Annotated in this window: 55 protein-coding genes (2 of these 55 cut by a window edge); 27 read left to right on the forward strand and 28 right to left on the reverse strand. The window is 40.6% G+C overall.

The window, feature by feature from the left end; genetic code table 11:
- Positions 1-223, reverse strand: the 5' end (the start) of a protein-coding gene (locus tag N6B01_RS12770) for an Imm15 family immunity protein (RefSeq protein ID WP_262079094.1). Its footprint begins 302 nt before the window's first position; the window shows 223 of its 525 coding nt (coding positions 1-223); it begins with the start codon at positions 221-223; its stop codon lies beyond the left edge, outside the window.
- A 225-nt stretch (positions 224-448) separates the two neighbouring features.
- On the opposite strand from N6B01_RS12770, the gene N6B01_RS12775 reads away from it, so the two are divergent.
- From N6B01_RS12775 to N6B01_RS12805, 7 genes are all read left to right on the forward strand, one after another.
- Positions 449-2,080 (forward strand): TIGR04028 family ABC transporter substrate-binding protein, encoded by a 1,632-nt coding sequence (locus N6B01_RS12775; RefSeq protein WP_262079095.1) that lies wholly within the window; start codon positions 449-451, stop codon positions 2,078-2,080.
- 106 nt (positions 2,081-2,186) lie between these two features.
- Positions 2,187-3,131, forward strand: a complete 945-nt coding sequence (locus N6B01_RS12780; protein WP_262079096.1) for an ABC transporter permease — start codon at positions 2,187-2,189, stop codon at positions 3,129-3,131.
- Positions 3,128-3,955, forward strand: a complete 828-nt coding sequence (locus tag N6B01_RS12785; protein WP_262079097.1) for an ABC transporter permease — start codon at positions 3,128-3,130, stop codon at positions 3,953-3,955. The genes N6B01_RS12780 and N6B01_RS12785 overlap by 4 nt, the downstream gene beginning before the upstream one ends.
- On the forward strand, positions 3,955-5,577 hold the full coding sequence (locus tag N6B01_RS12790) for a dipeptide ABC transporter ATP-binding protein (protein WP_262079099.1): 1,623 nt from the start codon (positions 3,955-3,957) through the stop codon (positions 5,575-5,577). The genes N6B01_RS12785 and N6B01_RS12790 overlap by 1 nt, the downstream gene beginning before the upstream one ends.
- 32 nt (positions 5,578-5,609) lie before the next feature.
- The gene (locus N6B01_RS12795; RefSeq protein WP_262079100.1) at positions 5,610-6,632 is read left to right on the forward strand and encodes a putative FMN-dependent luciferase-like monooxygenase; all 1,023 of its coding nucleotides are present in this window, start codon (positions 5,610-5,612) and stop codon (positions 6,630-6,632) included.
- 70 nt (positions 6,633-6,702) lie between these two features.
- Positions 6,703-7,296 carry a CMD domain protein gene (locus tag N6B01_RS12800; RefSeq protein WP_262079101.1) on the forward strand — a complete coding sequence of 198 codons (594 nt, stop codon included), beginning with the start codon at positions 6,703-6,705 and terminating at the stop codon, positions 7,294-7,296.
- A gap of 12 nt (positions 7,297-7,308) precedes the next feature.
- Positions 7,309-7,920, forward strand: a complete 612-nt coding sequence (locus N6B01_RS12805) for an alkylhydroperoxidase domain protein (RefSeq protein ID WP_262080673.1) — start codon at positions 7,309-7,311, stop codon at positions 7,918-7,920.
- Positions 7,921-8,314: 394 nt separating this feature from the next.
- On the opposite strand, the gene N6B01_RS12810 is transcribed toward N6B01_RS12805, so the two are convergent.
- The 4 genes from N6B01_RS12810 to N6B01_RS12825 form a co-directional block, all read right to left on the reverse strand.
- Positions 8,315-8,557 (reverse strand): DUF4170 domain-containing protein, encoded by a 243-nt coding sequence (locus N6B01_RS12810; RefSeq protein ID WP_262079102.1) that lies wholly within the window; start codon positions 8,555-8,557, stop codon positions 8,315-8,317.
- 101 nt (positions 8,558-8,658) lie between these two features.
- The gene (locus N6B01_RS12815) at positions 8,659-9,474 is read right to left on the reverse strand and encodes a 3'(2'),5'-bisphosphate nucleotidase CysQ (protein ID WP_262079103.1); all 816 of its coding nucleotides are present in this window, start codon (positions 9,472-9,474) and stop codon (positions 8,659-8,661) included.
- Positions 9,461-10,798, reverse strand: a complete 1,338-nt coding sequence (locus N6B01_RS12820) for a TldD/PmbA family protein (protein WP_182418132.1) — start codon at positions 10,796-10,798, stop codon at positions 9,461-9,463. The genes N6B01_RS12815 and N6B01_RS12820 overlap by 14 nt, the downstream gene beginning before the upstream one ends.
- A gap of 121 nt (positions 10,799-10,919) precedes the next feature.
- The gene (locus N6B01_RS12825) at positions 10,920-13,172 is read right to left on the reverse strand and encodes a heavy metal translocating P-type ATPase (RefSeq protein WP_262079104.1); all 2,253 of its coding nucleotides are present in this window, start codon (positions 13,170-13,172) and stop codon (positions 10,920-10,922) included.
- A 110-nt stretch (positions 13,173-13,282) separates the two neighbouring features.
- Between N6B01_RS12825 and N6B01_RS12830 the strand changes: the two genes are divergently transcribed.
- From N6B01_RS12830 to N6B01_RS12840, 3 genes are all read left to right on the forward strand, one after another.
- The gene (locus N6B01_RS12830; RefSeq protein WP_262079106.1) at positions 13,283-13,711 is read left to right on the forward strand and encodes a MerR family transcriptional regulator; all 429 of its coding nucleotides are present in this window, start codon (positions 13,283-13,285) and stop codon (positions 13,709-13,711) included.
- Positions 13,712-13,906: 195 nt separating this feature from the next.
- On the forward strand, positions 13,907-14,710 hold the full coding sequence (gene xth / locus N6B01_RS12835; RefSeq protein ID WP_262079107.1) for an exodeoxyribonuclease III: 804 nt from the start codon (positions 13,907-13,909) through the stop codon (positions 14,708-14,710).
- Between the two features lie 271 nt (positions 14,711-14,981).
- Entirely contained in the window at positions 14,982-15,575 is a 594-nt protein-coding gene (locus N6B01_RS12840; RefSeq protein WP_262079109.1) for a DUF6101 family protein, read from the forward strand.
- A gap of 2 nt (positions 15,576-15,577) precedes the next feature.
- Here the strand turns inward: N6B01_RS12840 and N6B01_RS12845 are convergent, their stop codons facing one another.
- A complete protein-coding gene (locus N6B01_RS12845; RefSeq protein WP_262079111.1) occupies positions 15,578-16,501 on the reverse strand; it encodes a LysR family transcriptional regulator in 924 nt (307 codons plus the stop codon).
- A gap of 199 nt (positions 16,502-16,700) precedes the next feature.
- Between N6B01_RS12845 and N6B01_RS12850 the strand changes: the two genes are divergently transcribed.
- Complete coding sequence (locus tag N6B01_RS12850; protein ID WP_262079113.1) at positions 16,701-17,408, forward strand: pirin family protein; 708 nt, start codon at positions 16,701-16,703, stop codon at positions 17,406-17,408.
- A gap of 150 nt (positions 17,409-17,558) precedes the next feature.
- Here the strand turns inward: N6B01_RS12850 and N6B01_RS12855 are convergent, their stop codons facing one another.
- From N6B01_RS12855 to N6B01_RS12875, 5 genes are all read right to left on the reverse strand, one after another.
- Positions 17,559-18,467, reverse strand: coding sequence for a hypothetical protein (locus N6B01_RS12855; protein WP_262079114.1), 909 nt, complete (start codon positions 18,465-18,467; stop codon positions 17,559-17,561).
- A 162-nt stretch (positions 18,468-18,629) separates the two neighbouring features.
- Positions 18,630-19,721 (reverse strand): alpha-hydroxy acid oxidase, encoded by a 1,092-nt coding sequence (locus tag N6B01_RS12860; RefSeq protein ID WP_262079116.1) that lies wholly within the window; start codon positions 19,719-19,721, stop codon positions 18,630-18,632.
- A 20-nt stretch (positions 19,722-19,741) separates the two neighbouring features.
- Positions 19,742-20,593, reverse strand: coding sequence for a tetratricopeptide repeat protein (locus N6B01_RS12865; protein ID WP_262079118.1), 852 nt, complete (start codon positions 20,591-20,593; stop codon positions 19,742-19,744).
- Between the two features lie 72 nt (positions 20,594-20,665).
- Positions 20,666-21,346 carry a Fe2+-dependent dioxygenase gene (locus tag N6B01_RS12870; RefSeq protein WP_262079119.1) on the reverse strand — a complete coding sequence of 227 codons (681 nt, stop codon included), beginning with the start codon at positions 21,344-21,346 and terminating at the stop codon, positions 20,666-20,668.
- A 269-nt stretch (positions 21,347-21,615) separates the two neighbouring features.
- Complete coding sequence (locus N6B01_RS12875; protein WP_262079120.1) at positions 21,616-23,934, reverse strand: TonB-dependent receptor; 2,319 nt, start codon at positions 23,932-23,934, stop codon at positions 21,616-21,618.
- Positions 23,935-24,911: 977 nt separating this feature from the next.
- On the opposite strand from N6B01_RS12875, the gene N6B01_RS12880 reads away from it, so the two are divergent.
- Entirely contained in the window at positions 24,912-25,112 is a 201-nt protein-coding gene (locus N6B01_RS12880; protein WP_182418146.1) for a SlyX family protein, read from the forward strand.
- A gap of 8 nt (positions 25,113-25,120) precedes the next feature.
- Here the strand turns inward: N6B01_RS12880 and N6B01_RS12885 are convergent, their stop codons facing one another.
- A complete protein-coding gene (locus tag N6B01_RS12885) occupies positions 25,121-26,449 on the reverse strand; it encodes an NAD(P)H-dependent oxidoreductase (RefSeq protein ID WP_262079121.1) in 1,329 nt (442 codons plus the stop codon).
- A 197-nt stretch (positions 26,450-26,646) separates the two neighbouring features.
- Between N6B01_RS12885 and N6B01_RS12890 the strand changes: the two genes are divergently transcribed.
- Positions 26,647-28,062: an MFS transporter gene (locus N6B01_RS12890; protein ID WP_262079122.1), complete on the forward strand. Its 1,416-nt coding sequence runs from the start codon at positions 26,647-26,649 to the stop codon at positions 28,060-28,062.
- A gap of 59 nt (positions 28,063-28,121) precedes the next feature.
- Here the strand turns inward: N6B01_RS12890 and N6B01_RS12895 are convergent, their stop codons facing one another.
- Positions 28,122-28,493 (reverse strand): TIGR02300 family protein, encoded by a 372-nt coding sequence (locus N6B01_RS12895; protein ID WP_262079123.1) that lies wholly within the window; start codon positions 28,491-28,493, stop codon positions 28,122-28,124.
- A gap of 385 nt (positions 28,494-28,878) precedes the next feature.
- Here N6B01_RS12895 and aroA point away from each other — a divergent pair, with 385 nt between their 5' ends.
- The 3 genes from aroA (at position 28,879) to rpsA (ending at position 32,747) form a co-directional block, all read left to right on the forward strand.
- Positions 28,879-30,222 carry a 3-phosphoshikimate 1-carboxyvinyltransferase gene (gene aroA / locus N6B01_RS12900; RefSeq protein ID WP_262079124.1) on the forward strand — a complete coding sequence of 448 codons (1,344 nt, stop codon included), beginning with the start codon at positions 28,879-28,881 and terminating at the stop codon, positions 30,220-30,222.
- Positions 30,213-30,866, forward strand: coding sequence for a (d)CMP kinase (cmk, locus tag N6B01_RS12905; protein ID WP_262079125.1), 654 nt, complete (start codon positions 30,213-30,215; stop codon positions 30,864-30,866). Before aroA ends, cmk begins: the two co-directional genes overlap by 10 nt.
- Positions 30,867-31,046: 180 nt before the next feature.
- Positions 31,047-32,747: a 30S ribosomal protein S1 gene (gene rpsA, locus N6B01_RS12910; RefSeq protein WP_182418152.1), complete on the forward strand. Its 1,701-nt coding sequence runs from the start codon at positions 31,047-31,049 to the stop codon at positions 32,745-32,747.
- Positions 32,748-32,946: 199 nt separating this feature from the next.
- Here the strand turns inward: rpsA and N6B01_RS12915 are convergent, their stop codons facing one another.
- A complete protein-coding gene (locus tag N6B01_RS12915; RefSeq protein ID WP_262079127.1) occupies positions 32,947-33,369 on the reverse strand; it encodes a hypothetical protein in 423 nt (140 codons plus the stop codon).
- Positions 33,370-33,726: 357 nt separating this feature from the next.
- Between N6B01_RS12915 and N6B01_RS12920 the strand changes: the two genes are divergently transcribed.
- Both N6B01_RS12920 and N6B01_RS12925 read left to right on the forward strand, forming a co-directional pair.
- Positions 33,727-33,852: a CdiI-like immunity protein gene (locus N6B01_RS12920; RefSeq protein ID WP_262079128.1), complete on the forward strand. Its 126-nt coding sequence runs from the start codon at positions 33,727-33,729 to the stop codon at positions 33,850-33,852.
- 342 nt (positions 33,853-34,194) lie between these two features.
- A complete protein-coding gene (locus N6B01_RS12925; RefSeq protein WP_262079129.1) occupies positions 34,195-34,551 on the forward strand; it encodes a YbaN family protein in 357 nt (118 codons plus the stop codon).
- A gap of 132 nt (positions 34,552-34,683) precedes the next feature.
- Here N6B01_RS12925 and N6B01_RS12930 read toward each other — a convergent pair whose 3' ends face one another.
- Together N6B01_RS12930 and N6B01_RS12935 are read right to left on the reverse strand one after the other, a co-directional pair.
- Positions 34,684-34,881 (reverse strand): CsbD family protein, encoded by a 198-nt coding sequence (locus tag N6B01_RS12930; protein WP_182418155.1) that lies wholly within the window; start codon positions 34,879-34,881, stop codon positions 34,684-34,686.
- A gap of 84 nt (positions 34,882-34,965) precedes the next feature.
- Positions 34,966-35,358, reverse strand: coding sequence for a PRC-barrel domain-containing protein (locus tag N6B01_RS12935; protein WP_182418156.1), 393 nt, complete (start codon positions 35,356-35,358; stop codon positions 34,966-34,968).
- Positions 35,359-35,664: 306 nt separating this feature from the next.
- Between N6B01_RS12935 and N6B01_RS12940 the strand changes: the two genes are divergently transcribed.
- Positions 35,665-36,390, forward strand: a complete 726-nt coding sequence (locus N6B01_RS12940; protein WP_262079130.1) for a RibD family protein — start codon at positions 35,665-35,667, stop codon at positions 36,388-36,390.
- A 144-nt stretch (positions 36,391-36,534) separates the two neighbouring features.
- On the opposite strand, the gene N6B01_RS12945 is transcribed toward N6B01_RS12940, so the two are convergent.
- Positions 36,535-37,281 (reverse strand): SDR family NAD(P)-dependent oxidoreductase, encoded by a 747-nt coding sequence (locus tag N6B01_RS12945; protein WP_182418158.1) that lies wholly within the window; start codon positions 37,279-37,281, stop codon positions 36,535-36,537.
- Positions 37,282-37,474: 193 nt separating this feature from the next.
- On the opposite strand from N6B01_RS12945, the gene bluB reads away from it, so the two are divergent.
- Positions 37,475-38,113, forward strand: coding sequence for a 5,6-dimethylbenzimidazole synthase (gene bluB / locus N6B01_RS12950; RefSeq protein ID WP_262079131.1), 639 nt, complete (start codon positions 37,475-37,477; stop codon positions 38,111-38,113).
- 80 nt (positions 38,114-38,193) lie between these two features.
- Positions 38,194-39,219 carry a serine hydrolase domain-containing protein gene (locus N6B01_RS12955; protein WP_262079132.1) on the forward strand — a complete coding sequence of 342 codons (1,026 nt, stop codon included), beginning with the start codon at positions 38,194-38,196 and terminating at the stop codon, positions 39,217-39,219.
- Positions 39,220-39,289: 70 nt separating this feature from the next.
- Here the strand turns inward: N6B01_RS12955 and thpR are convergent, their stop codons facing one another.
- From thpR to N6B01_RS12970, 3 genes are all read right to left on the reverse strand, one after another.
- The gene (gene thpR / locus N6B01_RS12960; RefSeq protein ID WP_262079133.1) at positions 39,290-39,859 is read right to left on the reverse strand and encodes an RNA 2',3'-cyclic phosphodiesterase; all 570 of its coding nucleotides are present in this window, start codon (positions 39,857-39,859) and stop codon (positions 39,290-39,292) included.
- A 381-nt stretch (positions 39,860-40,240) separates the two neighbouring features.
- Entirely contained in the window at positions 40,241-40,855 is a 615-nt protein-coding gene (locus tag N6B01_RS12965) for a hypothetical protein (protein ID WP_182418163.1), read from the reverse strand.
- Between the two features lie 98 nt (positions 40,856-40,953).
- Entirely contained in the window at positions 40,954-41,418 is a 465-nt protein-coding gene (locus N6B01_RS12970) for an Lrp/AsnC family transcriptional regulator (protein WP_262079134.1), read from the reverse strand.
- A gap of 202 nt (positions 41,419-41,620) precedes the next feature.
- Here N6B01_RS12970 and alr point away from each other — a divergent pair, with 202 nt between their 5' ends.
- Together alr and N6B01_RS12980 are read left to right on the forward strand one after the other, a co-directional pair.
- Positions 41,621-42,730, forward strand: coding sequence for an alanine racemase (alr, locus tag N6B01_RS12975; protein ID WP_262080675.1), 1,110 nt, complete (start codon positions 41,621-41,623; stop codon positions 42,728-42,730).
- Between the two features lie 122 nt (positions 42,731-42,852).
- Positions 42,853-44,106, forward strand: coding sequence for a D-amino acid dehydrogenase (locus N6B01_RS12980; protein WP_262079135.1), 1,254 nt, complete (start codon positions 42,853-42,855; stop codon positions 44,104-44,106).
- A gap of 81 nt (positions 44,107-44,187) precedes the next feature.
- On the opposite strand, the gene N6B01_RS12985 is transcribed toward N6B01_RS12980, so the two are convergent.
- The 3 genes from N6B01_RS12985 to N6B01_RS12995 all read right to left on the reverse strand — a co-directional run bounded on the left by N6B01_RS12985 (position 44,188) and on the right by N6B01_RS12995 (position 48,218).
- Positions 44,188-45,075, reverse strand: coding sequence for a heme/hemin ABC transporter substrate-binding protein (locus N6B01_RS12985; protein WP_262079136.1), 888 nt, complete (start codon positions 45,073-45,075; stop codon positions 44,188-44,190).
- Positions 45,072-45,983 carry a ChuX/HutX family heme-like substrate-binding protein gene (locus tag N6B01_RS12990; protein ID WP_262079137.1) on the reverse strand — a complete coding sequence of 304 codons (912 nt, stop codon included), beginning with the start codon at positions 45,981-45,983 and terminating at the stop codon, positions 45,072-45,074. Before N6B01_RS12990 ends, N6B01_RS12985 begins: the two co-directional genes overlap by 4 nt.
- A 63-nt stretch (positions 45,984-46,046) precedes the next feature.
- Positions 46,047-48,218, reverse strand: coding sequence for a TonB-dependent hemoglobin/transferrin/lactoferrin family receptor (locus N6B01_RS12995; protein WP_262079138.1), 2,172 nt, complete (start codon positions 48,216-48,218; stop codon positions 46,047-46,049).
- 861 nt (positions 48,219-49,079) lie between these two features.
- Between N6B01_RS12995 and N6B01_RS13000 the strand changes: the two genes are divergently transcribed.
- Entirely contained in the window at positions 49,080-49,385 is a 306-nt protein-coding gene (locus N6B01_RS13000) for a hypothetical protein (RefSeq protein ID WP_262079139.1), read from the forward strand.
- 71 nt (positions 49,386-49,456) lie between these two features.
- On the opposite strand, the gene N6B01_RS13005 is transcribed toward N6B01_RS13000, so the two are convergent.
- The 4 genes from N6B01_RS13005 to N6B01_RS13020 all read right to left on the reverse strand — a co-directional run bounded on the left by N6B01_RS13005 (position 49,457) and on the right by N6B01_RS13020 (position 53,480).
- Complete coding sequence (locus N6B01_RS13005) at positions 49,457-50,257, reverse strand: ABC transporter permease (protein WP_182418170.1); 801 nt, start codon at positions 50,255-50,257, stop codon at positions 49,457-49,459.
- 2 nt (positions 50,258-50,259) lie between these two features.
- A complete protein-coding gene (locus tag N6B01_RS13010) occupies positions 50,260-51,162 on the reverse strand; it encodes an ABC transporter permease (RefSeq protein ID WP_262079141.1) in 903 nt (300 codons plus the stop codon).
- Between the two features lie 17 nt (positions 51,163-51,179).
- Positions 51,180-52,265: an ABC transporter ATP-binding protein gene (locus tag N6B01_RS13015; RefSeq protein WP_182418172.1), complete on the reverse strand. Its 1,086-nt coding sequence runs from the start codon at positions 52,263-52,265 to the stop codon at positions 51,180-51,182.
- Positions 52,266-52,376: 111 nt separating this feature from the next.
- Positions 52,377-53,480 carry a polyamine ABC transporter substrate-binding protein gene (locus N6B01_RS13020; RefSeq protein WP_262079142.1) on the reverse strand — a complete coding sequence of 368 codons (1,104 nt, stop codon included), beginning with the start codon at positions 53,478-53,480 and terminating at the stop codon, positions 52,377-52,379.
- A gap of 444 nt (positions 53,481-53,924) precedes the next feature.
- Here N6B01_RS13020 and N6B01_RS13025 point away from each other — a divergent pair, with 444 nt between their 5' ends.
- The gene (locus N6B01_RS13025; protein WP_262079143.1) at positions 53,925-55,073 is read left to right on the forward strand and encodes a hypothetical protein; all 1,149 of its coding nucleotides are present in this window, start codon (positions 53,925-53,927) and stop codon (positions 55,071-55,073) included.
- A 92-nt stretch (positions 55,074-55,165) separates the two neighbouring features.
- On the opposite strand, the gene N6B01_RS13030 is transcribed toward N6B01_RS13025, so the two are convergent.
- Positions 55,166-56,068, reverse strand: coding sequence for a bifunctional methylenetetrahydrofolate dehydrogenase/methenyltetrahydrofolate cyclohydrolase (locus N6B01_RS13030; protein ID WP_262079144.1), 903 nt, complete (start codon positions 56,066-56,068; stop codon positions 55,166-55,168).
- A 382-nt stretch (positions 56,069-56,450) separates the two neighbouring features.
- On the opposite strand from N6B01_RS13030, the gene proC reads away from it, so the two are divergent.
- Positions 56,451-57,260 (forward strand): pyrroline-5-carboxylate reductase, encoded by an 810-nt coding sequence (proC, locus tag N6B01_RS13035; RefSeq protein ID WP_182418177.1) that lies wholly within the window; start codon positions 56,451-56,453, stop codon positions 57,258-57,260.
- A 162-nt stretch (positions 57,261-57,422) separates the two neighbouring features.
- A protein-coding gene (msrA, locus tag N6B01_RS13040) for a peptide-methionine (S)-S-oxide reductase MsrA (protein ID WP_262079146.1) crosses the window boundary here: on the forward strand, positions 57,423-57,671 show its 5' portion. 408 nt of this gene lie beyond the right edge of the window; the window shows 249 of its 657 coding nt (coding positions 1-249); the start codon lies at positions 57,423-57,425; its stop codon lies beyond the right edge, outside the window.

Raw genomic sequence — 57,671 nt, forward strand, 5'->3', positions numbered from 1 at the left:
TTTTATCAATATAAAGGCTTGAAAATTTAATCAAAGCGGTTTCTACATCGATTTTATTTTCATTCCTTGCGCCGATGTTTATACGTTTTTTTAAGGCGGCTAGATGTGTATAGCGCGATATTAATGGAAATTCTTCAAAGCTTTCATAATCATCAATAAATATTGCAAGCTCATCAAGCTTTTCGCACTTTAGTAATTTTTCAAAAGCATCACGCTGCAACATAAATTTTTTCCAATTAAAAATAGTGAAATCTTATAGTAGCTATGGAAGGTGGAATAATTTCATAAACTGCAAACCAATGAAAATTTTAAATATTAGAATTTTTTTTTAAAACATTGCAAAAATTTAAAATCAAACACTAAAAATTCTATAATTTCATCATGAATGTGCGTTTAAAAATAACGGGGCTTGTTTATCCTTGCAAGTATCAACTTTGAGAGGATTATTATGGTCAAGCCGTCTTTGAAATCCATTTTTTTAGCAGCAAGCCTTGCGACAACATTTGCCTTGGCATCATTTAGTGCCAAAGCCGAGCAGCCAAGTCAAGGCGGTGTTCTTGTTTATTTAGATAAGCAAACCCATCATAATCTTTATCCGCCCTTGGGCGGAAATTATACCAATGGGGGTATTCTTAACCAGATTACCGATCGTTTAACCTGGCAAAATCCACAAACATTAGAAATTGAACCGTGGCTGGCAAAATCATGGGAAGTAAATGACGATGCCACCATTTATACGTTTCATCTGCGTGATGGGGTGACATTTTCTGATAAAACACCCGTTGATGCCGCAGCTATTGCCAAAAATTTCGATACTTACGGTCTTGGCAATAAGGACTTAAAACTATCTGTCTCGGAAGTCATTAATAATTATGATCGCAGCGAAGTGATTGATCCTTTAACGGTGCGTTTTTACTTTAAAAAACCATCGCCGGGCTTTTTACAAGGCACTTCAGTGATAGGTTCGGGCATTGTTTCACCTAAAACATTAAGTCTATCGCTTGATCAATTGGGTGATGCGACTAAAATTATTGGCTCTGGCCCATTTTTTGTCTCACGTGAAACATTAGGCAAAGAACTGGTTCTTAAAGTGCGTGAAGATTATAATTGGGCGCCAGAAAAATTTGCTCATCAAGGCCGTGCCTATCTTGATGAATTAAAATATCTTACCATTCCAGAAGATAATGTTCGTATTGGTGCGCTTATTGCCAAGCAGGCCAATTTTGTTAGACAATTGCAAGCCTATGATGAAGATCGCGTCAGTAAAGCGGGTAATATTGTTTATTCAGCAGGTACGCGTGGGGTTAACAACTCGCTTACATTTCGCCCTGATAATCCCATTGTTGCCGATATAAAGGTGCGTGAAGCCTTGCGTTTTGCTACTAATCGCGAAGAAATTGTCAAAAACCTCTATTCTAAAAATTATCCTCTTGCTACTTCATTGGTCGCCCATGATGCCTTTGGCTATTCCGATCAAAGTGCAAAGCTTAAATATGACAGTGCCCGCGCTGCCGCCCTGCTAGATGAAGCCGGTTGGAAGCTTGGTAGTGATGGCATTCGTAGCAAGGATGGTGAGAAACTTATTTTAACCGCGTCTGAAGCCTTGCAGCAACCGCAAAGCAAAGCGATGTTGCAGCTTATTGCCCAGCAATGGCGTAAGATTGGGGTTATTTTAAATATTAAGAATTACGATGGTTCATCAACATTGATCGATAATCTTAATCCAGAAAAAACTCCGGTGATCCCTCATATGGTTGGCCGCGCTGATGCCGATGTGGTTAAAAGCTTGTTTTATCCACTTAATCGCGATGCACTTTTGCAAAAGGGTGGTTTAAGCGACAAGGTTAAGAGCTTCCGCGATGACAAGCTTAATACTTATCTTGAAGATGTTGCAACACAAAGTGACCCGCAAAAGCGCAATGCCTTGTTAATCGAGGCGACCGATTACATTATTGATCAAGCCTATGCTATCCCAATTTTTGAAGAACCACAGGTTTATGGTGGTGCTCCAAACGTTAAAGGTATTGCGTTTGAAGCGGTTGGTCGCCCGCATTTTTATAATACATGGATTGAAAAATAAACTAAAAATATGAAGCGGTTCAATAGCTTATTACCTTTCTATAAGGTCTTGCTAAAACCGCTTCTCTTTTTAAAAAATGCTCTTGCCAGTTTAAGGAAAGAATATCATGCTGCGTTATAGTCTTAATCGGCTGGGTCAGGCACTCATTGTTTTATGGGCTGCATTTACCGCATCTTTTATCCTTTTGCAGGTTATGCCGGGCGATGCAGCATTGCTTAAATTTTTAAATCCTGAATATGGGTTAAACGCACAGCAGATTGAAGAATTGCGCGGCCGTTATGGCTTTGATGAGCCAGTCTTTTTGCAATATTTAAAAAGCCTTAGTAATTTTCTTCATGGCGATCTTGGTTTTTCCATTCAAGCTGGTGTGCCAGTTACAGAGCAATTGGTCGTTAATTTGCCGCCAACATTGCAATTGGCTGGCTTTGCTTTTCTTGCGGCAATTATATTGGCATTTTTGCTCACTCTTTTATCGAGCTTCTCTCCATTTGCGTGGTTAAAAAATTTATTTCTATCTTTGCCAAGCCTTTTTCTTGCTGTTCCGCTTTTTTGGATTGGCATTATCATGGTGCAGGTTTTTTCCTTTGAATTAGGCTGGATTTCGGTTATTGCCCCCGGACCAATTGAAGGGTTGATTTTGCCAATTGCAACGCTTGCCATTCCCATTTCTGCCCCGATGGCGCAAATATTAATGCGCGCTATGGATGAAATTGAAACCCGTCCCTTTATTATGGTTTTACAAGCGAAGGGGGCAAGCAAATGGCGAATTTTTTGGCAGCATGGTTTGCGCAATGCCGCTTTGCCAACCTTAACTGTTGCTGGCTTGCTGTTTGGTGAATTAATCAGCGGTGCGGTCGTAACTGAAACAGTTTTTGGCCTAAGTGGAATTGGCAAAATGACAGAACAGGCGGTGCGCTCGCAAGATGTTACTGTCTTGCAAGCAATTGTTGTTATTTCCGCACTTGCTTTTGTAACGATCAATTTGTTGATTGACCTATCATTCCCGTTCATTGATCCGCGCCTTAAAAAAAGTAAAGGAAAAGCCGCATGAGTGGTCACGATAAAGTTTTAAAGCTGTCATTTTTGCGCCAGCCCATTGGTTTATTGCTAGCCATTCTTATTCTTGTTTTGGCTTTGGCTTTTATTGTTTTTCCCTCGCTCTTTACTGGCTATAATCCAATTGTTGAAAGTGGCCCACAACTTGCACCCCCAAGCGCCGATCATTGGTTTGGTACCGATGATTTAAGCCGTGATTTATATGCACGTATTATTTATGGGGCGGTCTATTCCATTTCAGGCGCCTTGGCAGCGGTCGCTTTTGGTTTTGTTATTGGTGGTTTGCTTGGTCTTATATCAGGCTCGCTAGGTGGTAAAACAGACACTATTATTATGCGGTTTATTGATGTTTTATTAGCAATTCCATCACTGCTATTATCGCTTAGTCTCATTACTTTAATGGGCTTTGGTACGCTGCAAGTGGCGATTGCCGTTGGTGTTACATCGGTTGCTGGTTTCGCCCGCCTTAGCCGTGCCGAGGTTTCGCGTATTCGTCATGCCGAATATGTGGAAGCTGCCTTTGGTTCTGGTGGTAAATTTTTGCAGGTGATTTATCGTCATATTTTGCCCAATGCGCTTTATACGGTGGTTGGCTATGCGGCGTTGCAGTTTGGTCATGCTTTGCTGCAAATCGCAACCCTTGGCTTTCTTGGTTATAGCGTGCAATCACCGACGCCTGAATGGGGATTGATTATTGCTGAGGGTAGAAATTATGTTGCGACCGCATGGTGGCTTACCATCATTCCCGGGCTATTTATTATTGCGGTGGTTTTGGCCGCCAACCGCGTTAGCCGCGCCCTTACCCAGTGGAGGCCATGATGAGCAACTTGCTTCTTGATGTGCAAAATCTTTCCATCGCCTATCGTGATAAAAACAACTGGCGCCGCGTTACCCATGATGTATCCTTTAGTATGAAGGCAGGCGAATCCTTGGTTCTTGTTGGGGAATCGGGTTCAGGTAAAACCACAACCGCCCAAGCAATTTTAGGTCTATTGCCTAATAATGCGCGTATTGATCATGGGTCAATTACACTTAACAATGCCCAAATTAGCGATTGGTCAGCGCGGCGATTGCGTAATCTGCACGGTAAGGTGATTAGCTTAATTCCGCAAGATCCGTCTTCGTCACTTGATCCATTAATGACGATTGGTCAGCAAATTGGCGAAATATTTAAAATTCATAAAGCGGTCGCCAAAGCAGAAATCAAGGAAAGAGTAGTTGATTTACTACATCAGGTTGGGCTTAGCGAACCGCAACGGCGATTTGATCAATATCCGCATGAATTATCAGGCGGCATGCGTCAGCGTGTGTTGATTGCGATAGCTATCGCATTAAAACCACAGCTTATTATTGCTGATGAGCCGACATCAGCGCTTGATGTTACGGTGCAAAGACGCATTCTTGATTTGATTGATGATATTCGCCAAGATTTTGGCTCAAGTTTGTTAATGGTAACCCATGATCTTGGTGTTGCAAGCGACCGTGCTGATCGCATTATCGTCATGCAAAATGGTGCCATTCAAGAAAGTGGTGATAGCCGCGCGATTTTATCCAATCCGCAATCAAGTTACACCAAAAAACTGGTTGCCAATGATCCATCTTTAACCGTGCCGCCGATCCGCCAACTCGATTTGGTTGATCGTGATATATTGGTTGAGCTGCGTCATATTGATATTGATTATGGTGGACGGCAAACCTATCGTGCTATTGATGATCTCTCATTTAGTGTGCAGCGCGGTACAACCCATGCAATTGTTGGTGAATCTGGTTCGGGTAAAACTAGCACTATTCGAGCTTTATGTGGATTTTTAAAACCAACAAGTGGCGAAATCATTATTGATGGCACCGATATGACCGGCTTAAAAGGCGAAGAATTACGCCAATTTCGCCGCCATATTCAACTTGTTTATCAAAATCCTTATGGCTCGCTTGATCCGCAATATACGATTGGCAAAATTATCGAGGAACCCTTACTCAATTTTCAACCTGTGAGTAAAGCAGAACGGCGCGCGCGTGTGTTGGATTTGTTGGCTGAGGTGGAGTTACCACAAGATTTTATTGATCGCCGTCCCCATGCGCTTTCTGGCGGACAGCGTCAAAGGGTAGCAATTGCCCGCGCGCTTATTTTAAGACCAGATATTTTGGTTTTAGATGAAGCCGTTTCAGCCCTTGATGTTACGGTGCAAGCACAAATATTGACCCTGCTTGAGCGGCTTCAAAAAGAAGCAAATTTGACCTATATTTTTGTAAGCCATGATCTTTCAGTTGTGCGTAAAATATCTGATACAGTTACCGTTTTGCAAAATGGACGTGTCGTTGAAAGTGGCTGTGTTGAAGATATTTTTACTCACCCTTCGCAAAATTATACCAAAGAGCTTATTGCAGCAATTCCGGGCAAGGCCAATGCTTTGCATAAATCGGTGCTTTCTGCCCAATTATAAATGACATAGATTTTGAAATTTAAAGGTTTGCTATGACAAATGTAAATGATTTTTTTAAAAACCGAAAACTTGGCTTTTTTACCCGTTTATTAGATGATGTTGACGCAAAACAACGCTATGCCTTGGCGCAACAACAAATTATTCATGCTGAAAAATTTGGCTTTCACACTGCTTGGGTGGCGCAGCACCATTTTCATCCCGATGAAGGTGGCTTGCCCTCCCCTGTTGCTTTCTTGGCAAATTTAGCCGCTAAAACCAATAAAATTCGCCTTGGCACAGGTGTTATCACTTTGTCGATGGAAAATCCGATAAGAGTTGCAGAAGATACTGCGGTTTTGGATTTATTATCTGATGGGCGCTTAGAGCTTGGCTTTGGCACTGGTGGCACGCGCGAGTCTTTTGAAGCCTTTGGCGTTGATCCGGATAATCGCGGCGAAGTTTATGCAAATTACCTTAAAGTTTTACGCGCTGCCTTTAATGGTGAAGATCTTTACAAAGGCAATCATCTTTATCCACCTGCACCGCATTTATTAGATCGTTTTTGGATGGCGACATTTTCAAGCTTTGGCGGTAAACTTGCCGGTGAAGCAGGTGATGGTTTGATGTTATCGCGCACCCAACCACGCCCAAAAGACAATAGTGATGCGAGCCTTGATGCCTTGCAAAACCCGATTATTGATGCCTATTTGGCGGCATTGCCAAAGGGTAAAATACCGCGCATTATGGCATCGCGCAGCCTTTTTGTATCAACGGATCGCCAGCGAGCATTAAGCCTTGCTGAAGTTGGACTACGTCGTGCGGCTGAGCGTTTTGAAAAAGCAGGGCAACCAGCTCGCGGACATAGCCTTGAAGAATTGATAGCTTCTTTTGATTTGCATGTCGGCACGCCTGACGAGGTGATTGCATCTTTGCAAAAGGATACAACTTTGTTGCGGGCAACAGATATCGTCTTCCAAGTCCATTCGGTAGAGCCACCTCACGAAGATATTTTAAAATCGATTGAGCTTACCGCCCAAGAGGTTGCACCGGCGCTTGGTCTTTCACTTAATCATTAACTTTTGCATTAAAAATGCGAAATTGATTAGGTATTTTATTTCAATATGTTTTCGATAAAGGGTTGATTTGATGGCTGATAGTGATGTTATTGATAAAATGGTTGGGCAAAAACTTGCGCTGCGGCAACGCCGACCAATTACGGTTACTCAAACCCAAAAAAGCTATGAAGCTTTGTTTGAAAATAAAGATAATGCTAGTTTTTCTATAGCCGATCGTTTTGCTGTAGCGGCTTTCATTGCACTTTTACATCAAGTGGATGAAGCTGCGCAGTTTTACCTTGAAAAATTATCAAAAATTGCTGCGCAAAAGGCAGATTTTGTCCAACAAGCGGCAGAAACTGCTTTAACCACCGGCCCTTATGGGCATTATCCTACTGGTCCTTTAAGTCGCGAAGATGAAGATGGGCTTTTATGGCAGGCTGATGATGGTTTGCGCGGTTCTCTTGGTGATAAGTTAATTGCCGGATTTGAGCATGGTCATTTATTGGTCTTTCATCCGCGTGATAGTGCCAAAAATGATATTGATAAGCTTGTTCATGCGGGTTGGTCTAATGATGATATTGTGACGCTTTCCCAGCTTATTGCTTTTCTTAGCTATCAAATTCGCCTTGTCGTTGGTTTGAAAGTTTTAGCCAATAAACCGCAATCCGTGCAAAAGCCATAAGGGAGGCATATGATGAGCAATAACGCTGCTAATAACGCATTACAAAATAATGCGCCAAATGTTTTTTCTCGCGATTTTTTCGATTGGCTACCTTGGTTATCACCCATTCTTGAAGCTGAACTGACCGAGCGGCAAAGAACAGCTCTTGTTGATAGTGCAAGGGCAAAATCTCAATATTTTACCCTTTTAGCGCGTGATCCAGATATTTTGGAAGCACGCACCTTAGCAGATAAGGACATTTTTTATAATACTAAGGACGGATTACCAAGGGCAGAACGTGAATTGGCCGCCACCGCAACATCACGTTTTAATGGCTGTATTTATTGTGCCTCAGTTCATGCCCGCCATGCTGCACAATATTCCAAACGTGTTGATGATGTTGATAATTTGTTAAAAAATGGTGTTAATGTAGATTTGCAACCGCGTTGGAATGCTATTATCGCAGCAGCTATTGCCCTTACCCAGACACCGCCACATTTTAATCAAAGCCATGTTGATGGTTTGCATGATGCTGGGCTTAATGATGATGAAATTGGTGATGTTATTCATGCCGCTAGTTTTTTTAATTGGGCAAATCGTTTGATGCTATCGCTTGGTGAACCGCAAATCATCAAGGCAGAGTAATTGCGTCATGATCTAAAAATTGCTGCATAATTTGTTTATGCACTAACAAATAAAATTGGGCATTTGGCAATTCATAAAAAACCAAAATGCCCAATTAAAAATAAAGGTTTTAACCTAGAAGATTAGGGTCAGGACCTATTAATTTGAACGAAATGGTATGAGGAAATTTTTGTGAGAACAAGGAGAAGAACCGCAGGAAATATAAATATTTTCAAGGGGTTTCGACAAAGTTATCGCGAAAATTTCTCATATCCTGAAAGGACACAAAAACAGCTGTAATCTACTGCGTCATAAAGCTCAAATGGGTATACCACCCACTTTTTGCTTTCCTCCTTGTATATTTTTGCTGTTTATTGTGCCATTTCATTTAAATTAATAGGTCCTGACCCTAAACCTATGCGCCTTCATCTTCAGGATTTAACAAGCGGTGAAGATGCACAACATAATAGCGTTGCAATGCATTATCAACTGTGGCTTGTGCTTTGGCTTTCCATGCCACTTGTGCTGAAGCATAATCTGGGTAAATGCCGACAATATCAAGCTTATCAAGATCGCGGAATTCGCTACTGTCAACACTCTTTAACTCGCCACCAAAAACAAGGTGTAGAAGCTGTTTTTTTTCAGCTGTTGCGGGCATTATAGTCTCCTTGAATTTTAATAATTTTAAAGTGCAATAACATTGGGTAAAACTACTTTAAAACCGCTTTATTTCGTATATTTGAATAATAATAATGATGATTAATCTTTTAACGCTTTATGTACAATATCTAAAGCTATTTTAAAATTTTTTGCTGATGCGGCAATCAAAATACCGTGACAAAATGGTTCTTTTCCATAGATAAGTGGCTTTTGCTGCCTGTTAAGCAAAGCACCACCTGCACATTCAACAATGATATCGGCAGCGGCAATATCCCAATCATGGGCATTGGGGCGCACCAAAACCATATCAACCTTGCCACTAGCAAAAAGGGCTAATCTATAGGCAAGTGACGACACATTGGCTTTAAAAATATAATCTTGGTGCAGTTCTGGTGTAATCTTTTTCATCCATGAACCAGCGCATGAAATAACAGGGCGGCGAAAATACTCATCATTGGCAATGGCTAAAACCATATCATTATTATACGCTTTGCCATTAATGGGGGCGATAAAATGCTCGCCAGTTACCGGGCAATGCAGGACGCCGCAAATTGGGCGCCCATTTTCAATAATCGCAATAGAAATGCACCAGTTATTTTGGCCTTCGATAAAACCACGCGTGCCATCAATGGGATCAACCACAAAGAAACGTTGATATTGCTGGGCGGGGCGTTCATCGGCTGTTTCTTCAGATATCCAACCATATTGCGGACGCGCTTTTAGCAAAGCTTCTTTCAAATAGCGGTCAACCGCAAAATCAGCTTCTGTTACCGGAGAGTTACCCTCCTTATGCCAAATTTTGGGATTTTGTTTAAAAAAGCCCATAGCGATGTGACCTGCTTGACGCGCCGCATCGCTTATCAGTCTTAAATCATCACTTATTGCTTGATGTCTTAAGCTATTATTTTCCGGCAAGTGTCATTCCTTCAATTAACAAGCTTGGCGAAGCAATGCCATAACGGCGGTCAAGATCGTCTGCCGCTTGCATATGAGCAAACATATGTAAAAGGTTGGAGCCCAAAGTTACTTCACTCACTGGATAGGTAATCTCACCATTTTCAATCCAAAAGCCCGATGCACCGCGGCTATATTGGCCTGTTACCAGATCGACACCATGACCAACCAATTCGGTGACGTAAAAACCGCTTTTAAGTGACTTTATCATATCCTCGCGGCTGATATTACCGCTTTCAATGGTAAAGTTAGTGGATGCCGGCGCAACGCTATTGGATGAGCGTACGCCATGGCCATTGGTTGTTAAGCCAAGCTCCATTGCGGCAGAGGTGGATAAGAGCCAATTTTGCAAAACACCATCTTTAACGATTTCCAGCATTTGCCCTTCAACGCCTTCCCCATCAAACGGGCGGGACGAGCTGCCCCGCACTTTGAGCGGATTATCAGTGATAGTGATGCCTTGCGGCATGATGGCTTGCCCCATTTTCTCACGCAATAGGCTGGTTTTTCTAGCAACTGATGCACCATTAACTGCACTAGCAATATGGGCGGCAATACCGCGCGCCATGCGTGGATCAAAAATCACATCGACTGTGCCAGTCTTTGCCCGTTGCGCGCCAAGGCGGGCAACAGTACGCTCACCTGCTCTTTGTCCGATATGATGGCTATGATCAAGGTCTGCAAAGTGCAGTGCCGTACTATAATCATAATCGCGTTCCATTGCTGTGCCAGTGCCGGCAACAACGCTGCAAGAGCGAGAAAATCGCGAACTCATATAATGGCCGCAAAAACCATCACTTGTCACCAATACCATGCCGCCTGCGCCACATGCTGCCCCTGCACCGCCAGAATTGCTGACGCCCTTTACAGCTAATGCGGCTTCTTCCATTGCAAGCGCTTCATGGGTTAAAGCTGCACTATCTAAATCTGTTGCATCAAATAAATCAAGATCACGTGGCTTATGCTGCAAAAGTTTAGGATCAGCCAAACCTTCAAAAGGGTTTTCAGGAGATACTTTTGCCATAGCAACGGCGCGAATTGCCAAAGCTTGAGGATCGGATTGAGAATTAGCCGAAATAGTTGCAACTTTTTTGCCTAAAAAAACGCGTAATGAAAAATCATCACTCTCTGAACTATCGGTCGATTCAACTTTGCCAAGCCGCACACTAACTTGCCGTGAGCGTGAGCGGATAACCACAGCATCAGCCGCATCGGCACCAGCCTTTTTTGCTGCCTCAACCAAGGCGGATGCCTTATCGATTAAACCTTGTGCATCACCACTCATAAAAGCTCTCCATCATTTAATCTTTATTACCCTATTCTATTAGAGCAATTCGCAAATTGTGTGAAGCACCTTTTTTGGGTTAAAATAAATGGTGATGCTTAATCAACGCCTGACCTTAGCTTTAATCTTTTTTCCAAGCTAAGAGCCGCAGCGCATTTAAGGTTACTAGCAAAGTTGCACCGGTGTCAGCAAAAATGGCTAGCCATAAATCGGTAAACCAGAATAAAGTAGCAAGCAAAAATACAATTTTTAACCCCAGCGCAATGGCAACATTTTGGTGAATGTTACGCATCGTAGCTTTGGCCATTTTTATTAAGGTTACAACATCGCTAACACGGTTGCGTAAAATAGCAGCGTCCGCCGTTTCAAGTGCAACATCGGTGCCAGAGCCCATGGCAATGCCAGTATCAGCCAAGGCAAGCGCTGGTGCATCATTAATGCCATCGCCCACCATTGCAGTTAAACCTTTGGTTTTTAAATCGGCAATAATTTTTGATTTCGTTTCCGGTAGCAACTCGCTATAGGCATCTATGCCAAGCTCTTGGCTAATAGCATTTGCTGTCCGGCTATTGTCACCGGTTAGCATAAGTGGCTTTATCTTCAGCTGCTTTAAGGCGGTCATTGCCGATTTTGCGTCTTTTCTTGGTTCATCTCGCATTGCAATAATGCCAATGACTGCATTTTGTTCAACAAGTACGATTGTTGTATTGCCTTTTTCTTCTAACTTGGTAATTTTAGCTTCAACCAATGGCGTTAGGGTGGCATAATCCTTGGCAAAGCGTGGTGCACCAAGAAACAGTGTTTTGCCATTATAATCGGCAGTTAAGCCCTTGCCTTGCAACGTGCTTACATTGCTTAAATCACATGGCTTTATATCATGCTCTGCTGCATAAGTGACAATGGCTTGCGCAAGCGGGTGGCTCGATATGCTTTCCATGGCGCTTGCTATACTAACTATATTGCCCACGTTTTCATCAAGCGTATTATTATTGACTGCAAATACTTTGCTAACGATTGGCGTGCCATTGGTGAGCGTACCAGTTTTATCAAAGGCAATAATGCTTGTTTTGGCAAGCGTTTCTAACACTTGCCCGCCTTTAATCAATAATCCGCGTTTGGTACCACTTGCTAAAGCCGATGCAATTGAGGCTGGAACGGAAATAACCAAAGCGCATGGGCAGCCAATCAATAAGAGAGCAAGCGCTTTATAAATCCATTTTTGCCAATCACCATCAAACAATAGCGGTGGTATCAATGCTGTGAGTAAGGCGATTCCAACGATAATCGGCATATAATAGCGGGCAAAATTATCAATAAAGCGCTCGGTTGGAGCTTTTGCTTCTTGGGCATTTTCAACCAGTTCAATAATGCGGGCAATGGTATTATCGCTAGCGTTTTTTAGCACTTTAATGCGCATGGCATCACCAAGATTAATCGAGCCGGCAAAAACACTATCGCCTTGCTCTTTGGTCTTTGGCATTGATTCACCGGTTATTGGTGCTTCATTTACGCTTGATATACCATCAAGAACCATGCCATCGGCAGCAATCCTATCACCAGTGCGGGCAATAATAATATCGTTAATTTTCAAAGCATCAACGGATGTTTCAATAAGCCCTTCTTTTGTTTCAATAAACGCAGTTTTAGGGGCAAGGTCATGCAATGCTTTGATGCCCGCGCGGGCACGCCCTGCCGCAACCCCTTCTAATAATTCGCCAATCAAAAAAAGTACAATGACAATGGCGGCTTCCTCCGCAGCATTGATAAAAATTGCGCCAATAGCGGCGATGGTAATCAACATCTCAATGGTGAAAAAACTACCTGTGCGTATGGCGGCAAAGGCGCGGCTTGCAACTGGATAAAGGGCAATTAGGCTTGCAGCCATGAAAGCTGGCGCAGCCCATTGCGGTGTAATAAAACTAATAATATAGGCAAGTATGACGAGGCTAATTGCTGAAAACACCATGCGTGCTTTAGCTGTTTGCCACCAAACAACGTCATCTGTTATATTTGGTTGCTTTTGGTCATTTAGCGGCTTTGCACTATAACCAAGGCTAGCAATTGTCTTTTCGATTTGTTGTGGGGTGGTTTTGCTTTCATCTATTTGCAAAGATAAGGTTTCGCGCATTAATGATACACGGACATTATCAACGCCTTGCATATTTTTCATTGCATTGGTGATTTTTACTGTGCAGGCAGCGCAATCCATACCTTTAATCGCCCAAACTATATCACCTTGTTGAGGTATATTTTCGTCACCTTCAATAAGCGCGATCTCTTGGTCATGGTGATGATTATGATCGTGGTGATGATTATGGTCATGCTTTTGATCGTCTACATTTTGCCCTTTTTGCGTAAATTCATTGTTTGACATGGTATAAGCTCCAATTTTTAGCCTTTCATTGCAACTAAAGGCTGGTATTTTATTCCTGTCTTTCTTATGTAATCCCTGTAGTAACTACAGGTTCAAGAGGAAAAATGACCATGCGGCAAAATTCTATTGGCGAACTGGCAAAACGCACTGGCTGCAATATAGAAACCATTCGCTATTATGAAAAAATTGGTCTTTTAGATGAGGCAGAACGTACCAGCGGCAACCAACGCCGCTATGACGAAACGCATTACAACCGCCTGCTTTTCATCCTTCATGCACGTGAGCTTGGCTTTTCGATAGAAGCAATAAGGCAGTTGATTAAATTGTCAAAACATCCAGAGCAACCCTGCGGTGAAGCCGATCACATTGCTGTGACCCAATTGCAAGCGGTGCGTCAACGCATTGAACGGTTAAAATTATTGGAAAAAGAACTGGTTCGCATGACTGAAAAATGTGAAAACCACACCATTCATGATTGCCGCGTTATTGAAACCCTTGCCGCTTGTGGTGATTGTTTTGGCGATCATCACCGAAAATAAAAACGCAAATAAAATATATAAAGCATCTTATTGTAACGAGTTGTGAAGAGCTTGAATGGACATTATGCTTGTATTTATATAGTTTTGCGCTATTTTACCGTTTTTATAATATAATAGGTTCTAACCCTAAAAAAACTATCAATAAAGCAGTATTTTTCTGCCCTACTGATACTTGCAAGGAACGTTCTAAACCCCATGACCTTATCTATTACCACTTGGAATATTAATTCGGTGCGGTTGCGCGAAAATATCGTGCTTGATTTTTTAAACCAAGAAAAACCTGATATTTTATGCTTGCAGGAAACAAAATGTCCTGATGATGCCTTTCCGTCTAAAAATTTTAAGGCTGCCGGCTATGAATATATGGCAATTAGTGGCCAAAAAGGCTATCATGGTGTCGCAATTCTATCACGCTTACCATTGAGTGATATGAAAACTAGGCTTTTCTGTACTATTGATGATCGCCGTTATGTATCGGTGGTTTTTGAAGCAGGTAATAAGAAAATTCGGCTGCATAATTTTTATGTACCTGCTGGTGGCGACGAACCTGATCCCGAAATTAACCCCAAATTTGCTCATAAGCTTGCTTTTTTAGAAGAAATGTTAGCGATCCGCGCTGATGAAAATGATGGTATATCTTCCATTTTAGTGGGTGATTTGAATATTGCTCCCCTTGAAAACGATGTTTGGTCGCATAAGCAATTGTTAAAAATTGTTAGCCATACGCCGATCGAGGTTGAAGGGCTGAATAAAGTGCTTCATCAAGGTGCTTGGGTCGATTTAATGCGTGAAATTATTCCGCCTGAAGATAAGCTTTACACTTGGTGGAGCTATCGCGCTAAAGATTGGCAAGCTGCTAATCGAGGCCGCCGTCTTGACCACATTTGGGGTTCAAAAGATCTGGTTAGCCATTTAAAGGCGATAGATATTAAAACAGAGGCACGCAGCTGGGAAAAACCATCTGACCATGTTCCGGTAACCGCGCGTTTTGACATTTAGTCTTTTCGTTCTTTCAACGTTAAAGGGGCCGTAACAACGGCTCTTTTTTTATGTTTCAAAACGAATTTTTTAACATAGTATAAAATTAGCTTTTTGCTAACCAAACATTTATTTAATTTAAAAACATAATTGATTAACCTTAGCCATTAAGTTTCCTGATAATATTTATCTTTATAAGCTTTAATACATACCCTGTTGGGGAGGGTATTTGAGCCATTTCAATTTATAAAGTTGAAATGTGCTATTTTTTGTTGAAGTAATGAGGGTTATAATGGCAGGACGTTGGGCAGATTGCTGGAATGAACAAAGTGAGCATATGCATGAATTGCGATTGGATCCTTGCCATTTGCCACAAAAAATTGCCTTTCACGGTCAAAATACAGTATTTTGTGGCACATTGACAGAAAATACTATTATTGTGCAGCAAGATAACAGTGCAGCTAATAGCGATTTACCACAAGATAGCAATGTCATTAAGATTATTCCGCTATCCTCTTATTACGGTGTGAGCGCCCATCGTTTAAAGGGCGGTAAAAATGATAATTTATTGGCATTGATGCTGGTGCATAAAGACCCTAGCCTTTCTATTCCTTTGTTGATTTCTGATAATTATGATGACGTGCTATTGGATTGGCGGCTATGGGCTGATCTTTATAATTTACCAATGATGGTGATTGACGAATTTGATGAATTACGCCCAGTTCGTGAATGTGCGCCGCTTGATTATTTTTTGCGTGAATATGCACCCTTGCAATCTTTGTTAACAGACAAAACAACAATTGGCAAAAAGCGCTTTCAATTGCGGCTACCTAATCGGCGGTTGAAATTACGCTTGAAACTTTCTAACCGGCTTATTCTCGTTTAATTTTATGCCTTTGCGTGAACCCAAGGCTGTTTGGTTAGTGCTTGGGCAATATGGTCGATAAGGGCTTGCACCCGATGTGGTCTTTTACGCCCTGGCGGTGTCACAATATGCAGCATTAATGGCTTGATGTGCCAATCATCCAATGCTGTTTGTAAGCTACCATTTTGCAACTCATCCCAAACTAGAAATTCTGGTTGGAGTGCAACACCCAATCCAGCAAGTAAAGCAGGAGTTAAAGCTTCAGCATTATTAGCTTGCATTTGCGCCTTGGTTATTTGGGTAAATTCACCATGCTCTTTATGAACAAAACTCCAACCTTTTTTACCAAAATTATAGGCATATTTAAATGTCTTATGGTTGGCAAGATCACGCGGATGCTCGAGCTTACCATGATTGGCAAAATAACTTGGTGAACCAACCAGAAGAATGCGCACGGAACAAAGACTGCGGATAATAAGGCTTGAATCAACCATATTGGCAATCCGTAAAGAAAGGTCGATTTTATCCTCAATAAGATCAATCTGCTTATCGGAATAATCCGCGTCAATTTCAACATCTTGGTGTTGCATCAAAAAATCAGTAAGGATGGGTGCTACATATTTAACCCCAAAGGAAATTGGCAACGAAATACGTATGCGGCCACGTAAACTTGTTGCTTGCTCGCTTATTTCTTCTTCAATTGCATGACCATTTTCAAGAATAGCGATGGCACGCTCTAATGCGGCATATCCAGCCTCGGTTAAAGAAATTGCCCGTGATGTGCGTTGCACCAACATGACATTTAACCGCGTCTCTAAACGGGAAATTGCTTTGGAAACGGTTGCTTGCGAAAGGTTAAGCTCGGAGGCTGCCTTAGCAAAAGATCCCATTTCTGCAACTTTGGCAAATATTGCCCATCCTTCTAAATCGGGTAATATTGTTGCCATGCCTTTGATCCCATGTCTTTGATCCCATGCCTATCAATGCTGTTTTAAGCTCACTATACATGCATAAAGCATCTTTGAATATTTGCAAATGAGATATCAAAATTGGAAAGTTTGTTATTCCGCTTTGCTCATTCTCAACTAGGAGGCCATAGCTTATATTCTTGATTAATTAAAATAGAAATTATCAAGGAACGAGATAATGATTGAACATAGACCTTTTAAAGACCTGGGCGCCGCAAATCATGGTTGGCTTAATGCCAAGCATCATTTTTCATTTGCTAATTATCATGACCGTAATCGCATGCATTGGGGTAAATTACGGGTATGGAATGATGATATAATTGCGGCTGGCACTGGTTTTCCAACCCATCCCCATAATGATATGGAAATTATCACCTATGTGCGTGAAGGGGCAATTTCTCACGAAGATAGTCTTGGCAATAAAGGTTGCACTGTTGCAGGCGATGTGCAAGTGATGAGTGCTGGAACAGGTATCCAACATTCAGAATATAATAGCGAAAATGAAGATACAAAAATATTTCAGATCTGGATTTTCCCCGACAAAAAAGGTGGAAAACCCTTTTGGGGCACGAAGCCTTTTCCAAAGGGCGAGCGTTCAGGACAATTTGTGGTGTTAGCAAGTGGCTTTGATAGTGATAGCGATGCTTTGCCTATTCGTACCAATGGCCGCGTATTGGGAGCAACATTAAAAAAGGGCGAAAGCGTTGACTATCACTTTGCTGATAATAGCCGCTTTGGCTATCTGGTTCCAGCCAAGGGCAAAGTGGAAATTAACACGATTGCAATCAATACCGGTGATGGTGCCGCAATTAGCAATGAAGACACAATTCGGGTCACAGCCTTGGAAGATGCAGAGCTTGTTTTAGTTGATGCCGGTGCTATGTAAGCCTTTAAAGCCAAAGCCATTTGGATAAAATTTTGGTGCAGTTGCTATGCTTAATAACAACTACACCAAAAAGGTACGACCATTTGCATGCTAGTTTTTTAAGATACTCGTAGTGTCCGATCTTGAAGCATTTTTAATTCAATAAAATACCTAGCGACCCAATTTGCTTTTCATTTCATTTATTTCTTTGGTCAGTTTTTCCATGACAGAATTAATCCGGTTATCGTCGGCTAATGTGTTCAAATAGGGCTTATGGAAGCGCCAAGACGTTCCATCGCCAGTGACTTTTAGGCGATTCCATTTGCTTAAAAGCTCATTTGCTTCCGATTTTAACTTGGCAAAATTACTTGTACAAATATCATCACGCATCAAATTGATTGTTGCAGCACGTGTGCTATCAATCTTACGAAACTCTTCCGTTAACGCTTTATGTTCGTTACAGGTGGCACGTAATTGTGGTAAGCGTGTATCAAGTGAAGTTACAAAGGCTGCATATTGATCGCGCGCTTGTTTTAATTCGGCAATTGCTTTTTGCTTGGCCTCATTTTCCGCTGCAAGTTGGCGCTGTTTTTCAATTTCGCGCTTTTTTTCTTGTTCTTGCCGTTCTTTTTCGCTCTGTTCTTCGCGCTTTTTGTTCTGCTCAATTCGGTATTGCTCTGAGGCAGCAAGACTAACCGCACGAAGCTTATAGACACGTTCAGTTAATTCCTTGCTTTCAAAATCCTTCATTTTAAAACCAATGACATTGATGTCTTTATCATTCACCAAGCTTAATAGAAATCCTTGACAATCTCCACGCATCATATCAGCCCATTCTTTTGGTGGTTTTTCAAAGCCATCAAAACTTGCATTGGATAAAATGGCAAGGCATTCTAATGTTGACATTGATATAGTTGGAGGTCCACCAAATCTGCCATTCATGCCCATTGGATGATGGGCAAAAAACTCGATAAGTTGCTCATCCGTTGCTTCAGGCAAAGAATTACAACCGTATAATGCAAGGGGTAACAAGGCAATGATGATAGATTTTTTCAAGAAGCAAATATTTATTTTAATCATTACTTATATATCCATATAAAAATAGCAATTTCATAATTTTTAAAATATTTATTAAAAAAAATAAAGGTTTAATATAAAAAATTTGATGTTTAGGTTATAATAACTATAAATATATTTTATAAAACTATGTGAAGTTATACATATTCAGCTTTTTTAAAATAATTATATATTGGGGGAGCAATAGATTATATCGCGGCTAATATCGCTAAGACTTGCGCAACCGCAAAGCGCCATGGCTATTTCAAGTTCGGTCTGCAATAGAGTTAGCACATGGACAACTCCCACCATACCGGCAACGCCAAGGCCATGTAATATTGGCCGACCAAGTAACACTGCTTTTGCACCAAGCGCCAGTGCTTTAACAATATCGCTGCCACGGCGGATAGAACCATCAAGCAAAATCGGTACTTGTCCTGCTACTTGCTTGGCAATGAATGGCAAAACCGTAATTGTGGCAGGAACGCTATCAAGCGCACGCCCCCCGTGATTGGAAACAATAATGCCGCGACACCCTGCATCAATTGCCATTTGTGCGTCTTGCGGGTGTAAAATTCCTTTAACATAAACAGGTATTTGGGCATGATTGCATAGCATTTGCAAAAACTCCCAATCGGCTGCATCATCAAGCATGCCTTGAAAAACTGGACTTCCTGCGTTTTTTGCAATGAATTCTTCATCATCATAGGGCGCAAGATTTACCGATTTTATATGTTTGGGCAATTGAAACCCCGCACGCATTTCGCAATTGCGCACCCCGCTCACTGGCGTATCAACGGTTAAAACAATAGCTTTATAACCAGCATTTTGAGCGCGATCAACAAGGTCGAGATTGTCATTGATATTTTTGCGCTTATAGAGCTGAAAAAAATATAAATTAGGCGCACTTGCTGCCACGCTTTCTAAGCTGCAACTTGCTTGTGTGCTGACACAAAATGGCGTTTTGGTTAAAGAAGCAGCTTGAGCCGTTGTAATTTCGCCATTAATATCAACCAATTGATGATGGGCCATAGGAGCAATAATAACGGGTGATGGTAGTGAAAACCCATCAAATACACAATTGGTATTGGCATTTTTTAAGCTTTTTAACACACGCGGCCAAAGCGAAAGCTTATCAAAAGCATGACGATTATTGTGATAGGTAATGCCATCAGCGCCATAGCCATTAATATAGCCAAGAATATCGGCAGGCATTTTTTCACAAAAATAACGTTCATAGTCATAAAGAGAAACTGCGTCATGGGGAATGACTGTCATTTTTATTAGCTTCCTATTACTTATTTTTCAATTTGGTTATTCGCAATCAGCGCGGCAGCCTTTTGCGCAATGGCCCGTAACTGCGAATTGCTATGATGGCCAAAGAGCTTTACCAAGGTTTGACAATAATCGTCATTTTGATGATTTAACGATGTTTCAAGCCAAGAAAAAGCCTCATCAGGTTGGTTGTTGGCTAACAGCATGCGGGCATGGTTAAAACAGCCCCAACAATCGCCGTGTTCTGCCCCTTGGCGAAAGTAATTGCTAGCAACATTGATATCTTGGGGAATGATCGCGCCTTCTTCATAAAAAAGACCAAGCATATTAAAAGATTTTGGGTTTTTCTTTAGCGCGGCTTGGCTATAGAGTTCAAAAGCCTTTTGTTCATCTTTTTGAACGCCGTCACCACGGCGATAAAGATCTGCTAAATTAAACATCGCCCAATCATCACCAAGAGTGGCCGCTTTTGAAAAATAATGGGCAGCTTGGTTAAAATTTTGGTCAATGCCCCAACCATGTTCAAAGCAGCGCCCTAACATATTGATGGCTTCTATATTACCTTGGGCGGCAGCTTTGCCAAACCATGCAAAGGCTTCCGTTTGGTTTTTTTCAACACCAAGACCCAATAGTAAAATACGGGCAAATTGAACTTGCGCTTTTGCTTTGCCCTGTTCAGCAAGACGCATGGCATGAAGAGCTGCTTCATTGGTCTTTAACTGCGCTTCCCAGTCGCTAATTTTTAGTAAGGGTTGGCGTAGTAAAAAAATATGAGCATCAGGAAGAGGTGCACTAGCTTGATTGCTCGTATTCACCCCCTGTGGCAAAAGCATTTTATCAAGCAGTTTTGCAGGCCATTGGCGAATGGGCGACATAAAATTGCACCTTTAATTTAAATTGGTGTAACTATGCCAGCCTTGATTTAAAAGCCAAGGCTGGCATTATTGTTAAAGATCTGAATTTTGGCGCAAAAGGTTGTGATAAATATTCACAAGGCGCAAAATATCGGCATGGTCATCAGGCAAAATAGCGCGTAAATTGCGAATACTCATATCTAATTCATGCAATGTATCGCGCATGAATACATCACGAATTAAGGATTGTGTCCAGAAAAATGATGCCCAGCGCGATCCCTTGGTTACTTCTTCAACGCGGTGCAAGCTAATGGTTGGATAAACGATTGCATAGCCAGCAGGCAGTTTAATATGGCTTTCATTATGGCCATCAATAATCACCAATTCGCCGCCCTCATATTCTTCAGGCTCGGTTAGGAATATTGTTGTTGAAACATCTTGCCTTATGCGTGCGCCACTAGCGACGGATCGAAATGCGCCATCCACATGTTCGCCATAACGCATGCCAACATCATATCGATTGAACAATGGTGGAAAGACATGTTTTGGCATGGCTACCGAGTTAAAAATTGGATCACGGGCAAGGGCATTTAGAATAATCTCGCCTAGTTCTTTTGACTCATTGGAGCCTTGTGGTATTTGCAGATTGAACTTAACCTTTTTAGCTTGCTCGCCTGCGCTTGCTGCACCGTCAACCCATTGCGAGGCTTCCAATTTTTCGCGGCATAGCTTCACTTCTTCAGGAGTTAAAATATTGGGTATTTGTACAATCATATTACACCTTTTTCTCTCTTGGTTATATTTCAACTATGATGCTTTTTAATATGTAGGCTCAGTAGAATTATTGTTTTTAGACAGCACAAAACCCACAAGGCCTTTACGGTCTTGCGGGGAGCATCACTATATAAGCCCAGCATAGATTTATGCCGAGACTTGATTTTAAGGTTGAATAGTCAAGCAGCCCTGTTTTATCGGAGCTGCTTATTGTTCATAGTGCTCAAGTGGCCCAAGGCGTTGGAAAGCCTTTGACCAAAATCACATGATTAGAACTTGGCAGCAACACTCAAAGTGAATGACCGGCCAGATGAAGGGATAGTCCGTGCAACCGATGCAATACGACCTTCAAAGAAATTATCATAATTTATACGATTGGTAAGATTGTAGGCATTGGCGCTGATTTTCCATTTTTCATTTTCATAGGAAACAAGTGCATCCAATGTAAAGCTATGGGGAACGCGCGCCATACCATCGCTACGAATTGCCATAGCATCACGATAGGTCATACCGCCACCAACGAGCAATTTGCCGTCAAGATTTGCGATATGAGGTGCTAGATCATAAGTTGTCCAGATACTTGCAGCATTTTTTGCAACTTTACCAACGCTATTGCCAATAGTTTCAGTTTCCTCGGCATCAAGAACACGGCTCCATAAATAGGTATAGGAACCATAAACATTCCATTGCTCGGTAATATTGCCAGTTAAACCAGCTTCAAAACCGCGAACGCGTTCTTTGTCACCTGAGAAGGTAAGTTCACCATCAGGATCTGAATGGATAGAATTATCCTTAGTTACCTGGAAAACAGCAGCGGTTAGACCAAGATTGCCATCAAAAAGATCAAGTTTGCCACCAACTTCCCAAAGCTCGCTTTTTTCAGGCTTCCAATCTGCCATGCCGCTTGAAACAGGGTTCACGTCAGAGGTAATATACTGCCCAGCTGGCAAATTCTTAGAAACCGAATAGGTTAAATAATAATTTTGGCTTTTGGTTGGTTCCCAAATAAGTGAAACTTTAGGACTGGCATAATCTGCACTAGCAGACTTAGATGTGATACCATTTGCCCCGGTCAAATCGTAATTGGTCTTTTGATGATCCCAACGAACACCGCCCAAAATCGATAGCTGTTCAGTAAACCAAACACGGTCGCTTAAGAAAACAGCGAATGATCGTGAATTAGCATCCTTGTAATTGGCCGTATTTGGAACAAGCTGATAATAGCTTGAGTCAAAATTTTCGGTCCAAAGGGTTGGCGCATGGGTTGCTTTGCTGCCAATGTAGCGATAGCCCTGACGCTCATCTTTTTGATACATCATATCAAGACCAAGCACTGCTTCATGACGAAGTGCACCTGTTTCAAATTTGGCGATTGCTGTCGTTACATTTTGGATGCCCCAACTTGTTTGATCATAGCTTACACCGCCACCAGCACCAATAGCGAGTGTTGGATTGCCACCTGCACCAAAGAGGGCTGCTGTACAACCGGCTGTTAGCCCACCAGAAGTGCCACAATTAGCAGGTGTTGTGGTAAACCAGCGTGAGAAATGTGTATAGCGTGTATCATTTTTGATTGTTAACCAATCATTGATTTCATTGCTATAATTTGAAGTAACCATATGGATGTCAGACTTATCCTGATCGCTATGCTTACCGTAAAAATTCTTGCGTGGCACACCATATTCAGTCACAGGATAGAAGTAACCATTAGGCGTTTTAACGAATGGCACACCATAATCAGGGGTACGGTCATTATGTTGGAAGTAATAGTTTAAATGCCATGTCTGATTTGTACCAAGACCAAAACCAACTGATGCAGCTGCGCCCCAACGATCAGATGTGTTCTGATTGCGGTCAACAATATTCTGCCAATTGCCCATTAAATTAAAACGAACAGCGGTTGTATCATTGATTTGCTTGTTATAGTCGATCGTGCTGCGATAAAGTGGGCCATTGCCAACTGTACCTTCAACTTTACCAAAAGTACCAAGGCGAGCCTTTTTAGAAACAGTATTGATCGCACCACCAGTTGTACCAACGCCAAAATTCTCGCCGTTAGGGCCTTTGAATACCTGAACTTGCTCCATGTTAAAGCTGTCACGAACATAAACACCGAAATCGCGCAAGCCGTCCTGATAAGTATCACCCAAGGTTTCAAAACCACGGATACTAAAACGGTCACCATTCATACCGCCATTGCCTTCACCAGTGGTGACGGTGATGCCAGGAACATTACGCAAAGCTTGCTCAAGGGTTGTTACATTTTGCTCTTGCATAATGCGTTCTGGAACAGTGTTGACTGTTTGCGGAACTTCGCGAACGCTTCCTGGCATACGTGAAGAACCAGTTTGTGCATTATTGGTGTTAATACTGCCAGTGTCGCTGGTGATGGTTACCGTTTCAAGAACGGTAGAACCATTATTGGCGCCAACATTAGTATTGTTATTATTTGCATTGGTTGCGTTAGTATTTTGTGCTTGCGCTACTAGCGGCAAGGACGTTAGCGTTGCTGCCAATCCTAGGCGCACAGCCATATTATTCACCAGTCGCGACTGGGCATAATCCTTTTTCTTCGGCATTATAGTCATAGTTATTTCCCCTGAGCTAATTCATTTATCTATTTGCTAGCGATTTATGAGCCTATATGTCAAGATTAATTGTGGCGGGCTTGTAGCAAAATTATGACGGTTTCATTCAACTGTTGCGTAAATGAGACAATGTAAAACTGATAAGATGAAATTATCTGTTGATGACAATGATAATGCGGTCAATATTTAAACGTTGTCTTTTAGAACATATTGATAAATTTAGAAAAAATAATTTGGAAAATTGCAATAATGGTTTTGTGAAACACCAATATAAGTTCGCATAAATTATAATAGTGGGGCGTTTTTTAATTTTAAAAAAGGCATTTCACGCTCTTAGAGCGTTCGTTTAATTTGAATTTATATTATTCGTTCGCGTCCCTTTACGCAGCTATATTCGTCTTCATAGCAATTAAAGATTCTGTCAGCTTTAGGAGACTTCAATAAATCATAAATAATATATTCATCAATATTTTTTGTTTTTGTTAATAGTAGAGAATATAAGGTGGCATAAGTCCGTCATCGAACCATACTTCAAACCATTCGATATTTTTAACTGGCACGAATTTTTCCGTGTTTATCATGGTAAAAACTCTCGCTTATTTAAAACTATGTTAGCTCACCACATTCTAAATTGATATCAATAGAAACACTTTTATGTTGGTAGATGCAAGACGGAGAATTGGGGCAGGCCTATTCATTGAAAGAAAAAAGCACAATAAACTGCGAAATATACACGCCGGAAAGCGAAAAATTGGGGTTTACAGGATTGAGCGTTAAGCCGTTGTTTTGGTGTTCTGTTCAATATGCACGTAAATTTTCATGATAATTTTGTCAAAGTGTCTTCAAAAACTTCATATTTCTTGGTGCTTCCTCTTCTCCTGCCTACAAAATCTTTTTATAAGATTTCGTTGAAATTAATTGGTCCTGCCTCTAGTTTGCTTTATTGACATAAGACTACACTTATTATGGAACACGTCATGGAAAAAGAAATAATTGCCTTGCAATGCCGCATTACTGAGCAGGAAAAAATGATTGATGATTTATCAACTACATTGACCGAGCAATGGAAAATTATTGATGCCATGCAAAGAAAGCTCGATCGTTTAACCGAGCGTTTTTTAAATGTTGAAGAGCAAATACAGCCCTCTATTCCTATTACACGGCCGCCGCATTACTAGTTTTTATATTAAGTTAAAGCACCACTTTTTAAAAGATCATCTTGGCGTTTGCGTAATTTGGCAATCCACTGATCTTCGCGTATGGTGGCGTTTTTATGGGTTATCAATTCACCTTGCTTAATTGGTGAAGTGACGCTCGCGCCTTCTAATAGACCGCAAGGAATTGCATCGTTTTTCTTGGCATCATCCATGGTCATAATATAAGCGCGATAGGTATAAAGACCAATAAAATCAAGCTTGTCGCCCGGCATAAGGTCTTTTTTGGCGACAGCACAAACTTCAGCAACTGGGCGCGGTAAAGGCACCATATCGGCTTTGCCATAAAGCATGACCCGGGCGCAAGTAAGGGGCACTTCCATAGCGGTTAAATGATAGGGACGATGAAAAGTAAAATAAGGCCCCTCGCCTACTTTTAAATCTCGCAAGCGTTCATGAATACGTGGGTGGTCCATTTTAGCCACCACAAAAACCCCAGGTGAAACGCCTTGGCCAATACTATAATCAACCACACCGCTTTTTTGTAAAATACCACCATCGCTTTTTGGAATAAGCACGTTGCTTAGTTCCTTTACGCTGGCTTTTGGGCCGTGCATGCCCGCACAATCAGGCACAAGGCCAGTTGCATTGGCAATGGCTGCCATTTCCACCATGGTTTTAGAACCATCGATAAATTCAACCAGCATGCGCACATTCATATCACGACGAGAAGCTTCTTCTTCATAATCATCGGGAATAGCATCAAATTTTAATGGATTATTTTTGCCCTTACCTGCGGCAACAATCGGATGACCAAGGGCGGACACAAATTCAATGAGCTCCATACAAGATGATGGCTCATCACCAGCGCCCAAACTATAAATTAAGCCACGCTTATCGGCTTCATATTTCAAATAGGGGCCAATTGTTACATCAGCTTCAACATTCATCATCACAAGATGCTTGTTGTTTTCAAGGGTTTTAATGCCAATTTCTGCGCCCGCTTCTGGATAACCGGTAGCATCAACAACGATATCAATAAGCTCGTTATTCAGCATTAAATCAAGATCACCGGTCGCTGCGGTAAGTCCAGCTTCAATGGCAGCGCTCATGGCAGTGTTATTTTCAACTTCCTTCGCGTGGCCCTTTTCTTGCCAAGCAATTTCAGCTGCTTGTATAACCTTTGATGGTGTGCGCGTTGCAACAGCCGCTACTTCAATACCATCCATTTGCGCGACGCCTGCTAAAAGATCGGTGCCCATTTCTCCACAACCAACAAGACCAATGCGGATAGGCTTGCCCGTTTTGGCGTGTTCTTTAAGATCACGGGCAAGACCGGTTAAGGCAACATTGCTGGTCATTTTGTAACTCCATGCGCTTTATTATATTTATAGAGGCGGACTTTGGCGGCCAATAATTTTCAATTAACCCTTATTAGCACTATTATCGCAATATTAAACAAAGAAATGCATAAGTTATAGCGATTTTTATTCCCATATATCTTTGACATGAGATATAAAATGCGCAGCATTAAATAAGTTAACTTGGGAGGACTAGATTGGATCAGCTGCAAAAATCCTTTATGCCAATTTTAGCAATAGTTTTAGGCGTATTTTTGTTTCATAACTATTTAGCAATATTTGGAAGTCTTGCAGATAATAAGCATGTATTTTCTATCCCCCTTGATATAGAAATATGGCAAATTCCAGCGCCGCTTTTCTTTGTTGTTACACTTATGGGTGCTGTTGTTTTTGCGTCTATCTCTGATTACTATTACCGCAAAGCTATATTAGTTTTTAATGCATTTTTTTTGCTATTAATGTCACTAGTTATTTTTGTAATAGTGGAAGGATTGGTGCCGTTAACCATTGCATCAATCATTATCAATTTAGCGAAAATCACTATTTTTGCATTTTATTGTGCCGAGCTTGCAGTTTCTTTATCTTATCTCATTGAAACTAGTGATAAGGGATATCGCGCTTTTAGTGTAAGTTTCATCCTAACCGCCATTTATTTAAATTTTTTTCAATTTTTGTTACTCCTATTACTCATCATATCGCTTTTGGGGGTACGTCTCGTATTTAATCGCTATGCTATCAATTTGCATAAATTTCAATTAAAGCGGGTTTTATGTTTTAATCTTCTGCTTGATATTATTTATGCTTTACTATTTTTAGGCATTCCAATTTATTCACAAAAAATTATTACAATAATTTTTGAAGATGTTTCCATTTGGCTTTTCTGTGTAATTTTATCAGCTATCTTGGTTGTTCTACGCATATTCTGCTTAAAAAAGCCAGATAGGGTCAATAACAGTAATCTTATCTCTTTGGCTAAAATTGCGCCCATAGATTTAACTAAAAAAATAAAGCGCACCTTGGCTTTTATAGGTCTTGCCCAATTTTTATTTCTATTACCTTTGTTTAGTTTGATAATCTTGTTATATAGTAACAATCTTTCCCAAGATTTTTTGTTTTCTGTGTCTTTTGGTTCTTCAAGTTTGATTTTGATAATTTCAACTCTTGGCTTTGCAAGATGGTCTGATGTTATTGGCCGAAAACCAGTTATAAGGTACAGTTTATGGGGGACTTTTATTTTTATTATTTTGGTTTGCATTTTAAATTTAGTTATTCCGACGAATAGCGATTATTCTATTGTCATCATGCTATTGGGTGTGTGGGTTATTTTAGCTGGCTCGGTGCTAAGTACAGTCCCATTGGTTCTATTGGTTGAGAATTTCTCTGCAAAATGGCGTGGAACAGTCGTTACCTTGATGATTGTAATATTTACATGCGGTGTTTTTTTACCCGACTGGTCAGAATATATTGAATTTATTATTTCTTTACCGAAATCGCCATATTGGGTTTGGGGTTTGGTTCTCGGCATTTTGTGTAGTTTTGCAATTGCCTTCATTTCAGTGGGCAAGATAAAAGAAACAGCTTTTACAAAAACGCAAAATCTGGGCATGATATAAAAATGCCCAGCTATAAAATACAGCTGGGCATTTTAAATTAAATAGTTAATTGATGTATATTAGATGTCGTCTTCATCATTAACGCCGCCAACAATAATGCCAGCAACATCATCATCTTCGTCATCATCGTCATCGGCCAAGAATGTGTCATCGTCATCGCCAAGATCAACATCATCATCGCCAAGATCTGGCAGATCGTCATCTTTGTCATCATCATCAAGTGAGATGAATTCTGGCTTTTCGAGAGCTGTATCAAGGCCTTCTTCTTCAGATTCTTCTTCTTCGCCCTTAGCTTCAGCTGATGCTTCAAAATAAGAAAGGGGATAAGAAATTCCGGTATAAGGCGAAACAATAGGATCACGATTAAGATCGTAAAATTTCTTGCCTGTTTCAGGATCGATGCGTTTGGTGCCTAATTCAGGTTTTGCCATAAGCAAGCCTCTTAAAAGTTAAAGGGAACAATTTGTGTTGTATCTAGTGTATCACAAGCACAAAAAAACCCAGACTGCAATAATTTTACCAAAGCTTGTTTGTTTTTTTCAAATAAGCCCAATTGATTTTGCCTTTTGGCAAAGAGTTGGCTGTTGGTTAAGCGCAATTTTGATAATTTGTCAAAGATAAAAAATGATATTTTTATTATTCACAACAATGTTGGCAATCCTTATTGGATAAACTAACGCTTTTAATGGCAGATCGCTCATAAATGCTTATCGCTATTTTAATTTGTGAACGTCTTTTTAAGCATTGCACTCAGCAGTTAAAATAGCTAACTTGCGCATTATTCTGTTTTCACTTCAATATAAAGCTTAAAACATCATGTCTTCAGATCTTAAACCCGTGCCAATGGTTTCCAATCAATGTAGCGCCCTTAAGGGTGAAGTGCATATTCCTGGCGATAAATCCATTTCGCATCGCTCTTTTATGTTTGGCGCGCTTGCTAGCGGCGAAACGCGTATTACTGGGCTTTTGGAAGGCGAAGATGTTTTAAATACTGGTAAAGCCTTTGCCGCTATGGGGGCACAAATTAGGCGTGAAGGCGATGAATGGATTATTCACGGTACTGGCAATGGCGCATTATTAGAGCCGCAACAAGCATTAGATTTTGGCAATGCCGGTACTGGCGCCCGTCTTACCATGGGCTTGGTTGGCACTTATGACATGAAAACAAGTTTTATTGGCGATGCTTCTTTAAGTCGCCGGCCAATGGGACGTGTGCTTGATCCGCTACGCCTCATGGGGGTGCAAGTGGAAGCAAGTGAAGGCGATAAAATGCCTTTAACATTGATTGGCCCTAAAACGGCTAATCCTATTACCTATACAGTGCCCATGGCATCGGCGCAGGTTAAATCAGCTGTTCTTCTTGCTGGGCTTAATACTCCGGGCATTACAACGGTGATTGAGCCGGTGATGACCCGCGACCATACGGAAAAAATGCTGCTCGGTTTTGGTGCTGATCTTGAGGTGGAAATTGGCAATAATGGCGAGCGGATTATTCGCTTAGCAGGGCAAGGCAAATTAACCGGCCAAACCATAAAAGTACCGGGCGACCCCTCTTCGGCAGCTTTTCCCATTGTCGCGGCATTAATTGTTCCGGGTTCTGATATTATTATTCGCAATGTTTTGATGAATCCAACGCGAACTGGACTTATCACCACATTGTTGGAAATGGGCGCTAATATTGAATTAATGAATGAGCGACAAACCGGTGGTGAAGATGTTGCAGATTTGCGTGTGCGCTCGTCTGATTTGCGCGGCGTTACGGTTCCAGCTGAACGCGCACCATCGATGATTGACGAATATCCAGTTTTAAGCGTTGCAGCTTCCTTTGCGCAAGGGCGCACAATTATGCCCGGCTTGGAAGAATTGCGGGTTAAGGAATCTGATCGCCTTGCGGCCGTTGCAGCTGGTCTAAAAGCCAATAATGTTGTTTGCGAAGAGGGTGAAGATTACCTAATTGTTGAGGGCGTACCAGAAGGCAAAGGTCTTGGCGGCGGCAAAGTTGCAACTCATCTTGACCACCGTATTGCCATGAGCTTTCTTGTAATGGGTTGTGCGAGCCAAAAGCCGGTAAGTGTTGATGATAGCACAATGATTGCCACAAGTTTCCCTGAATTTATCACACTTATGGGCAATCTTGGAGCGGATTTAGAATGTCAGTAAATAACAATACAGAGAAAGAAGCTTTGATCATTGCCATTGATGGACCGGCTGCTTCTGGTAAGGGAACGCTGGCGCGAATGATTGCCGAGCATTATCACTTGCCGCATTTGGATACGGGGCTTACCTATCGCGCCGTTGCCCATAAAATGCTGGAAGATAATTTACCCCTTGATGATGAAGAAACGGTGATTAAGACTGCTGAAAGCGTTGACTTTTCAAAAATGGATAGGGCTATTTTATCGAATCACTTGATCGGTGAAGCTGCATCAAAAATAGCGGTTTTTCCAAAATTACGCCGTGCTTTGGTTAATGCACAGCGTCAATTTGCAAAAAATGGTGCGGGTGCTGTACTTGATGGCCGTGATATTGGCACCGTGGTTTGTCCTGATGCAACGGTCAAATTTTTTGTAACTGCTTTGGTTGAAGTGCGAGCAAAGCGGCGTTTTGACGAGATAGTTGCGCGTGGTGGCAGCGCAGATTTGACCCAAATTGAAGCTGATCTTATTGAACGTGATGCTCGTGATAGCAATAGAGCCGAGGGACCGCTTAAACAAGCGCAAGATGCCTACTTGCTAGATACAACAAAATTGAGTATAGAAACAGCGTTTGTAACAGCATGCCAAGTGATTGATACATCATTATAGTTATTTCTTTTAAAGAAAGATTTTAAGATGTTTTATCTGGCTCGCTCATACACAAATTTTCCATGGTAGATCCTGCGCCGGTATCCATTTTATGGATCAAAGGATTTTTGCCATATTTGTTCAACACCAACCCCCGGCGCCTTGTGCTTTGAAATATCTAAAGCACATTCAGGAGTTTTTATGTCACTATCCAATCCAAGCACCGAAGATTTTGAAGCCCTATTAGCTGAATCTTTCCAGAAACAAGACCTTGCAGAAGGTAATGTTGTTAAGGGCCGCATCATCGCCATTGAAAAAGATATGGCTATCATTGATGCAGGTCTTAAAGTTGAAGGCCGTATTCCTTTGAAGGAATTTGGTTTAAAAGCTAAAGATGGCTCATTAAAGCCAGGCGATGAAGTAGAAGTTTACGTTGAGCGTATTGAAAACGCCATGGGTGAAGCTGTTCTTTCGCGCGAAAAAGCGCGCCGTGAAGAAAGCTGGATCCGTTTGGAAGAAAAATTCAATGCTGGTCAGCGCGTTGATGGTACAATCTTCAGTCAAGTTAAGGGTGGTTTCACCGTTGATCTTGATGGTGCGGTTGCCTTCTTGCCACGCAGCCAAGTTGACATTCGCCCAATCCGCGATGTTACACCTTTGATGCACAACCCACAGCCATTTGAAATCTTGAAAATGGACCGTCGTCGCGGCAATATCGTCGTGTCACGTCGTACCGTTCTTGAAGAAAGCCGTGCAGAACAACGCTCTGAAATCGTTCAGAACCTTGAAGAAGGTCAGGTTGTTGATGGTGTTGTCAAGAATATCACAGATTACGGTGCATTCGTTGATCTTGGTGGCATTGATGGCTTGTTGCATGTGACCGACATGGCATGGCGCCGTGTTAACCATCCTTCAGAAATCCTCACCATTGGCCAAACTGTCAAGGTACAGATTATCCGTATCAACCAAGATACTCATCGTATTTCACTCGGCATGAAGCAGCTTGAAAGCGATCCTTGGGATGGCATTGGTGCAAAATATCCTGTTGGCAAAAAGATCTCTGGCGCTGTTACCAACATCACTGATTACGGTGCATTTGTTGAAATCGAACCAGGTATTGAAGGTCTTATCCACGTTTCAGAAATGAGCTGGACCAAGAAAAACGTACATCCAGGTAAAATCCTTTCAACTTCGCAGGAAGTTGAAGTGGTTGTGTTGGAAGTTGATCCTGTTAAGCGTCGTATTTCACTTGGCCTCAAGCAAACTCTTGAAAACCCATGGAACGCATTTGCTGACAAATTCCCTGTTGGTACAATCGTTGAAGGCGAAGTTAAGAACAAGACTGAATTTGGTCTTTTCATCGGCCTTGAAGGCGATGTTGATGGCATGGTTCACCTTTCTGATCTTGATTGGAACCGTCCAGGCGAACAAGTTATCGAAGAATTCTCAAAGGGTGACACTGTAAAGGCTGTTGTTCTTGATGTTGATGTTGAGAAAGAACGTATTTCTCTTGGCATTAAACAGCTTTCTGAAGATAAAGTTGGCGAAGCTGCTGCTTCTGGCGATCTTCGTAAGAATGCCGTTGTAACTTGTGAAGTTACTGGCGTTCAAGAAACTGGTCTTGATGTGAAGCTCGTTGATCATGATCTTGATGCTTTCATTCGTCGTGCAGACCTTGCTCGTGACCGTGAAGAACAACGCCCAGAACGCTTCAGCGTTGGTCAGAAAATCGATGCTCGTGTAACAGCATTTGATAAGAAGACCCGTAAGATTTCAGTATCTATCAAGGCTCTTGAAATTGCTGAAGAAAAAGAAGCTGTTGCTCAATATGGTTCAGCAGATTCTGGTGCTTCTCTTGGCGATATTCTTGGCGCAGCTCTTAAGAAGCAAGACCAAGACTAATACTTGCCTTACATAAATATAAGAAAACCCGCTTTTTAGCGGGTTTTTTTGTGACGTTTTATTTGAAGTTTGTGTCGTAACGGCAGGTCGGTTCAAAGCGTTTTGTGAAAAGTGTGAAGCGGTTTTCGGACAAAAAACGCGGTGTAAACAATGGATTAGAGCGCCGATCTGATCCAATCAGATCGAGATACGCTCTGAGCTATGCTTGTATTTCGAGTGCTTCTGGAAATATATCGCCCAGCATAATCTCATACATTTGATCAATGTTTCTTGGTCCAATTGACCATTTATCCTCATCATCAAATTCAAATAACATTTGAAGACTACCATCATTCCTAATGACAGCTTTACACTTAAGCCATGGCTTATCACCTTCGACTTGCGTTAAGGCTCGAAATTGTCGCCAAAGATTTGAGATTTCGAGTTGGTAATCTCTAAAGCCGTAACTATAAAGAACTCTATTTTTATATAAAAAAGCTGCTCCACCGCCTTCTTCAAAAATAGCGCCTGCATAATCCCAATTATCAAAATTTCCCAGTTCTTCAGACGCGTATTCCCCTGCGCATTGAAACAAAATTTTTCCTATTTCAATTGCCGTTTGTTCAGATGTCATTTCAGTCATTGTTTCCCTCAATTATAGGTAAAAACTTACCATATGAATATTGTTTAAATAGATCTACATATAGCAGGTGAGATTTTGTATTTAAAACTTCAATAGTAAGGAATAATTAAAGCCTTTTATCCAAAATTATTAAGATTTCATCCATTTACGGTAGAAATAGAGGTGTTTTAGTGGAATATAGTGATTTTTTTGAAGGTGAGTTAATTAGATATCGAGATATTGTATCGTCTATTAGGATGATTGCAGCACGATATGAAATGAAATGCGAGCAATTAATATTAAGTATAAATGGAAAATCTTTTTAAAGAAAGTCAGATATTATTTGATGAATTAAACAAATATGTGAGAGTTTTGTCAATGGCAACCTATCCATATGAATTTCCATTAAATGATAGGCTTCTAAATCTGGTTTATCATCTTGACCGCGATGACCTTGCATGGCGTAAATATTGGTATGAAAAATTTCATTCAGGACTAACTTGACCGCAATAGGGAGTTTTTTATAAAATTGATACTACCTCGACTATGTTTATTATTTTTAAAAAAGTTAAGGTTCATTTTCGAAATAATAATAGTCTTTTGGACCCTACCTTTAAAATCACAATTTCTAATGTAAAAATTAATTTTAAGTGAAGTTTACTTAATACTCAAAATGAAATGCGTTGCTATTGTATTTTGGTCATGTTCTAAATTTTATATGGTTGCCAATTTAAAACAATAATGCGGCCGGATTGTTTTAGTGGTTTTATTAACGTTTAAAGCTGCTATGTTTTGTAAACATGCTTTTAAGTAGCGTTATTTAAGAAACAATATAGGAGCGCTTCTATGCGCTATGTTTATTTAACCATTGGTTTTATATTTGCTGGATTGGGGTTTATTGGCGTTTGGCTTCCTGTTATGCCAACGGTGCCATTTTTAATTGTTGCAGCTTGGTGCTTTTCACGCTCATCACCACGTTTTAGCCGCTGGCTTTACAACCAACCTTTGTTTGGCCCCATGCTTCGTGATTGGGAAGAGCGTGGTTCGATCAATCCAAAAGCTAAGATAATAGCCGCAGTGAGCATGGTTTTTGGCTTTGGCATGTTTTATTTTTTAGTAAAACCAGATTTACTTTGGCTGATTATTGTCGCAGTTATTTTTATCGCAAGCGCGGCTTTTGTTTTATCTCGGCCAAATCGTTAAAACTACCACTTTAGGTTTTGGTGTTTCAAGCAATTATATCTGCAAATAAAAACGAAGCAGACTAGAATAGCTGCTTCGCAATTAAAAAGAACAATTTATCAAAATACTCGATTAAATACAAAAATATTACAACTATTGATTATTGTACCAATCATCAATGTCTTTTTTAGCTTGATCTTTGGCAATACCATAACGTTCTTGGATTATGCCTTCAAGCTGATCCCTTTTGCCATTGATTTTATCAAGATCGTCATCGGTCAAGTCGCCCCACTTTTCTTTGGCCTTACCTTTAAATTGTTTCCAATTGCCTTCGATACGGTTCCAATCCATTTTGGGTTTCCTTTAAATTAAAATTGACTGTGAAATAAGCTACTAAATACAAAACGCTTTGCGTGATTTGTACGTTAATAAATCTTACTTGCCCCAACGGCCTTCATATTTAAATTCTGGTGCTTTTTCCAAAAGCTCTTTGGTAGTATCCATTTTTGCCCACCACTTTTTGTCGCTTTCTGAATAGGTAATTTTAACCGACAATGGTGACACAATAACATATTTTTCGCCAACGCCGAGAAAACCACCGACCGAGACGATATAACCGGTAAGAACATCATCATTAATAATAACGTCTTCTATCTTACCGATATTTTCATCCTTATGATTGGTAATATCTAAGCCTAAAATATTACTGGTGATAATACTGGTAGGATTTGCTGTGACGAAAACTTCCTGCACAATAGGTGCACTATGCACCAAAGCAACGGAACTCAATAGGGTGGTGCCTGCAGCAACTAGTGTAAATAGACGCATAATAGTACTCCATTTTATTAAATTCTTGACTACATTAGATATAACTAATTTTAAGGCTATTTGGTTCCAATATAAATTAAAAATTTGAAGAAAATTGCATTTTGCGTCATATTACTGTTTTAATTATTAATAATTTCAGTGAGTTGTAGACCATTTGGGTAAGCTGTTTAAAATACCGTTGGTTCATTTTTAGGCTATATTGCGGCTGTAAAATGCGATAATTAAAACTTATAATAAGGTAATTTGAAATTATGATTTTTTTTAATGCATTTCTTAATGAAGTGCCTGTTGGGTGGGAGAATTTATATGCGTCCTAAAATTATTTGTCATATGGTGAGTTCCATTGATGGTCGGTTGCAAACCGATTATTATTCTAAGACTAAAGAGCCAATGGATGTGCCAGAATTATTGCGTATTTATCATGATGTAGGGCATAAATTTCATGCCGACGGCTTTATCATGGGACGCGCTACCACCGAGGAAATGTTGGGTGATGGCATTAAAATGGCGGTTCCTGCCGATATAACCGCCAAAGCGAATGAAGATTTTTATGTGCCGCGTGATGGTTCACCATTGATGATTGTTGTCGATCGCCACGGCAAAGTGCACTATCCAAGTAATAAAATTGAAGGCGCACAAGTTGTAACAATTATTGCTGAGGGCGCAGACATTAATTATCTTGCCGCTTTGCAGCAACTCAATATTTCTTATATTTTTGCGGGAAAAGATGGTAATGATGTTAATCTTGCTTTGCAAAAAATTAAACGCTATTTCAATGTGCGTAGCCTACTTCTTGAAGGGGGCGCCGTGCTTAATGGCGGCTTTTATGGTGCAGATGCAATTGATGCTTATAGCATTATGGTTTATCCTGCTATCTACGGTAAATCGGGCGCTCCATCAATTATGGAGTATATGGGCGATGATATTGCCAAAATTAACCAAGGCTTTTACCTACAATTAAGCCATGTTGAGCAAATTGAACGTGATTTCGTTTGGCTTTGCTATGATGTTATTCGTGATAAAAAATCATAGTAGTTACGCTATTTTTTTTAAACTACCAGTTTTAGCGTAAATAGAAGCGTGTTTAGCATGGTTAAATGTTTCACATGAAACAAATAAAAAATCCCGAAGATGGTTAGCTTCGGGATTTTCAATATTTTTAAAGATATGAAATTATTATACGTGCTGGCCGCCATTAACGTGGATTTCTGACCCCGTTACATAGGAAGCTTCACTGCCGCATAAATAATAAATGGTATCAGCAACTTCCGCAGGAAGCCCCAAACGGCGCATAGGCAATTGTTCCACCAGCTTTTCAGTACCCGGTGACAAGATAGATGTATCAATTTCACCTGGCGCAATGGCATTAACCCTTATGCCATGGGGGCCAAAATCAGATGCCATTTCACGGGTAAGGCCAGCAAGGGCTGCTTTAGAAGTTGCATAGGCGGTACCAGCAAAAGGGTGCACTCGGCTACCAGCGATTGAAGTTACATTGACAATTGCACCCTTGGCGGCCTTTAATTCATTGAAAAGACCGCGTGCTAGCATAATTGGCGCATAAAAATTAACTTGGAAGACGGCACGCCAAATTTGCATATTGGTTTCAATAGAATTGAGGCGTTTACCACCCTCCCCCTTGGGAGAAATGCCAGCATTATTAACCAAAGCATGCAACACGCTGCCTTCTGCTTCTAAACGGCGGCGGATTTCTGAAATAGCACGCCCAACATCTTCAGCATCGGCAAGGTTTACCTTGATATGATCTTCTGGCCCAGCTGGCCAAGGGCAATTATCGGCAAAATCTTGCCGTGAGCAGGTGATAACCCGCCAACCGGCATGGGAAAAACGCTTGACCGTGGCATGACCAATGCCGCGACTTGCACCAGTTAAAACAAGAGTTTTTCGTGCTGAATTTTCCATATATTCCTCAATTTACGCTAAATAGCGATAATAATTCTATTGCACCAATATTTTTTGGTTGGTAGTTGATGCTAACTTCTTTAAAACAAGTTATAGCGAAAATGGTTGCGCTGCAATCGAATTATAATTGGCTGCGACAATATGAAAACTTGCTTATTTCATACGCTAACTGAAAAAGATTTGGACAAATAACATGATGGATAAACAAGCCATTTATCGTGTAATGGCAGCGCGGCGCGATGTACGCGATGAATTTTTGCCAAAGCCGATCGACGATGCAACCTTGCTGCGGATTTTATCGGCAGCCCATCTTGCGCCATCAGTGGGCTTTCAGCAACCGTGGAACTTTTTGCTTATCCGCGACCTTGCCCGCCGACAAGCTGTCCAAAATATTTTTAAATTAGCCAATGAAGAAGAAGCTGAAGTTTTTAGCGGTGAACGGCAAAGCCTTTATCGGCAATTGAAACTTGAAGGCATTGTCAAAGCGCCGCTTAATATTTGCGTTACTTGCGATATTAAGCGCGATGGGACAAGCGGCATTGGCCGGTTTCATAACCCGCAAATGTCGCAATTTAGCACCGTTTGCGCCGTGCAAAACCTTTGGCTTGCAGCACGCGCCGAAAATATTGGTGTTGGCTGGGTATCAATTTATCATGAAGCGAAGTTACGGCAATTATTGAAAATTCCTGAAAATATCGAAATTATCGCTTATCTTTGTCTTGGCTATGTGGAATTTTTCTATGAAGAGCCAGAATTGCAATGTAAAGGTTGGCGTGATCGCTTGCCCTTGCAAGAATTGATTTTTAATGAGCAATGGGGCGATAAAAGCTAAATATAAGCCTTAAAATAGCCCTATGCATTATTTATGCAATGCTTTAACAATAAATATGAGCGATAATTTAAGGGGGGTAGATGAAACCACTTCATCGGCGCGGCTTTATAACTGGCCTTGCAAGTTCGTCATTGATTTTGAGCGGTGTTCACAGTTTTTCACAAAATACATTAACCTATAAAAAAGAAAAGCTTAGTCAAATAATTAAGGACTATTCTAAACTTCAATCTATCCGAACTATAGTAATTTATGAACAAGGTTCTAGTATTTATGAGGCGAGTTTTAATGGCGCGAGTGTCAATAAACCAACCAATATAAAATCGGCTTCAAAGTCGGTTGTCTCAGCTCTTATTGGTATGGCAATTGATAAGAATATTATTCATAACACCGACCAGAAAATTGCCGATTTTTTGGAAAACAAGTTTCCTAGGAATGCCAATCGTCAGCTTTATAATATAACTATCGGTGATTTATTATCGATGCAATCTGGACTTGCGCCGCTATCTGGCCCTAAATATGGGCAATTTGCCAAGGCTCGTGATAAGGTTGCTTTTATCCTTGCGCAACCCTTTATTGGCCGTCCGGGTGACGGCATGCTTTATTCAACTGGTTCCACCCATCTTTTATCAGCGATACTAATGAAAGCAAGCGGCACACCTACTGACGTGCTTGCAGCAAAATGGTTTTCCCCCTGCCGCGAATTTAAAATCACCAATTGGCAAAAGGACCAACAAGGCATTGCTATTGGCGGCAATGAAATGGCTATGACACCGCACTCAATGGCTGCCTTTGGTGAGATTTATCGCAATAAGGGAAGGCTTAGCGATGGAACGCAATTAATAAGCGCAGATTGGATAACGCAATCATGGGTGAAGCGCACCAACTCGATTTTTACTGGTCATGGCTATGGTTATTGTTGGTTTATTTCCGGTGCTGGTGGTGTACCGATTTATTATGCATGGGGCTATGGCGGACAAATGATTTTTGTCGTGCCTAATAAGGCACTAACGGTGGTTGTAACCTCTGATCCTAATCGCTCGGTTCTTGATAATGCCTATGCGCTGCATTTACAGGCGCTTATTACCCGCATTGTTATTAGCCAATAACAAAATAGAAAAGCACCAATCAATAAAGATTGGCGCTATTTGGTTAAAAATTGGCATTAAATTTTAGCGTTTAAAAAGCAGTAGCCGTTTTTGTCGCTGGAACAATTTGGTGTAATGGCCAGCTTTCTTCAATAATATATGGGCCACCACCCACCAGTTCTCGTGATGACATTAACACAAAGCGCTTTGCTTCAAATGTGTCGGTTAAAAAGCCACCGCGCTCGGTCAAATATTTAATAAGATCATCAATTTTGCTTTGCCGCACATGGGCAAGGGTAATATGGGGAGTAAAACTGCGCTTATTGCGCTCTAATGGCAGATGACGCAATTTTCGTCCTATAGTTTCGTGCAAGGTCATCAAAGCAGGGTTCGCTTCAATGCCCGCATAAAGTGTACTTGGTTTCTTGCGGGTAAATACGTCAAGTCCGCGTAAGCGAAGGTTAAAACGTGGCAATTCTACCCGATCAAGGGCGTGAACAATTTCATCGGCTATATGCGCTTCAACATCGCCAAAGAAATTTAAAGTGATATGAAGGTCGCCATTTTCAAGCCAGCGCGCACCGGGCAAACCACCACGCACAAGCGATAAAGAAGAAGCAATATTATGGGGAACTTCAAGTGCTGTAAAAAGACGTGGCATTGTCATCTCCTTATCACAAATCCAAAGAGTTGAAGACCGAGTTTTTCGATATTTGGTATGACATTTTTGGTCAACATTTGGATCGGCAATCGGGTTTTCAAATCGGATGGCTTAAAATTGCGCATCAATATGACAAAATAAAGTATGGCTGTGGATAAGATAGTCAATATAGAAGGTATCATATAGATTAAAGGCGCAGCCTTATCATATTTTACAATGAAAATGCTGTCTAACAGTTTGATGTTATATATATGTATATAAATCGCCGTCACTCATCATTTGGTGGGCGCATAAAGAAAGATAGCATAAAAAATAGCGGTAAAACATGTCATTTTTTTGTTCAATATGGGCGTATTAGCTGCAATATTGCTTTGATAAAAGCTAGTTAAATTTGCGCATTGTTAATTTTTGCTCTGCAAGGGCTGCTAAACGATAATCATTAATTAAGTCATTTAATTTATCGCGCCCCATATCAAGGCGAAAATTAAGACCTGAAACTTTAAGCATTTTACGCTTTTCATCATAATAGGACGCAGGGCGGCATTTTTCATTTAAAGCGGGCAAATATTTCTCATCAATGTCAAACTCCATAACCACAGTAATATTAAAGGCATTGGATTTTGTCGCATTAATTTGAAAATCTGTTATACCACGCCATGGCAAGGGTGTTTGAAAAACACTTGTTTCAAGCCCTTGTGGGGTCAGAACGAAAAAAGGCGTGCGGCGTCGTAATAATGCGCGGGTAAACAAGGTAAATAGCACAATAGCAAAGCCTACCAAAAAAATGACGCTCAAAACCTTGCCGATTAAAAATTCTTGTATGGCGAGCGATATAATAGCTATGCCAAACATCAAAAATGCCGCAGGAATCATAACACCACCTTCATTGATGGTAACGGTCTGGTTGGCCTTTTTGATCATATCCTGTAGCTTGCGCTTGTCGTTGGGGACCTTAAGGTCTGACAGTTTATTAGATGGTTTAAATGTATCGCTCATGAGATGTCGTTCCGCAAAGGCTTTAAAGATCTATCAGTCAGTACCCCAAACGCGCGCAAATTACTATCACCTCTATTGACGCAGCATATAGTTTTTACTCAATATTGGGATGATTGTTTTTGCGTCAAAACCGATCTTATCGAAAAACTAGATTGAATGTGCATAACCCCCGGCAAGCGTGACAGTATTTGCTTATGGATGATTTCATAAGCGGCGGCATTTTCCGCCTCTGCCCGTAGCCAATAATCGGCGCTACCTGCCATAAGGTAGCATTCCTTTATTTCTGGATGGCGGCGCACTGCATTTTCAAACTTTTGTAAAAACTCTTCACTTTGGCGCTCTAGAGTAATTTGAACAATAATATTAAGGCCTTCGTCATTGCCAACTTCACCAATAATGGCGGTATAGCCGCGTATAACTCCCGTTTCTTCCAATATTTGCACACGCCGCAAACAAGCTGACGCCGACAAGCCAACCTCTTGGGCAATACGGGCATTGGTCATGCGCCCATCTCGCCTTAATGCTCTAATTATATTACGATCAATGGCGTCGAGATGAAACATAGCAATTATCTTTTTGTTTTTCGCAGTTTCTAATAATATTGATGCATAATTCGTATAATATTTTATATTTAAACACAACATTCGAATAAAATTGGGCTATTATTAGTTTTAGGGCGTGGTGCTCATGAAAATAATAGTCTGTCACGGGTCAGGCAGGATAGTTATGGGCACAGAATTAGAATTCGATCAATCAGCGGCAGATATGGATGAGTTGATGGAACTCTCTGCGGGGGGAGTTTTAACCATTGATCTCAATGCGCTGGTTCATAACTACCGAATTTTGGTCCGGCAAGCTTACCCGGCCAAAGTTTCGGCAGTTGTGAAAGCCAATGCCTATGGTATTGGTGTTGATATTATTGCCCCACCACTTTACCGAGCTGGGGCGCGTATGTTTTTTGTAGCGCAAGCCAATGAAGCTATTGAATTGCAAACGATTTTGCCAAGCGATGCCCAGATAGCTATCCTTAATGACATTCAACCAGGTTTTGCTCCTATAGCTGCGGAACGCGGAATTCTTCCAGTTTTAAATTCGCTTGATTCTATTTTAGAATGGCAAGCACTTTGTAAGAAGTTGGATAAAAAACTACCGGCATTATTACAGCTTGATACTGGCATGAGTAGGCTTGGGCTTGATGAGCTAGAATTTGAAATTTTGGCGGATAATCCTGAAATATTTGAATACGCTGATATAAAATTCATAATAAGCCATTTGGCTTGCGCTGATGAACCTGAAAACCTTGCTAATTTTGATCAATTAAACCGTATGAAGGCAATGCTAGAGCGTTTGCCGAAAACTCCTGTTGCTTTGGCTAATTCTGGCGGTGTTTTTTTAGGGCCAGATTTTCGCTTTCAACTGGTGCGGCCTGGCCTTGCATTATATGGCATTGACCCAATGGGCGAAACCGGTAAATTTTTGCGCCCTGTGGTTAGTCTTGAAGCCTGCGTTATTCAACAACGCTTGGTAGGGGAAGGTGTGCGGGTTGGTTACGGCGGCACTTATGTCACCAAACGTCCAAGCCGCTTAGCAACAATTGCTGTTGGTTATGCTGATGGCTGGCATCGTTGTCTTGGCGACAAGAGTGCTGCTTATTTTAGCGGTATTCGTTTGCCAATCATTGGCCGTGTTTCAATGGATTCAATGACCATTGATATAACTGATTTGCCAGAGGGTAAGTTAAAACGTGGCGATTATGTCGAACTTATTGGTAAACATCAAACTATAGACGAAGTGGCAAAGGATGCTGGAACCATTCCATATGAAATATTGACGTCACTTGGACGGCGTTATGAGCGGCGTTATATTTCAAATTAGGAGGCATTAAAAATAACGCCAGCCAATTGCGCAAAGCGCCTTGGGTTTCGTTCTATAAATCATAAAACTTATTTTGACTGTCATAGTTATAAATGCAGCAATATATAAAAGGGGAAATGATTATGAAAGTTCTTATTTTGGGAAGTGGCGTTATTGGTGTTAGCTCAGCTTGGTATCTTAGCAAGCTTGGCCATGAGGTCACCATTATTGACCATGAAAGCGCCCCGGCAGAAGAAACAAGTTTTGCCAATGCAGGTCAAGTGTCTTTTGGCTATACAACGCCATGGGCAGCCCCCGGTTTGCCGCTTAAAGCAATGAAATGGATGTTTCGCAAAAACTCGCCATTGATTATTCATCCGCGTCCTAATCTTGATATGGTTCGCTGGTTGTTTGCTATGCTTGGTAATTGTAGCGAAGACAAGTATAAAAAAAATAAGGCTTTAATGATCCGCGTTTCTGATTATAGCGCGCAATGCCTTAAAGAATTGCGCGAAGAAACCAATATCCATTATGATGAACGTATGCGTGGGACGATACAGCTTTTTCGTGATCCTCATCAATTAGAGGCAGTGCAAAAGGATATTGATGTTTTGCGCGCTGATGGCGTCAATTTTGAAATGTTGGATGCCAAAGGCTGTATCGCCATTGAACCAGGTTTAGCAGATCTTGGCGATAAAATTGTTGGTGGCTTACGTACGCCCGATGACGAAACCGGCGATTGCAAAATTTTCACTGAAAAATTAGCGAAACTCTGCCAAGAAAAAGGCGTCGAGTTTTTATTTAATACCGATATTCATTCCCTATTGCGTGATGGTGATAAAGTGATTGGCGCCCAAACATCCAAGGGGCGTTTTACGGCTGATGCGGTTTTGGTGGCACTTGGCTCCTTTACGCCGTTTTTGTTAAAGCCGCTTGGTCTTTATGCGCCAATTTATCCAGTAAAGGGCTATTCGATTACCGTGCCAATTATTGACGAAGCAAAAGCACCAGTATCAACGGTTATTGACGATATTTACAAGGTGGCCGTTACTCGGCTTGGGGACCGCATTCGCGTTGGCGGTATGGCAGAGGTTTCTGGCTATAATCTCACCTATAAAGAGGCGCGGCGTAATACATTGCAAGAAGCTTTGCATTTAATGTTTCCAGGTGCTGGCGATTCATCGCAAAGCGAATTATGGTCGGGTCGTCGCCCAGTTACACCTGATAGTGTGCCAATCCTTGGTGCAACGCCATTTAAAGGACTTTATGTTAATTCGGGCCATGGCACACTGGGTTGGACAATGTCAACAGGCAGCGGTAAATTCCTTGCCGATATTATTAGTGGCAATTGCCCCGACATTGACCCAAGTGGGCTTGATATTTCTCGTTATGCTTAAAATTAAAAACCAAGATTTTAAACTTACTCTTGTTGGAAAAAGCTAAAATGGCTTTTCCAACAAGCTTATATAATTACCCATTTAGGGATAGATTTTTTTAGACAGTTCAAGAGCTGCTTTTGCCGTTCTTGGGCCAAAATTCATCAAATAAAGAGCTTCCATGCTAAAAAAAGCTTGGTTTTTGCCGGCTGGAGTTGAGCGCAGTGCAGGCACAGATAATATTTCTTCACTTGTTACCGCCATGCCATTATAATTCATTGTTAAAATAACATCAGGAGCAAGCTCAATAATTGCTTCATCATTAATCAATTTATAGCCGTCATATTGCACAGGATTTATACCACCGGCTAAATTGATCATGCCATTTGCGCCGGTGTTTTGTCCAGCTGCCATGATCCGGCCATTGCGAACAGACATTATAAACAATACACGTTTTTTTTGTTCAATTTTATTGACGTAATTCGTTAATTCATCAAACTGACGGTTAACACTTTCTGCAAGTGCCTTGGCCTCATTCTGTCTGTTTAAGTATTGTCCGAGTTCTTGAATTTTTTGCATAACGCTTTTTTGCGAAAATTCCTCGTCAATAATGATAAGTGGAACCGATGATTTTTTTAAAAGTTCAATTGATGTCGCTGGCCCACTTCCCTTGGACATAATAATTTTTTGCGGATTGAGTGATAAGATGCTTTCTGGTGACAAGGCGCGCATAAAGCCAATATCAGCAATCGCTTTTGCTTGTTCTGGATAAGTTGAAGCGGTATCACGACCAATAATTTCATCGCCAGCGCCCAAGGCAAAAATTGTCTCAATAAGGCCTGAACCAATAACCACAAGCCTTTCATTTACTGGCTTTTCATTTATTGGGGTTTCGCTTAGCTGAGCAGGTTCGGCACTGTTTGCCAAATTGACCTGAAAAGTTAAAAAAGCTGATAGCAGTAAAACAATGCGCAATAAATATTTTATCATTGTTTGCTTATCCCATATTGGTTGGTAATATCATCAAAATAATCTTCGACCGATACGTCAGTTAAATCCAAGCTTATTTCACAAGCTTCGCGATTATCGCTGCTTTTTGCATTTAAGAATAATCTCTTATTATCTTTTTTAACACTTAATTGGCATTGGCTGATATCTAGATGAAGGTTAAAACTGCCATCCATAATGTTAAACCATGTTTTTATAATTTTAAAATTATGGATGATACCGCTAAAGCTCTGACAGCAGCTTTGATTGCATACTTTGCAATGAAATATAAGCCCTTTTTGAATTGAAAATTCTATTAAAGATTTTAAAAATTCAGGAGTGACCTGTTTGTCTTCTATTGGTGGTTTTGGTTGATTATTGCCTATTTCATCGACTGATGGATTGTTTGGCAAGCTCTTATTGCTTCGTAAAGTCTCAATCAAATCTTGCCATGCCTGATGATTGGAATTTGGTTGTTCAAATAATTTTAATACCGCAACCCCTTGATTATCAAATATGGCTAAACAAGAATAGCTTTGCCCATCGATGATTTTGGTTTTAAAAAACATACGATGACATTGATTTTTTGAAAGTGATAAATTTATATCGCCAAAGGTTGTGATAATCCCATGCTGATCATCAAAGCCGTCAAAACAACCACGCAATTGGTGGACTGCATAATTATTGCGCGTGATAATCATGATCGGCCCCAATTGGTTGAGCATGGAGAGAAGCAAACCAAGATTGGGGACGAATTCTTCAAATTGAGAGATAATGCTATAGGCGGCAAAAATATCTGCTTCGGTTATACCATTTTGTTTGGCAAAATCGCGCTCACGAATAAAGCCCTTTGATGTTGCAACTGCAGTTTCAAAGCGTGAAATCAGCGCTTGTGCTGTTTGATGATCCATAATTTGGTCTTGCCTAACTTTGATAAAAGCAAATAATTTTGCCTTGGCCAATTGTCATAAAAATTAAAATTCTTGTACAAAAGAAATTTTAAAGTTACGGCCTGGCTCGCTATAATAGTCTTTCTTAAAGTTTGAAAGGGCGGGCATTTCCACACCATTCCAATAGGTTTTATCAAAAATATTATAGATCCCAGCTTGTAATCTTGGACCCTTTTCACCAATTGGACGCCACCAAGCTGTCATATCAAAGACTGCAAATCCGGGTGCAACTGCATATTGTGAATTAGCGGCGACCTTGTCGCGTTTTGCTGCTGCAGTCATAAATAATTCTGCGCCCCAACTCTCCTGTTGATATGCAATACTGGAAACGGCTTTAAATGGTGGAATGGAATTTAAATATTCGCCTGTTTCGGTGTCTTTACCTTCCATATAAGTAAGAGCAATATTTGCCTGCCAATTATGGGTGATCTGCCATTGGCCTTTTGCTTCAATGCCGGAAATTTTCACTCGTGATTTATTAATATAAGCGCGTTGCCCACGAATATATTCACGCGTTGGCGCCAATTCTATATAATCAATAAAATTCTTATAGCGATTGGTGAATAAACCAAGGGAACCATTTAGAGTTTCATTGCCGTATTTTAATCCAATATCATAGCCATTACCTGTTTCTGCTTTTAGGGCAGAATTACCGATAACGTGATAAATTCCAGGATTGGTATAATCAAGATAGAGTTCTGTTACACTTGGCGCACGAAAACTTTGTGCCCATTGTGCATAAAACATCAAATCATTATTGGCTTGCCACTCAGCCCGAAGCTTTGGTGAGAACCGTGATGCGTTATTTTTTTCAGGATAGCCTTTAAAGGATGGATTAACTTCAAAGCTGGCCGTTTTTTGCGGATTATGCTCATACCAGTCAAAGCGTCCACCGGGGGTAAGCCGTAACCGATTATCAAAAAAGCCGATTTCATCTTCTATAGAAAAGCCAAAGCTTTTGCTTTTGGTGTCGGGTGCATCGGATTGGTTGGTGTGGAGCATCCGACATTGTAAATAAATACCAGTGTGGGGTGGTGGTGGACAACTATCACTTCCGCTAGCATATTGTTGGAATTTTGATGATGAACCATCGGCCAAAAAGCGGAAATTATGGCTTATTGTGCCGGTTTCAATCTTCTTTTCGCCCCTTAAACTAAAGCCGTAACTTTCATCCTTGATTTCATTATTTCGCCTAAAATCACCCTTCGGCACCACAAGGCGTTGAGCATGAGATTCAATATTATTTTCTTGGTTTTGCCAATAGAAAACCGTTGCAAAGCGGTCAAGAAATTGTTGACCATAACCATAATAATCATAAGATAAAGAAAAACGATCGCGACGATTTTTCTGTTCTTGCTCGGCAGTACCAGCCTGATAGGTAACAGTTGATTGGTTGTAAACATCAATATTACGATCTGATCTAAAGCGCTCAGCAGTAAAACCAATTTTATGATTAGGATTAATATAGTGGTTAAGCTTAAATAGAAGATTATTTTGATCGTAATTTTCGGGGTTTTCAAGAACGCGTGCCGTGCCATAGCCGCCGCCTTCACCATTATTGCGGCGCTGCTTACCGTCGACATATCCGCCTTGCAACATGACATATGTATTTTGCGCCTTAACTGCAAAGGCTTGGTTTATATGCCAGCTATTATCCGATGAGTCATAAGACCCCTTGGTGATGGAACCCCAGTTTTTATTATTTTTAATAAGATCTTCGGGATTGATGGTTTGCAGCATGACAATGCCGCCTAAAACACCCGAGCCATAAAGACTTGAATCAGAACCGCGACCAATATCAAGCGAGGTTAATGCACCAAAGTCAAAGGATGATGGGCCACCTTTAACACCGCGTGAAATGTCGTTTAACCACGGCATTGGAATACCATCGATAGTGGTTAAAACGCGATTACTATCAAGGCCACGAATGTTAAAACTATTATTTTGACGGTTGTAATTAATCAACGGGTCCAAGCGAGAAATATCACGGACATTGTCCACCTGTTTGGCGCTTATCTCTTTGGCTGAAATCTTGTCAACCAATATATCCTTATTATTAGGATTATTATCAGCCTGAATTACAACCGTATCTAACTGTTCATGTTCTAAGCTTTGCGCATTCGCCGCGGTGTAATGAAGGCAAAAAACAGTTGAAGTTAACATTAAAGTTCTTAAAATCTGATTTTTACTTTTCATTTGGAATGTCCATTCTCTTGTGCATTTATACATCAATAATATTGGATATATTTTTTCTTACATAAATTTTTTTTATATTAAAATAAGCATAAATTCTATTTTGAATTTTTTTATTATAATATATGAATGTAAGTAGATTTATATCTCGCTAACAAACATGAGTTTGTATGTCAAGTTATTAATAACGTAAATTTGATTAAAAGATCGCATCTTTGCACAAAGAAAAATTTTCTTCGTGGCGCAACATGGCTGTTAGGTGTAGTTAGAATTGATTGGTAATTTGAAACCATAAACGTAGCAATTTAAGTTTAAACGTCTATCGGGTTAGAGGCAGGCGTTTATTGACCATGAGTTTAAACTCAAGTGCCTGTTTTAGTTTTTCCACTATAATTATCCCGCATTAACTCAAATATCTTGGATTATCAATTATTCAAAAATACCGCTTGCTTTTTTTGCAAAAATGAACGATGTTCAATTAAAGAGGGTAAAGATTTTTTGCTGATGGTCGTTCAAAACAGTTTTAATTTAGTTTTAAAACACGGCTTAAATGACTTTAAAAAATGCTTTTCTAAAAAATTGGGAAGCATCCATAAAACTCATCTTTTTTGCTGCGGCGTTGCAATCATATAAGTTACTAACATCTTAAATTGATTAAGCTTTATAGGCAAAGTTTGAACCGGTTGACCTTCAGTTTAAATCATTAGGATTTAATCAACGCTAGAGCATTCTTGTTTTGAATGAGTTTTCTTCGCTTTTGCTTGCGTCGGGATGGCTTTTGTTTCGAGGGTTTTAACTAAATGCAAAAAAACTGTATTTTTTTGTAAGTTTTATGAACATTGTTCAATTTAAAGGGGTAATTCAATGATCAAATTTTTTAAAATAGCAATTAGCATATTGCTTATATCATCGCTATTAGCAGCATGCACTAAAAAGCCCGAATATTATCAGGCTGCATATAGCGGTGAGAAGCATGATAGTAAGCCTAAATTAAATCCAAATAATGTAAACAATCGACAAAAACAAAAAGAAACGGACAAAGCGCAGCCTCGAAGCGAAAGTCCGCGGCAATCGAGACCCATGAGCACCTTTGAGCTTATACTTTTAACTCCCGTTTTTTTAATCGCAGTTTTAATCGGAGAGTTGTCAAAACCCAGTCCACGTTATTGAAGGTATAAAGAGCCATCAGCCTTGAAAGCTGACGGCTTTTTATCAAATCTTTACACCATGATAGCGCATCATCATATCGTAGCGGCAGCAGCGGCTGATTTTGAATTACGCGTTAATAATCGCGCAATGATTAGGCCACTTGCTACAACCCCAAGAATAATGGTTGAAATCGCATTAATTTCTGGCGTCAGACCGAATTTAATTTGCGAATAAATATTCATTGGCAGGGTTGATGCGCCCGGCCCTGTGGTAAAGCTGGCAATAACCAAATCATCAAGTGAAAGCGTAAAAGACAATAACCAAGCCGATATTAAAGCGGTTGCAAGGTTGGGTAACGCCACTTTGACAAAAGCACTAAAAGGCGTGCAGCCAAGATCGCGGGCGGCCTCCTCCAGTGATGGGTCAAGCTCGCTCAACCGCGATTGAATAACCACAAAAGCAAAACACATGGTAAAAGTAATATGAGCGATAATGATGGTAATTGGTCCGCGATCAATACCAAGCGCCACAAACATCAAAAGCATAGATATGCCCAAAACCACTTCGGGCATAATCATTGGCGACAATAGCATTGCATTAAAGACACTACGACCACGAAATCTTTTAAAACGGTTAAGAACAATAGCAGATAAGGTGCCCAAAAATGTTGCACCTGTTGCTGAACAAGCGGCAACAATAAAGCTGATTTTTGCTCCGGTTAACAAGGAGTGATTGTTAAAAACTGCGCTATACCATTGGGTAGAAAATCCGCCCCAAACTGATACTAAGCGGTTAGCATTAAAGCTGTAAAAAACCAGGACAAAAATGGGTAGATAGATAAAAAATAATCCTAACCCAATCGATAAATAATTGAACCAAGTTGCGCGATGCATAATTATTTCCCCCCATTTGCTGATTGTCGTGAACGTAGCATTTGCATGATGCTTATCGGAATAATAAGCACACCGAGCAACACAACAGTAACCGCAGCAGTTAGCGGCCAATCGCGATTGTTAAAGAACTCGATCCAGATAGCGCGACCAATCATATTAGTATCAGCTCCGCCCAAAAGATCAGGGATTACAAATTCACCAATGGCTGGAATAAAGACAAGGGCACAGCCAGCAATAATGCCAGGCATGCTTAATGGCACGGTTATACGCCAAAAGGCTTTAATGCGCGAACAACCAAGATCTTGAGCTGCCTCAATCAAGGTGCGGTCACTTACTGAAAGGGTTGAATAAAGCGGCAATACCATGAATGGTAAATACGTATAAACTATACCAATAAACACAGCGATTTCGGTATTTAAAATCACCAAAGGTTCATGGATAAGGCCAAGATTCATTAAGAAATTATTTAATAGGCCGTCATTGCGCAATATTGCAATCCACGAATAGACGCGGATAAGCATCGAGCTCCAAAATGGGATAATAATCAAAAAAACCAAAAAGTTGCGATAGCGCCGATCAACGGATGCAATACCATAAGCAAGCGGATAGGCAATGAGCAGGGTAATTACTGTAGAAATGGCGGCAATGCGGATACTTGTCCAAGCGGCAAGAAGATATGTGTCGCTTGAGAAAATATAAAGGAAATTTTCAAGATTGAGGGTAATAGAGACAATTTCGTCTTTTACCGCGACCAAAAAATCATAAGGCGGTATGCCAATGCGGGCGGTTGAAAAACTAATTGCCACCACCATGGCAAAAGGGGCAAGAAAAAATAGAAATAGCCAAAGCCCCGGTATGCCGATGAGCAGCCTTGCTCCCCAACTTTTTTTATCAGGATTTATCATAAGCAAAGGCCTCCTACCTAATCTGCCAATAACAAGGCAGCATCTGGTTGCCAATGGACAATAACATTATCACCAATTTCAAAATCATCTTCAATGCCTTGGTTGACACGGATGGCATCGATTATTTTGCCGGTTGAAAGACGCATGCGATAGTTACGTTTAATACCAGTATAGGTGATTGCATCGATAACAGCATTCAAACCTTCAACGCCTTGAGTACCAACTTTAGCAATTTCAATCCGCTCTGGTCTAATAGATAACCAAAACTTCTCACTTAAAGACACACGATCTGAATAAGCTGCCTTGATTGTTCCACCAACTTCCGCACTTTCAATGATCAGATTATTACCATCTTCGTCTTCTTCGGCTGAATCTGCCGTGATAATATTGGTTTCACCCAAAAATTTTGCCACATAGCGCGTGAGTGGCTTTTCATAAATTTCGCTTGGTGTGCCAATTTGGATAATTTCGCCCTTTTCCAAAATAGCAATACGCGATGAAACAGTCATCGCTTCATCTTGGTCATGAGTGACGATGATAAAAGTAATACCAAGTTCCTTTTGTAGTCGCATTAATTCCAATTGCGTTTGGGTGCGCAAATTCTTATCCAATGCACCCAAAGGCTCATCTAGCAACAAAACTTTTGGCCGCTTGACTAGCGCCCGTGCCAATGCCACACGCTGTTTTTGCCCACCAGATAGGCTTGATGGTTTGCGGTCCATAAATTCGGTTAGTTTTAATTTTTCACCAACTTCTTTTATTCGTAAATTAATTTCAGCTTTGGACAGCTTTTCTTGTTCCAAGCCAAATGCAATATTCTTGGCAACAGTAAGATGGGGAAAAAGTGCGTAGGACTGAAACATCATATTGGTTGGCCGCTTATTAGGCTCAACCTCGGTCATGTTTTTTCCAGCAATGGATATCGTGCCGGCTGTTGGCACTTCAAATCCAGCTATCATGCGCAGAAGTGTTGATTTTCCACAGCCAGATGGCCCGAGCAGGGAAAAAAATTCACCTTCGCCAATATCAAGATTGATACTATTAACGGCAGTAAAGGAACCAAAAATCTTGGTTACATTTTTAATCGAAACACATGGAGTCATGGTTAACTATCCCCATAAATCATCAGGCTAAAATAACGGAAAGACACAAATCACATATCGCACAATATGGTAAGAAAAGGGCAGCCGTTGTGAAACCACCCTTTGTATAGCTTATTTTCCTGCTCTAAAAGCAGTCCATAAACGTGTGCGTTCACGCGCATCACGTGGCGACAATAATTTATCAACAAAAAGCTTTTTGCGTAATTCTTCAGGTGGATAAAGATTGGGATTGTCACGAATATCGGAGGCGACAAACGGTGTTGCCGCCGTGTTTGGATTAGGAAAGAACACTGCATTGGTAATATCAGCGGTTACCTTTGGTTCCATGATATAATCGATGAATTTCAAAGCTTCTTCAGGATCTGGCGCATCTACAGGGATAACCATATTATCAAGAGTTATACTGGTGCCTTCTTTTGGTAAGCGATAAATCACTTCAACTCCAGCATTGGCTTCTTTAGCGCGCTGGGCACCAATATTTGCATCGCCATTCCACATTAATGCAAGGCAAAGTTCACCTGATGCCATATCATCAAGTAATTGTCCTGTCCGCATGTGGCGAATATAGGGACGCAATTTCATTAAAAGGTCTTTTGCCTTGGCAAGATCTTCCTTGTTGGTAGAGTAAGGATCGAGTCCAAGATAGTTCAATGCAATAGGAATAATTTCATTTGGCGAATCATTGATGCCAATACCGCAATTGGCAAATTTTTCTGCAATTTCTGGCTTGAAGAACATATCAAGACTATCAACGGGTGCATCAGGCATCCGCTCATTAATTTTCTTAACATTATAAGCAATGCCGGTCGTGGTGATCATATAAGGCACCATATATTCATTGCCTGGATCAAATGTGCTGATCATTTCTAAATAGAATGGATCAATATTGCCATAATTTTTCAGTTTCGATTTATCAAGCTTTTGCAAAGCATTGGCTGGAATAAGCCGGCTTGCCACTGGAGAGCTAGCAAAAGCAACATCATAGCCACTACCGCCAGTAATAAGTCGTGTTTCCAACATTTCATGGGTATCAAAATAGTCAAGCTTGGTATCAATACCGCTTTGTTTGATAAAATTGGAAATTGTATCATCGGCAAAATAGTTGGAGAAGTTAAAAATAAACAGCTTCTTGTTTTGCGCTTCTGCTGCACCAAGGGTCACTAAAGCGCTGGCTGCAGTAATAAGGCAGGTTTTAAAAATTTTCTTAACAGACATTATGTTCACCCTAAATCTTATGTTTGTTAAAATTATATTCTTTTGCCGCGTTTTTAAAACAACAGCATAAAAAACAGTTATAAATCTTGCACAAACAGTGCAGGAATTTGCCAGGCTTGTAAACCTTAGCTTTTCGTATTGCATGTAAACTGTGCAGATTATAACAAACAAATTTTACTGGTAGATTACCTCCCTGACCAGTATCCCATTTTTTATCACGATCCTGTTATTTTGATGAGGCAGTTTGATACTGCATTTTATGGATCATGTTTATTTTGATCAAATTACGATATATTATGATCAAATGCAAGTAAACAAAAAATTACAAAAAAGCAAAAAAATTAGTAATGTTTTGTTTTTATTAGCTATAATAGTGAATTACTGCCTTTTTTAAAGCTACTATTTTTGTAAATACTAAAAAATTATCAAAGAGGGATTATCGTTTTGAAAAAAACATGGTGGGGTATAATTTTTAGTTTGTTAGCTTTTGGTATTATGGGAGCAGTCTTGCTTTTAAGCGCCAAGGAGGCTGTCAAAGATCCTACTTGCTCCTATGAAAATGTTTTTTTAGAAATTGATTATAGCAATTTTATGCATGATGAAAGGAGGTTTAAAACCATTACCAAACAGTGGCATTATTATGATGGTGTTAGCAATGAATTAAAACAAAAATTAGCTAAAGTTTTTAGCTTAAATCGTGACGAATTATTTAAAATACTGTCTACGATAGATAGCAAAAACTCATCTTGTAAGAATACTGTTATGAGCCATAATTGGATATATTTCTTTCGCGGAGAATATCAACAACAACTAGCGCAAAAATTATTAAGTAATGATTTTTATGATTTTGAAACCGACGACCATTTTACCTACTATATGGGATTGTTAACGGATAGTTATCCAGAAATTAAAAAAATATTAGGTTCAAATATTGATCAATTAGATGAATATGCAGTCAATAGGTTACAATCTGGTTATCGCAGTGCAAGCAAAAATATTTTAGCAACCTACTACCGTTATGCACTTCATATGGGATATGTTGATGATTACCGCAAATATATGAATATGCCGGAGGCAAAAGGTGATAGATGGCAAGAACAAAGCCAGCTATTTATTGATATTGGCAGTGTAGCATTGATCGTAGATCAAGATCGCGATTATCTACCCCAAACAGCATTGGCCGCAGTAAAAAAGTTATTTGCAAATGGTGAAGAACAAGCACTTGAAACTGTTTTAAACCAATTTAAGCATTGTGGTCTTTATTATTGCTCAACCCCTGAATATGAGGGTACTTTAACTGTCATTGCTTTTTTTAAACAAGAGGCATCGGTTAAAACGATAGCGTCTTATGTTCAAGGTGAAAATCCATTTGCGCTCGATATTGCCAGAAATCCGCATTACTATATAGGATTTAATCCTGCTTTATTGGCGGCCTTGTCTTCAGCCGTTAATGATAAAGAGCTTTATTGGCGCAGTGAGCTTCCTAGGTTTTCTGTTCGTGAGGATGTAAATCCTGCCGATTTAATCGTAAGTCCGGATGATTTTTATATTTATGGTCTGCGAATTTTTAAAATTTTAAAAAATATTGATTGATTTTTAAAAAGCCTGTCTGCTGAGCAAAGCCATTTAACGAGCTTGAGCATTGATCCATTATGAAAACGGTAAAATGCTCAAGCTAATATAAATCAATCAAATTGTGGAGCGGCAACACCAACAGATAGGCAAGCAGCTTTAAGGGTATTGGCCATAAGCATGGCAATGGTCATCGGCCCTACTCCGCCGGGAACTGGCGTGATAGCACCTGCGACTTGGCTTGCACTATCAAACTCGACATCGCCGACTATGCGGGTTTTGCCTTCGCCTTTTTCTGGTGCATCAATGCGGTTAATGCCAACGTCAATCACTGTTGCGCCCGGCTTAATCCAATCACCTTTAATAAGCTCTGGTCTGCCAACGGCAGCTACCACAATATCACCGCTACGCACAACGTCTTGCAGATCATGAGTGCGACTATGGGCAATAGTAGTTGTGGCATTGGCAGCAAGTAATAGGCTAGCCATTGGTTTGCCAACAATATTGGAGCGACCGACAATCACCGCATCAAGATTAGAAAGATCATTGCCAAGGACGCGGCGGATCATAATCATTGCGCCTGCGGGTGTGCATGGTACGAAAGTATCATCAATTGCACCAATGGCCAATTTACCCGCATTGACATAATGAAAGCCATCAACATCTTTGCGTGGTGAAATGGTTTCGATTACTTTTTCAGCTGAAATATGGTTTGGCAGCGGTAATTGCACCAAAATACCATGAATGGCTGGATCGCCATTTAAATTAGTGATTAAACGCAATAGGTCTTTTTCGTTAATATCGCTATCAAGTTTGTGGGTTACCGATTTGAAGCCACATTCTTCTGCCTTGCGACTTTTTGAGGAAACATAGATTTCACTTGCTGGATCTTGCCCGACAATAACCACAGCAAGACCGGGACGGATATTATGGCTTGCCATTAATTGCCCAGTTTCATGTTTGATCTGTTCAATAATTTGTGCTGCCAACAGTTTTCCATCAATAATATCGGCCATCCGTAAAGCTCCAATTGTGTGTTTACTTAATGCCTATCACCACCATGAAGTTTCCCCTTCACTCAAGCAGTAATAGCCTGTTTTCTTTGTGCAAATTGTTATAATCGTATTATAGGTCACTTTTCAAACTATAACTCTTATAAACCTATATAGAAATTGCTAGCAAAGTTAAACGATGATGGTACTCTTTTAAAAGAATTAATTTACCACAAATAAGGTTAGGACCTTGCTTTTATAAAATCTGTGACAAAATGGGCGCATTTTGGTTTTTATAAAAACAGTGTTTGAACTATTTCGGCTTCAAGCCTATGGTCGCTTTTAAGCATGATGCAAAATATCAAGATTTCTGTTTTAAAACAGGATCAAATAGAAAGATGATGAGATGAGCAATAATATTGTGTTGGTTGGTTGTGGTAATATGGGGCGTGCCATGGTTGAGGGCTGGCTTCATAAAAAAGTCGCTAAGCCCGACCAGATTCATGTTGTTGAACCAAATGAAGAGTTGCGCCAACGCGCTCAAGAGCTTGGCGTTCATGTTTATGACGATGCGCAGGGCATTGGCGAAAATGTCGCTGTTGATTATGTATTGTTTGCCGTAAAACCGCAGGTGTTTGACAAGATTGCCCCAGCCTATCAAAAATTTGCAAATAAAGCTGCCTTTGTCAGCATTATGGCTGGTGTAAAAATTGCAAAATTTACCGAGCTACTTGGTGAAAAAACAGCTGTAGTGCGCACAATGCCGAATACACCTGCTGCAATTGGTGAAGGCATGTTGGTCTATTGCATCAACGACCATGTTAATGCTGGCCAAGAAGAGTTTGTTCGCGCGCTTTTACATGCAAATGGTGAAGTTGCTAAGGTTGAAGAAGATCAAATGGATGCAGTCACCGGTCTTTCTGGTTCTGGCCCCGCTTATGTTTTCCATATGATTGAGTGTTTAGCGCGCGCTGGTATGGAGGTTGGTCTTGATGAAGATACCGCTTTGTTGCTTGCTCGCCAAACCGTAAAAGGCGCAGGTATTTTGGCCGCCAGTTCGCCTGAAATGCCATCGCTCTTGCGTGAGCGCGTCACCAGTCCTAATGGTACAACAGCTGCAGGTCTTGCCGTTTTAATGGGTGATAAGCGCATGGAAAATATGATTGTTGAATGTGTAAAAGCTGCTTGTGAACGCTCGAAAGAGCTTGGCAACTAAAATTTCATTGAAAGAAATAACAAGGGTGCATTGGAAACAAATGCACCCAATTTTGCAAATGCTTATTTGAAAGCTATATGGCAATAATAAAATTGAGCCGGTACTTTATTTCATATTAACAATTTACCATTTAATACGAATACAAAGCTTAAGGAGCATTCTATGACATCATCTGGTTTTGATAAGTCTAAAATGCCGCAGGGTGATGAAATTTTACCCGGTCGGTCTCATGCAATCGCCACTGCAGACAAGCATTTCGTTAATGGTGCGCCACTTAAAGGCGAATGGCAATCGCCGTTAAAAAGCATTTATCTTGGTATGGGGTGTTTTTGGGGCGCCGAGCGGCTGTTTTGGTCCTTGCCAGGAGTGATCGTGACAAGTGTTGGCTATGCAGGAGGCACAACGCCTAAT

The sequence above is a fragment of the Bartonella sp. HY406 genome, from assembly GCF_025449315.1.
GTDB lineage: Bacteria > Pseudomonadota > Alphaproteobacteria > Rhizobiales > Rhizobiaceae > HY038.

Coding starts and splice junctions, on each gene's coding strand:
- N6B01_RS12775 (WP_262079095.1), top strand. CDS start 449: ATGGTCAAGCCGTCTTTGAAATCCATTTTTTTAGCAGCAAGCCTTGCG.
- N6B01_RS12780 (WP_262079096.1), top strand. CDS start 2,187: ATGCTGCGTTATAGTCTTAATCGGCTGGGTCAGGCACTCATTGTTTTA.
- N6B01_RS12785 (WP_262079097.1), top strand. CDS start 3,128: ATGAGTGGTCACGATAAAGTTTTAAAGCTGTCATTTTTGCGCCAGCCC.
- N6B01_RS12790 (WP_262079099.1), top strand. CDS start 3,955: ATGAGCAACTTGCTTCTTGATGTGCAAAATCTTTCCATCGCCTATCGT.
- N6B01_RS12795 (WP_262079100.1), top strand. CDS start 5,610: ATGACAAATGTAAATGATTTTTTTAAAAACCGAAAACTTGGCTTTTTT.
- N6B01_RS12800 (WP_262079101.1), top strand. CDS start 6,703: ATGGCTGATAGTGATGTTATTGATAAAATGGTTGGGCAAAAACTTGCG.
- N6B01_RS12805 (WP_262080673.1), top strand. CDS start 7,309: ATGAGCAATAACGCTGCTAATAACGCATTACAAAATAATGCGCCAAAT.
- N6B01_RS12810 (WP_262079102.1), bottom strand. CDS start 8,557: ATGCCCGCAACAGCTGAAAAAAAACAGCTTCTACACCTTGTTTTTGGT.
- N6B01_RS12820 (WP_182418132.1), bottom strand. CDS start 10,798: ATGAGTGGTGATGCACAAGGTTTAATCGATAAGGCATCCGCCTTGGTT.
- N6B01_RS12825 (WP_262079104.1), bottom strand. CDS start 13,172: ATGTCAAACAATGAATTTACGCAAAAAGGGCAAAATGTAGACGATCAA.
- N6B01_RS12830 (WP_262079106.1), top strand. CDS start 13,283: ATGCGGCAAAATTCTATTGGCGAACTGGCAAAACGCACTGGCTGCAAT.
- xth (WP_262079107.1), top strand. CDS start 13,907: ATGACCTTATCTATTACCACTTGGAATATTAATTCGGTGCGGTTGCGC.
- N6B01_RS12840 (WP_262079109.1), top strand. CDS start 14,982: ATGGCAGGACGTTGGGCAGATTGCTGGAATGAACAAAGTGAGCATATG.
- N6B01_RS12845 (WP_262079111.1), bottom strand. CDS start 16,501: ATGGCAACAATATTACCCGATTTAGAAGGATGGGCAATATTTGCCAAA.
- N6B01_RS12850 (WP_262079113.1), top strand. CDS start 16,701: ATGATTGAACATAGACCTTTTAAAGACCTGGGCGCCGCAAATCATGGT.
- N6B01_RS12855 (WP_262079114.1), bottom strand. CDS start 18,467: ATGATTAAAATAAATATTTGCTTCTTGAAAAAATCTATCATCATTGCC.
- N6B01_RS12860 (WP_262079116.1), bottom strand. CDS start 19,721: ATGACAGTCATTCCCCATGACGCAGTTTCTCTTTATGACTATGAACGT.
- N6B01_RS12865 (WP_262079118.1), bottom strand. CDS start 20,593: ATGTCGCCCATTCGCCAATGGCCTGCAAAACTGCTTGATAAAATGCTT.
- N6B01_RS12870 (WP_262079119.1), bottom strand. CDS start 21,346: ATGATTGTACAAATACCCAATATTTTAACTCCTGAAGAAGTGAAGCTA.
- N6B01_RS12875 (WP_262079120.1), bottom strand. CDS start 23,934: ATGACTATAATGCCGAAGAAAAAGGATTATGCCCAGTCGCGACTGGTG.
- N6B01_RS12880 (WP_182418146.1), top strand. CDS start 24,912: ATGGAAAAAGAAATAATTGCCTTGCAATGCCGCATTACTGAGCAGGAA.
- N6B01_RS12885 (WP_262079121.1), bottom strand. CDS start 26,449: ATGACCAGCAATGTTGCCTTAACCGGTCTTGCCCGTGATCTTAAAGAA.
- N6B01_RS12895 (WP_262079123.1), bottom strand. CDS start 28,493: ATGGCAAAACCTGAATTAGGCACCAAACGCATCGATCCTGAAACAGGC.
- aroA (WP_262079124.1), top strand. CDS start 28,879: ATGTCTTCAGATCTTAAACCCGTGCCAATGGTTTCCAATCAATGTAGC.
- cmk (WP_262079125.1), top strand. CDS start 30,213: ATGTCAGTAAATAACAATACAGAGAAAGAAGCTTTGATCATTGCCATT.
- rpsA (WP_182418152.1), top strand. CDS start 31,047: ATGTCACTATCCAATCCAAGCACCGAAGATTTTGAAGCCCTATTAGCT.
- N6B01_RS12915 (WP_262079127.1), bottom strand. CDS start 33,369: ATGACTGAAATGACATCTGAACAAACGGCAATTGAAATAGGAAAAATT.
- N6B01_RS12920 (WP_262079128.1), top strand. CDS start 33,727: ATGGCAACCTATCCATATGAATTTCCATTAAATGATAGGCTTCTAAAT.
- N6B01_RS12925 (WP_262079129.1), top strand. CDS start 34,195: ATGCGCTATGTTTATTTAACCATTGGTTTTATATTTGCTGGATTGGGG.
- N6B01_RS12930 (WP_182418155.1), bottom strand. CDS start 34,881: ATGGATTGGAACCGTATCGAAGGCAATTGGAAACAATTTAAAGGTAAG.
- N6B01_RS12935 (WP_182418156.1), bottom strand. CDS start 35,358: ATGCGTCTATTTACACTAGTTGCTGCAGGCACCACCCTATTGAGTTCC.
- N6B01_RS12940 (WP_262079130.1), top strand. CDS start 35,665: ATGCGTCCTAAAATTATTTGTCATATGGTGAGTTCCATTGATGGTCGG.
- N6B01_RS12945 (WP_182418158.1), bottom strand. CDS start 37,281: ATGGAAAATTCAGCACGAAAAACTCTTGTTTTAACTGGTGCAAGTCGC.
- bluB (WP_262079131.1), top strand. CDS start 37,475: ATGATGGATAAACAAGCCATTTATCGTGTAATGGCAGCGCGGCGCGAT.
- N6B01_RS12955 (WP_262079132.1), top strand. CDS start 38,194: ATGAAACCACTTCATCGGCGCGGCTTTATAACTGGCCTTGCAAGTTCG.
- thpR (WP_262079133.1), bottom strand. CDS start 39,859: ATGCCACGTCTTTTTACAGCACTTGAAGTTCCCCATAATATTGCTTCT.
- N6B01_RS12965 (WP_182418163.1), bottom strand. CDS start 40,855: ATGAGCGATACATTTAAACCATCTAATAAACTGTCAGACCTTAAGGTC.
- N6B01_RS12970 (WP_262079134.1), bottom strand. CDS start 41,418: ATGTTTCATCTCGACGCCATTGATCGTAATATAATTAGAGCATTAAGG.
- alr (WP_262080675.1), top strand. CDS start 41,621: ATGGATGAGTTGATGGAACTCTCTGCGGGGGGAGTTTTAACCATTGAT.
- N6B01_RS12980 (WP_262079135.1), top strand. CDS start 42,853: ATGAAAGTTCTTATTTTGGGAAGTGGCGTTATTGGTGTTAGCTCAGCT.
- N6B01_RS12985 (WP_262079136.1), bottom strand. CDS start 45,075: ATGATAAAATATTTATTGCGCATTGTTTTACTGCTATCAGCTTTTTTA.
- N6B01_RS12990 (WP_262079137.1), bottom strand. CDS start 45,983: ATGGATCATCAAACAGCACAAGCGCTGATTTCACGCTTTGAAACTGCA.
- N6B01_RS12995 (WP_262079138.1), bottom strand. CDS start 48,218: ATGAAAAGTAAAAATCAGATTTTAAGAACTTTAATGTTAACTTCAACT.
- N6B01_RS13000 (WP_262079139.1), top strand. CDS start 49,080: ATGATCAAATTTTTTAAAATAGCAATTAGCATATTGCTTATATCATCG.
- N6B01_RS13005 (WP_182418170.1), bottom strand. CDS start 50,257: ATGCATCGCGCAACTTGGTTCAATTATTTATCGATTGGGTTAGGATTA.
- N6B01_RS13010 (WP_262079141.1), bottom strand. CDS start 51,162: ATGATAAATCCTGATAAAAAAAGTTGGGGAGCAAGGCTGCTCATCGGC.
- N6B01_RS13015 (WP_182418172.1), bottom strand. CDS start 52,265: ATGACTCCATGTGTTTCGATTAAAAATGTAACCAAGATTTTTGGTTCC.
- N6B01_RS13020 (WP_262079142.1), bottom strand. CDS start 53,480: ATGTCTGTTAAGAAAATTTTTAAAACCTGCCTTATTACTGCAGCCAGC.
- N6B01_RS13030 (WP_262079144.1), bottom strand. CDS start 56,068: ATGGCCGATATTATTGATGGAAAACTGTTGGCAGCACAAATTATTGAA.
- proC (WP_182418177.1), top strand. CDS start 56,451: ATGAGCAATAATATTGTGTTGGTTGGTTGTGGTAATATGGGGCGTGCC.